At 70.3% G+C, this 55268-nt stretch carries 56 protein-coding genes and 1 pseudogene (2 of these 57 running past the window's edge); 29 read left to right on the top strand and 28 right to left on the bottom strand.

The window, feature by feature from the left end:
• The 6 genes from ACZ48X_RS16420 to ACZ48X_RS16395 all read left to right on the top strand — a co-directional run.
• Positions 1-403: the 3' portion of an endonuclease V gene (locus ACZ48X_RS16420; RefSeq protein ID WP_336348679.1), read on the top strand. Its footprint begins 356 nt before the window's first position; the window shows 403 of its 759 coding nt (coding positions 357-759); its start codon lies beyond the left edge, outside the window; its stop codon occupies positions 401-403.
• Between the two features lie 233 nt (positions 404-636).
• Positions 637-1518 (top strand): SDR family oxidoreductase, encoded by an 882-nt coding sequence (locus ACZ48X_RS16415; protein WP_336348680.1) that lies wholly within the window; start codon positions 637-639, stop codon positions 1516-1518.
• 3 nt (positions 1519-1521) lie between these two features.
• Entirely contained in the window at positions 1522-2979 is a 1458-nt protein-coding gene (locus tag ACZ48X_RS16410) for a glycerate kinase type-2 family protein (RefSeq protein ID WP_336348681.1), read from the top strand.
• 90 nt (positions 2980-3069) lie between these two features.
• Positions 3070-3507, top strand: a complete 438-nt coding sequence (locus ACZ48X_RS16405) for a DUF5788 family protein (protein ID WP_336348682.1) — start codon at positions 3070-3072, stop codon at positions 3505-3507.
• Positions 3508-3525: 18 nt separating this feature from the next.
• A complete protein-coding gene (gene polX / locus ACZ48X_RS16400) occupies positions 3526-5289 on the top strand; it encodes a DNA polymerase/3'-5' exonuclease PolX (RefSeq protein ID WP_336348683.1) in 1764 nt (587 codons plus the stop codon).
• Positions 5290-5304: 15 nt separating this feature from the next.
• Entirely contained in the window at positions 5305-5754 is a 450-nt protein-coding gene (locus ACZ48X_RS16395) for a Mut7-C RNAse domain-containing protein (RefSeq protein ID WP_336348684.1), read from the top strand.
• Between the two features lie 319 nt (positions 5755-6073).
• Here ACZ48X_RS16395 and ACZ48X_RS16390 read toward each other — a convergent pair whose 3' ends face one another.
• On the bottom strand, positions 6074-7093 hold the full coding sequence (locus ACZ48X_RS16390; protein WP_336348685.1) for a cell division protein CdpA domain-containing protein: 1020 nt from the start codon (positions 7091-7093) through the stop codon (positions 6074-6076).
• Between the two features lie 172 nt (positions 7094-7265).
• On the opposite strand from ACZ48X_RS16390, the gene ACZ48X_RS16385 reads away from it, so the two are divergent.
• The 3 genes from ACZ48X_RS16385 (at position 7266) to ACZ48X_RS16375 (ending at position 8902) form a co-directional block, all read left to right on the top strand.
• A complete protein-coding gene (locus ACZ48X_RS16385) occupies positions 7266-7550 on the top strand; it encodes a DUF5789 family protein (RefSeq protein ID WP_336348686.1) in 285 nt (94 codons plus the stop codon).
• 84 nt (positions 7551-7634) lie between these two features.
• A complete protein-coding gene (locus tag ACZ48X_RS16380) occupies positions 7635-8342 on the top strand; it encodes a CPBP family glutamic-type intramembrane protease (protein WP_336348687.1) in 708 nt (235 codons plus the stop codon).
• Between the two features lie 95 nt (positions 8343-8437).
• Positions 8438-8902, top strand: a complete 465-nt coding sequence (locus tag ACZ48X_RS16375; RefSeq protein ID WP_336348688.1) for a DUF302 domain-containing protein — start codon at positions 8438-8440, stop codon at positions 8900-8902.
• 50 nt (positions 8903-8952) lie between these two features.
• Here the strand turns inward: ACZ48X_RS16375 and ACZ48X_RS16370 are convergent, their stop codons facing one another.
• A complete protein-coding gene (locus tag ACZ48X_RS16370; protein WP_336348689.1) occupies positions 8953-9165 on the bottom strand; it encodes a hypothetical protein in 213 nt (70 codons plus the stop codon).
• A gap of 72 nt (positions 9166-9237) precedes the next feature.
• Positions 9238-10518: a DNA repair protein NreA gene (gene nreA / locus ACZ48X_RS16365; RefSeq protein WP_336348690.1), complete on the bottom strand. Its 1281-nt coding sequence runs from the start codon at positions 10516-10518 to the stop codon at positions 9238-9240.
• Positions 10519-11400: 882 nt separating this feature from the next.
• Here nreA and ACZ48X_RS16360 point away from each other — a divergent pair.
• The 8 genes from ACZ48X_RS16360 (at position 11401) to ACZ48X_RS16325 (ending at position 20758) form a co-directional block, all read left to right on the top strand.
• On the top strand, positions 11401-12483 hold the full coding sequence (locus tag ACZ48X_RS16360) for a glycosyltransferase family 4 protein (RefSeq protein ID WP_336348691.1): 1083 nt from the start codon (positions 11401-11403) through the stop codon (positions 12481-12483).
• A gap of 247 nt (positions 12484-12730) precedes the next feature.
• On the top strand, positions 12731-13114 hold the full coding sequence (locus ACZ48X_RS16355; protein ID WP_336349683.1) for a DUF7518 family protein: 384 nt from the start codon (positions 12731-12733) through the stop codon (positions 13112-13114).
• A gap of 33 nt (positions 13115-13147) precedes the next feature.
• Complete coding sequence (smc, locus tag ACZ48X_RS16350; RefSeq protein ID WP_336348692.1) at positions 13148-16723, top strand: chromosome segregation protein SMC; 3576 nt, start codon at positions 13148-13150, stop codon at positions 16721-16723.
• On the top strand, positions 16716-17900 hold the full coding sequence (locus tag ACZ48X_RS16345; RefSeq protein WP_336348693.1) for a ScpA family protein: 1185 nt from the start codon (positions 16716-16718) through the stop codon (positions 17898-17900). The genes smc and ACZ48X_RS16345 overlap by 8 nt, the downstream gene beginning before the upstream one ends.
• Positions 17901-18041: 141 nt before the next feature.
• The gene (locus tag ACZ48X_RS16340; protein WP_336348694.1) at positions 18042-18245 is read left to right on the top strand and encodes an HVO_0649 family zinc finger protein; all 204 of its coding nucleotides are present in this window, start codon (positions 18042-18044) and stop codon (positions 18243-18245) included.
• A 193-nt stretch (positions 18246-18438) separates the two neighbouring features.
• Complete coding sequence (locus ACZ48X_RS16335; RefSeq protein ID WP_379761987.1) at positions 18439-19455, top strand: thiamine pyrophosphate-dependent dehydrogenase E1 component subunit alpha; 1017 nt, start codon at positions 18439-18441, stop codon at positions 19453-19455.
• Positions 19455-20477 (top strand): alpha-ketoacid dehydrogenase subunit beta, encoded by a 1023-nt coding sequence (locus tag ACZ48X_RS16330; RefSeq protein ID WP_336348696.1) that lies wholly within the window; start codon positions 19455-19457, stop codon positions 20475-20477. The genes ACZ48X_RS16335 and ACZ48X_RS16330 overlap by 1 nt, the downstream gene beginning before the upstream one ends.
• Positions 20474-20758 (top strand): lipoyl domain-containing protein, encoded by a 285-nt coding sequence (locus ACZ48X_RS16325; RefSeq protein ID WP_336348697.1) that lies wholly within the window; start codon positions 20474-20476, stop codon positions 20756-20758. The genes ACZ48X_RS16330 and ACZ48X_RS16325 overlap by 4 nt, the downstream gene beginning before the upstream one ends.
• A 14-nt stretch (positions 20759-20772) precedes the next feature.
• On the opposite strand, the gene ACZ48X_RS16320 is transcribed toward ACZ48X_RS16325, so the two are convergent.
• The 3 genes from ACZ48X_RS16320 to ACZ48X_RS16310 are packed head-to-tail and all read right to left on the bottom strand — an operon-like array spanning position 20773 to position 22576.
• Complete coding sequence (locus ACZ48X_RS16320; protein ID WP_336348698.1) at positions 20773-21243, bottom strand: hypothetical protein; 471 nt, start codon at positions 21241-21243, stop codon at positions 20773-20775.
• A gap of 11 nt (positions 21244-21254) precedes the next feature.
• Positions 21255-22109: an S-methyl-5'-thioadenosine phosphorylase gene (gene mtnP, locus ACZ48X_RS16315; RefSeq protein ID WP_336348699.1), complete on the bottom strand. Its 855-nt coding sequence runs from the start codon at positions 22107-22109 to the stop codon at positions 21255-21257.
• Between the two features lie 56 nt (positions 22110-22165).
• Entirely contained in the window at positions 22166-22576 is a 411-nt protein-coding gene (locus tag ACZ48X_RS16310; RefSeq protein ID WP_336348700.1) for a hypothetical protein, read from the bottom strand.
• A gap of 123 nt (positions 22577-22699) precedes the next feature.
• On the opposite strand from ACZ48X_RS16310, the gene ACZ48X_RS16305 reads away from it, so the two are divergent.
• Positions 22700-24178, top strand: coding sequence for an MATE family efflux transporter (locus ACZ48X_RS16305; protein ID WP_336348701.1), 1479 nt, complete (start codon positions 22700-22702; stop codon positions 24176-24178).
• A gap of 44 nt (positions 24179-24222) precedes the next feature.
• Here the strand turns inward: ACZ48X_RS16305 and ACZ48X_RS16300 are convergent, their stop codons facing one another.
• Both ACZ48X_RS16300 and ACZ48X_RS16295 read right to left on the bottom strand, forming a co-directional pair.
• Entirely contained in the window at positions 24223-24936 is a 714-nt protein-coding gene (locus tag ACZ48X_RS16300) for a phosphoribosyltransferase (protein WP_336348702.1), read from the bottom strand.
• Positions 24937-25060: 124 nt separating this feature from the next.
• On the bottom strand, positions 25061-25600 hold the full coding sequence (locus ACZ48X_RS16295; RefSeq protein ID WP_336348703.1) for a DUF7109 family protein: 540 nt from the start codon (positions 25598-25600) through the stop codon (positions 25061-25063).
• A gap of 125 nt (positions 25601-25725) precedes the next feature.
• Between ACZ48X_RS16295 and ACZ48X_RS16290 the strand changes: the two genes are divergently transcribed.
• Positions 25726-26361, top strand: coding sequence for a hypothetical protein (locus tag ACZ48X_RS16290; protein ID WP_336348704.1), 636 nt, complete (start codon positions 25726-25728; stop codon positions 26359-26361).
• Between the two features lie 9 nt (positions 26362-26370).
• Here the strand turns inward: ACZ48X_RS16290 and ACZ48X_RS16285 are convergent, their stop codons facing one another.
• Complete coding sequence (locus ACZ48X_RS16285) at positions 26371-27468, bottom strand: glycosyltransferase family protein (RefSeq protein ID WP_336348705.1); 1098 nt, start codon at positions 27466-27468, stop codon at positions 26371-26373.
• Between the two features lie 146 nt (positions 27469-27614).
• Between ACZ48X_RS16285 and ACZ48X_RS16280 the strand changes: the two genes are divergently transcribed.
• Entirely contained in the window at positions 27615-27833 is a 219-nt protein-coding gene (locus ACZ48X_RS16280; protein WP_336348706.1) for a hypothetical protein, read from the top strand.
• 46 nt (positions 27834-27879) lie between these two features.
• Here ACZ48X_RS16280 and ACZ48X_RS16275 read toward each other — a convergent pair whose 3' ends face one another.
• The gene (locus ACZ48X_RS16275) at positions 27880-29049 is read right to left on the bottom strand and encodes an MFS transporter (RefSeq protein WP_379761990.1); all 1170 of its coding nucleotides are present in this window, start codon (positions 29047-29049) and stop codon (positions 27880-27882) included.
• A gap of 176 nt (positions 29050-29225) precedes the next feature.
• On the opposite strand from ACZ48X_RS16275, the gene ACZ48X_RS16270 reads away from it, so the two are divergent.
• Positions 29226-29393 carry an HVO_0758 family zinc finger protein gene (locus tag ACZ48X_RS16270; protein ID WP_227131882.1) on the top strand — a complete coding sequence of 56 codons (168 nt, stop codon included), beginning with the start codon at positions 29226-29228 and terminating at the stop codon, positions 29391-29393.
• A 57-nt stretch (positions 29394-29450) separates the two neighbouring features.
• Here ACZ48X_RS16270 and ACZ48X_RS16265 read toward each other — a convergent pair whose 3' ends face one another.
• Positions 29451-30545, bottom strand: a complete 1095-nt coding sequence (locus ACZ48X_RS16265; protein ID WP_336348708.1) for an aldo/keto reductase — start codon at positions 30543-30545, stop codon at positions 29451-29453.
• Between the two features lie 155 nt (positions 30546-30700).
• Between ACZ48X_RS16265 and ACZ48X_RS16260 the strand changes: the two genes are divergently transcribed.
• Positions 30701-31960, top strand: a complete 1260-nt coding sequence (locus ACZ48X_RS16260; RefSeq protein WP_379761992.1) for an MFS transporter — start codon at positions 30701-30703, stop codon at positions 31958-31960.
• Positions 31961-31981: 21 nt separating this feature from the next.
• Here the strand turns inward: ACZ48X_RS16260 and ACZ48X_RS16255 are convergent, their stop codons facing one another.
• The 11 genes and pseudogenes from ACZ48X_RS16255 to ACZ48X_RS16205 all read right to left on the bottom strand — a co-directional run bounded on the left by ACZ48X_RS16255 (position 31982) and on the right by ACZ48X_RS16205 (position 44526).
• Complete coding sequence (locus ACZ48X_RS16255; protein ID WP_379761781.1) at positions 31982-33127, bottom strand: DHH family phosphoesterase; 1146 nt, start codon at positions 33125-33127, stop codon at positions 31982-31984.
• 57 nt (positions 33128-33184) lie between these two features.
• Positions 33185-34084, bottom strand: coding sequence for an NAD-dependent epimerase/dehydratase family protein (locus ACZ48X_RS16250; protein WP_336348711.1), 900 nt, complete (start codon positions 34082-34084; stop codon positions 33185-33187).
• A gap of 123 nt (positions 34085-34207) precedes the next feature.
• A complete protein-coding gene (locus tag ACZ48X_RS16245; protein ID WP_379761994.1) occupies positions 34208-34639 on the bottom strand; it encodes a DUF5791 family protein in 432 nt (143 codons plus the stop codon).
• Positions 34640-34798: 159 nt separating this feature from the next.
• Positions 34799-37855: pseudogene (locus tag ACZ48X_RS16240) on the bottom strand (DUF7286 family protein); the annotation flags it as partial.
• Positions 37852-38739: a DUF7284 family protein gene (locus ACZ48X_RS16235; RefSeq protein WP_336348713.1), complete on the bottom strand. Its 888-nt coding sequence runs from the start codon at positions 38737-38739 to the stop codon at positions 37852-37854. The pseudogene ACZ48X_RS16240 and the gene ACZ48X_RS16235, both read right to left, overlap by 4 nt.
• On the bottom strand, positions 38736-39140 hold the full coding sequence (locus ACZ48X_RS16230; RefSeq protein ID WP_336348714.1) for a DUF7285 family protein: 405 nt from the start codon (positions 39138-39140) through the stop codon (positions 38736-38738). Before ACZ48X_RS16230 ends, ACZ48X_RS16235 begins: the two co-directional genes overlap by 4 nt.
• Position 39141: 1 nt before the next feature.
• Positions 39142-39618 (bottom strand): DUF7283 family protein, encoded by a 477-nt coding sequence (locus ACZ48X_RS16225; RefSeq protein ID WP_336348715.1) that lies wholly within the window; start codon positions 39616-39618, stop codon positions 39142-39144.
• Positions 39619-39696: 78 nt separating this feature from the next.
• Positions 39697-41499, bottom strand: coding sequence for a type II secretion system protein (locus ACZ48X_RS16220; RefSeq protein WP_336348716.1), 1803 nt, complete (start codon positions 41497-41499; stop codon positions 39697-39699).
• Positions 41472-43340, bottom strand: coding sequence for an ATPase, T2SS/T4P/T4SS family (locus ACZ48X_RS16215; protein ID WP_336348717.1), 1869 nt, complete (start codon positions 43338-43340; stop codon positions 41472-41474). The genes ACZ48X_RS16220 and ACZ48X_RS16215 overlap by 28 nt, the downstream gene beginning before the upstream one ends.
• Entirely contained in the window at positions 43244-43861 is a 618-nt protein-coding gene (locus ACZ48X_RS16210; protein WP_336348718.1) for a DUF7311 family protein, read from the bottom strand. The genes ACZ48X_RS16215 and ACZ48X_RS16210 overlap by 97 nt, the downstream gene beginning before the upstream one ends.
• Positions 43858-44526, bottom strand: a complete 669-nt coding sequence (locus ACZ48X_RS16205) for a DUF7310 family coiled-coil domain-containing protein (RefSeq protein ID WP_336348719.1) — start codon at positions 44524-44526, stop codon at positions 43858-43860. Before ACZ48X_RS16205 ends, ACZ48X_RS16210 begins: the two co-directional genes overlap by 4 nt.
• A 132-nt stretch (positions 44527-44658) precedes the next feature.
• Between ACZ48X_RS16205 and ACZ48X_RS16200 the strand changes: the two genes are divergently transcribed.
• Complete coding sequence (locus ACZ48X_RS16200; RefSeq protein ID WP_336348720.1) at positions 44659-45738, top strand: tubulin/FtsZ family protein; 1080 nt, start codon at positions 44659-44661, stop codon at positions 45736-45738.
• A 258-nt stretch (positions 45739-45996) separates the two neighbouring features.
• Here the strand turns inward: ACZ48X_RS16200 and ACZ48X_RS16195 are convergent, their stop codons facing one another.
• The 4 genes from ACZ48X_RS16195 to ACZ48X_RS16180 all read right to left on the bottom strand — a co-directional run bounded on the left by ACZ48X_RS16195 (position 45997) and on the right by ACZ48X_RS16180 (position 48844).
• Positions 45997-46443 (bottom strand): SHOCT domain-containing protein, encoded by a 447-nt coding sequence (locus ACZ48X_RS16195; RefSeq protein WP_336348721.1) that lies wholly within the window; start codon positions 46441-46443, stop codon positions 45997-45999.
• Positions 46444-46507: 64 nt separating this feature from the next.
• Entirely contained in the window at positions 46508-47851 is a 1344-nt protein-coding gene (locus ACZ48X_RS16190; protein ID WP_336348722.1) for an alkaline phosphatase family protein, read from the bottom strand.
• A 115-nt stretch (positions 47852-47966) separates the two neighbouring features.
• Complete coding sequence (locus ACZ48X_RS16185) at positions 47967-48134, bottom strand: hypothetical protein (RefSeq protein WP_336348723.1); 168 nt, start codon at positions 48132-48134, stop codon at positions 47967-47969.
• A gap of 179 nt (positions 48135-48313) precedes the next feature.
• Positions 48314-48844, bottom strand: coding sequence for an inorganic diphosphatase (locus ACZ48X_RS16180; protein WP_227131913.1), 531 nt, complete (start codon positions 48842-48844; stop codon positions 48314-48316).
• A gap of 322 nt (positions 48845-49166) precedes the next feature.
• Between ACZ48X_RS16180 and ACZ48X_RS16175 the strand changes: the two genes are divergently transcribed.
• The gene (locus tag ACZ48X_RS16175; RefSeq protein WP_227131914.1) at positions 49167-49526 is read left to right on the top strand and encodes a PadR family transcriptional regulator; all 360 of its coding nucleotides are present in this window, start codon (positions 49167-49169) and stop codon (positions 49524-49526) included.
• A gap of 42 nt (positions 49527-49568) precedes the next feature.
• Here the strand turns inward: ACZ48X_RS16175 and ACZ48X_RS16170 are convergent, their stop codons facing one another.
• Positions 49569-50246: a DUF7108 domain-containing protein gene (locus ACZ48X_RS16170; protein WP_336348724.1), complete on the bottom strand. Its 678-nt coding sequence runs from the start codon at positions 50244-50246 to the stop codon at positions 49569-49571.
• Positions 50239-50835, bottom strand: a complete 597-nt coding sequence (rnhA, locus tag ACZ48X_RS16165) for a ribonuclease HI (protein WP_336348725.1) — start codon at positions 50833-50835, stop codon at positions 50239-50241. The genes ACZ48X_RS16170 and rnhA overlap by 8 nt, the downstream gene beginning before the upstream one ends.
• A 177-nt stretch (positions 50836-51012) precedes the next feature.
• Here rnhA and ACZ48X_RS16160 point away from each other — a divergent pair, with 177 nt between their 5' ends.
• The 5 genes from ACZ48X_RS16160 to ACZ48X_RS16140 all read left to right on the top strand — a co-directional run.
• Positions 51013-51975: a transcription initiation factor IIB gene (locus ACZ48X_RS16160; protein WP_166040059.1), complete on the top strand. Its 963-nt coding sequence runs from the start codon at positions 51013-51015 to the stop codon at positions 51973-51975.
• A gap of 85 nt (positions 51976-52060) precedes the next feature.
• A complete protein-coding gene (locus tag ACZ48X_RS16155; protein WP_336348726.1) occupies positions 52061-52321 on the top strand; it encodes a hypothetical protein in 261 nt (86 codons plus the stop codon).
• 49 nt (positions 52322-52370) lie between these two features.
• The gene (locus ACZ48X_RS16150; RefSeq protein ID WP_336348727.1) at positions 52371-54194 is read left to right on the top strand and encodes a S9 family peptidase; all 1824 of its coding nucleotides are present in this window, start codon (positions 52371-52373) and stop codon (positions 54192-54194) included.
• 106 nt (positions 54195-54300) lie between these two features.
• Complete coding sequence (locus ACZ48X_RS16145) at positions 54301-54561, top strand: hypothetical protein (RefSeq protein ID WP_336348728.1); 261 nt, start codon at positions 54301-54303, stop codon at positions 54559-54561.
• Between the two features lie 91 nt (positions 54562-54652).
• A protein-coding gene (locus tag ACZ48X_RS16140) for an ABC transporter ATP-binding protein (protein ID WP_336348729.1) crosses the window boundary here: on the top strand, positions 54653-55268 show its 5' portion. Its footprint extends 341 nt past the window's final position; 616 of the gene's 957 nt are visible here — the first part of the coding sequence; the start codon lies at positions 54653-54655; the stop codon falls past the right edge of the window.

The following is a 55268-nucleotide window of genomic DNA, read 5'->3' as shown; positions in this document are numbered from 1 at the left end:
CGGGAGTGGCCGCATCCACTATCGGGAGGCGGGGCTGGCGACGCACATGGGCGTCGCGTTCGACGTCCCGGCGGTGGGCGTGGCGAAGAACCTGCTCTGTGGGACGCCAGAGCGGGACGTCGACGATCTCGCCGAGGGCGAGCGCGTCCCCGTGCTCGCGGACGGTGACGTGACCGCGGCCGATGGCGAGGTGATCGGGTACGCGGTCCAGTCTCGCCAGTACGACTCCGGCCGGCAGTCCATCAACCCGCTCTGGGTGAGTCCCGGGCATCGCGTTTCGGCGACGACGGCGGCGGACGTGGTGCTCGCGACGACCGCGGGCTACAAGCTCCCGGAGCCGACGCGGCTCGCGGACGCGTACGCCGACGAGGCCAAGCGCGAGGTCGAGTCCCGCGAGGAGTGACTGTGGAGCGCGACCGGTGCTGTGGCTGCTGACTGTTCTGGGGCTGGCAGGCGACCCGTGGCCGTGCTCGCGCGCCGGCGGGTCGCACTCCCGCCTGGACCGACGCGCGTCGTGTTAGTCGTGACGGGGACCGTGGCCGCGTCCTCGTTGTTCAATGTCGGGGGTGGAAACGGAGCGAGGAGCGAGTGCCGGGACCGGTGACACTTACGTACCCGCCGGGCGAAGCCCGGGATATGACTGACGCGGACGAGTCGGCGGTCGCGGTCGACGACGAGGATGGGGAGACACGACACAAGGACGTCTGCCTCGTAACGGGAGCGTCCTCTGGGATCGGGCAGGCGACGGCGCTCGCGTTCCTCGCGGAGGACTGGGTGGTGTACGCGACGGCGCGGGATACCGACGACGTGACAGAGCTTGTGGAGGCTGGCTGTCGCACCGCCGAGTTGGACGTGACGGACGGCGAGCAGGTCGACGCGGTGGTCGGGCGCGTCGTCGACGAACAGGGTCGCATCGATTGCGTGGTGAACAACGCGGGGTTCGCGCAGTTCGGGCCGCTCGAGGACGTGTCGACCGCGGCGCTCGAACGACAGTTCGACGTGAACGCGTTCGGGCCGCATCGGCTCGTTCGCGCGGCGCTCCCGCACATGCGCGAGGCCGGGGATGGGACGGTCGTGAACGTGTCGAGTGTCGTCGGCGAGCTGTCGCTCCCGGGGTCGGGGGCGTACGCGGCGTCGAAGGCGGCGGTGGAGTCGATGAGTGACGCGCTCCGCGCGGAGGTCGAGGAGTTCGGCGTGGACGTGGTGGTGGTGGCGCCGGGGCCGGTCGACTCGTCGTTCTACGACCGCGCGGACGAGGAGCTCGACGGGACCGAGCGGTCGGGCGCGTACGACGACATCTACGAGCTGTACGACGACGCGGCGTCGATGGGCGGGTTCGGGCCGGCCTCCATCTCGCCGGCGATGGTCGGGGATGCCATCGTGAACGCGGCGAGCGCGACGGACCCGGCGCCGCGGTATCCCGTCGGGCCGATAGCGAAGTACTCGGGGCTCGCGCAGTTCGTCCCGAAGCGCTTGCGCGACCGGGTGTTCGCGCTGGCGCGGCGGTTGTTCGCGTGAATCGTGTTCGACGTCCTCGAGGGTGACGGCGGCGCCGGGTCCGGTGGCGATGACAGCGATGCGTCGAGTGTGATTGAGACCGCAGTGGCGTGTCTCGCTGCGGGCGTGGAGCGCGCGGACCCGTTCCGGGCGACGCGGGAGGCGGTGTCGGTCGACGGCGACGCGCTCGTCGTCCAGGGTGAGCGGTACTCTCTCGCGGACGTGGACCGCGTCGTCGTCGTCGGTGCGGGGAAGGGCTGTGACCGGGTCGCGTCGGCGCTCGTGGACGCGCTCGGCGGTCGGGTCGACGACGGGCTGGTGGTCGTGGACGAGCCGGCTGCGGGACTCGCGTTGGGGCCGGTGTCGGTGCGCGTGGGCGACCATCCGGTGCCGAGCGAGCGCGGCGTGGCGGCGACGCGTGACGTCCGCGAGCTGGTCGCGGACGCGGACGAGGGGACGCTCGTGCTCGTGGCGCTGACGGGTGGGGCGTCGGCGTTGCTCGCCGCGCCCGTCGAGTCGGTCGGGTTGGACGCGCTCCGGGCGGTGACGAGCGCGCTGCTCGGCGCGGGCGCGGCCATCGGCGAGGTGAACGCGGTCCGGAAGCACGTCTCGACGGTGAAGGGCGGCCGGTTGGCGGTCGCGGCGACGCCAGCGCGCGTGCTGACGGTCGCGGTGTCGGACGTCGTCGGTGACGACCCGGCGATCGTCGGGAGCGGGCCGACGGCGCCGGACGCGTCGACGTTCGCGGACGCGCTCGCTGTCCTGGACCGCTACGATATCGACGCGCCCGCGGTTCGCTCGCACCTCGAAGCGGGTGCCGCGGGCGGAGGCTGGGGTGGCGTTGCGGAGACGCCTGGAGCGGACCACGATGCGTTCGAGGACGTGCCCTATCACGTGGTCGCGTCGGCGCGAACCGCCGTCGACGGTGCGAAGGAGGCGGCCGCGTCCCGAGGGTTCGAGGCGACGGTGCTTTCGACGACGATGCAGGGCGAGGCGAACGAGTGCGGGCGCTTCCACGCCGCGGTCGGTCGGGAGGTCGCGTCCGCCGGGGACCCTGTCGAGCCGCCAGCGGTCCTCGTGTCCGCGGGCGAGACGACCGTGACGGTATCCGGGGACGGGGACGGCGGCCCGAACCAGGAGTTCGTGCTCGGCGCGGCACTCGACCTCGCGGACGGGCCTCGTCCTCCCGACGGCGTGGACGTCGCTGTCGCCGCGGTCGACACGGACGGTCGGGACGGGAGCACCGACGAGGCCGGCGCGGTGCTCGCGGGCGACGCGCTCGCTGACGCGGAACTGCGCGACGGGGCGCGCGATGCGCTCGCGCGGAACGACGCGACCGGGTTCTTCGAGCGGTTCGAGCGCGCCGCAGCGCCCGCAGCGCCCGCGGACGCGGACGACCGTCGGTTCGGCGGGCGGTTGCGGTCGGGGGCGACGGGGACGAACGTGAACGACCTCCGGGTCGTCGTCGTCGACGACCGATAACGCAGTACCCTTGCGGGAGGCCGTCGTTCCGGCGGACGCTCGCGGTAGGGGACCCGCAGCGTTTTGGCGATGGCGGCCGGAGCGTCGACCGTGAAGTCGTACGAGCGCAAGCAGCTCCTGGAGCGCATCGAGCGCGAGAGCGCGACGGTCGGCGCGGACATCCCCGAGACCATCACTGTTCAGGGGGAGGCGTTCGAGCTCCAGTCGTTCGTGTTCGAGATGAAGCGCGTCGACGGCGTCGCGCCCGAGGACCGCGAGCGCGTGCAGGAGGCGAAGCGGAACCTGCGGCGCGAGCGCCTCCAGCGCAAGCAACGCCTCGAGAACGAGGACATCTCCTTCGAGGAGGGTGAGGCGCTCGTCGGCGCGATAATCGGCCTGGACCGCGCGTTGAACGCCTTGGAGAACCTCGGGCCGACGGACCTGGAGCGGGAGGCAGAGGCGCAGGCGGCGGCCGACCGGAAGCGCTGGATGAACTTCCTCCAGCAGGCGCTCGGTCACGACGAGGACGGCCCGCGAACCGGGCTCTGATCGACGGAGACACCTACGATGGCACTCAAGCACGACGTTGCCGACGAACTGGAAGCGTACGCGAACCTCCTGGAGATGGACGGCGTGGAGTACAAGCCGAACGTGTACCGGCGCGCGGTCGAGTCCATCCGCGAGTACCCGGGGTCGCTCGAGGCGCTCGCCGAGGACGGCGAGGACGCGCTGCAGGCGCTGGACGACGTGGGTGACGCGATCTCCTCGAAGATCGTGGAGTTCCACGAGACGGGCGCCATCGAGGAGCTCGAGGCGATGCGCGAGCGGTACCCCGTGGACCTCGACGCCCTGCTGCGCGTGGAGGGCGTCGGCCCGAAGACGGTCGGGACGCTCTACGAGGAACTCGGGGTGACGGACCTCGACGAGCTGGAGGCGGCGGCCGAGGACGAGCGCATCCAGGACGTGAAGGGGTTCGGTGCGAAGACGGAGCAGAACATCCTCGAGGCCATCCCGTTCGCGCGCCAGGCCGGTGAGCGAGAGCTCCTCGGGGCGGCGCGCCCGGTCGCGGAGCGCGTTCGCGCGTTCGTGAGCGAGCACGACGCGGTCGAGAACGCGGAGGTCGCGGGGTCGACGCGCCGCTGGCGGGCGACCATCGGCGACGTGGACGTGCTCGCGGCGAGCGACGACGGCCAGGCGGTCGTGGACGCGTTCGCCGCGTGGGAGCCCGCGGACGCGGTCATCGAGGCGGGCGAGCAGAAGGCGTCGGTGCGGTTCGACGGGATGCGTATCGACCTCCGGGTGGTCGTGCCGAGCGAGTTCGGGAGCGCGCTCCAGTACTTCACGGGGAGCAAGGACCACAACGTCACCCTCCGGAACTACGCCATCGACCAGGGCGTGAAGCTCAACGAGTACGGCGCGTTCGACGTTTCGGACGTCGACGACGTGGACGCTGACGCCGACGACGGCCAGCGGGTCGGTGAACGCATCGGCGGCGACACGGAGGCGTCGATGTACGCGGCCCTCGACCTCCCGCTCGTCCCGCCGGAGCTCCGCGAGGGCCGCGGCGAGGTCCGGGCCGCCATCGACGACGCGCTCCCGGACCTCCTCGTCGAGGCGGACGTTCGCGGAGACCTCCACACTCACACGGACGCGAGCGACGGCGCGAACTCGGTCCGCGAGATGGTCGCGGGCGCGAAGGCGTTCGGTCACGAGTACGTCGCCATCACAGACCACGCGACCGGCCCGGGCGTCGTCGGCGGGATGGGCGTCCCGGACGACGCCCTCCTGGACCTCGCCGACGAGGTCGCGGCGGTGAACGACGACGTCGACGGCATCACGGCGTTCTCGGGCGTGGAGGCGAACGTCGACGCCGACGGCGAGATATCCGTCGCGGACGACGTCCTCGCCGAACTCGACGTCGTGGTCGCGTCCCCCCACAGCAGTCTCGACATGCCGGGTGACGAGGCGACCGACCGCCTCTGTACGGCGATGGAGCACCCCAGCGTGGACGTCCTCGGGCACCCGACGGGGCGGCTCCTGAACCAGCGCGAGGGCCTCGACCTCGACGCGAACCGCCTCGCCGCGGTCGCCGCCCGCGAGGGCGTCGCCTTGGAGGTGAACGCGAACCCGAGCCGCCTCGACCTCTCCGGGAGCGCGGTCAAGGCCGCGGTCGACGCCGGCGCGACGGTCTCCATCAACACGGACTCGCATCGCCCCGAGACGTACGAGAACGTGACCTACGGCGTCCACACCGCGCGCCGCGGGTGGGCGGAGCCCGACGACGTCCTGAACACGTACGACGAGGACGCGCTCCGCGAGTTCCTGCACTGACTCGGGGACGGAATCGTGACGCGAATCCTCCTGGACGCGATGTGCGGCGGGCTCCGCGCGTACCTCCGACTCTGCGGGCACGACGCCGCGTACGCGCCCGACCGCGGCGTCGAGGCCGACGACGCCATCGCCGCACTCGCTCGCGACGAAGACCGCGTCGTCGTCACGCGCGACCGCGCCCTCGCCGCCGCGACCGACGGGATTCTCCTGCGCGAACGCGACCCCGTCGACCAGCTCCGGGAGCTCGCCGCCACCGGCATCCCGCTCGAACCGACCGACGACCCCGAGCGTTGCGGGCACTGCAACGGTCGCCTCGACCGCGTCCCCACCGACGACGCGACGCCAGAGTACGCACCCGACCCCGGCAACGAGGCCGTCTGGCGGTGTCGCGACTGCGAGCAGTGCTTCTGGAAAGGGAGTCACCACGACCGGATGGTCGAGACGCTCGCTGCCGTGCGGACGTAGCCTCGAACCCTCCCGTCAGTTGCAGTGCGGTGTGACGTGGTGCGATGCGGTGCGGTGCAGTGCGATGCGGTGCGGTGCAGTGCGATGCGGTGCAGTGCGATGCGGTGCGGTGCAGTGCGATGCGGTGCGGTGCAGTGCGATGCGGTGCGGTGCAGTGCGATGCGGTGCGGTGCAGTGCGGTTCAGTCGTCCGCCGAGCGGAGCGAGGCGGTTCACCGACGGCGAGGCCATTGGCCGAGCCGTCGGCCTTTTTCACCCATGTTTTTGCCGCGAGCGGTTCGCGCGGAGCGCGAACCCGAGCGGGAAAAAGATGGTCGGTCTTAGTTGTTCGGTTGCCAGGCGTCGCAGGCTTCCATGTCGTCCATCTGTTCGTCGTGGTAGCCGCAGTATGGCTGGATGCCCTGGTTCGTCTGGACGTAGTCGAAGTGCTCGCAGTTCCCGCAGTAGCGGTCGGCGTGGTTCGTCGACGCGGGCTCGGCCGGTTCGTCCTCGAGGACTTCGGCGTCGTAGCCGTCGCCCGCGTGGTCGTCGAGCGGCGAGGAGATGTCCTGCGTGGTCGCGCCACCGTCGCTCGCTGCCGGGTGCGCGCCCGCGGTTCCCCCGCCCTCGGCGCCGGCGCGCTTCGAGCGGCGCGCCTGCTGCTTGCTCTGTCGGCTCGCGTTCCCGCTGGTGCCCGAGTTCGTCGACGCGGACTGCGACGCGGTGGGGTCGGCGGTCTGGGTCTCGACGTTCCCGTCGGGCTGCCGGCCGAGCATCCCGACGCCACTCCCGAGGTCCGCCGCGGACGTCTCGCCCTCGCGCACCGCTTGGGCGGTCTCCTCGTCGACCTCGACGACGCGCGTCTCGCCTTCCTGCGTGATGCGGAGTTCGATGGTGCCGCCGGGGTCGTTCCGCGTCTTGAAGTTCACGACTGCCGTGAACAGCGTCCAGATGCTCGTGAACGCACCGAACACGTACACTGCGGCGACGACGAGCGTCAGGTCCGTGCTCGCGGTCGAGGTCACCCAGTACGTCGGGTACGCGTACCAGAACAGCGCGACGCCGAGCACGCAGATGCTCGCGCCGATGGCCGCGGCACCGCGGACGCGGTTGCTCGCCGGCAGCACCGTGAACACGCCGAGGAGGACGGCAGGGAAGCCGACGCCGCCGAGGACGCCCGCTATCTTGCGCGCGCCGAGGACGTCGATGCCGACCGCCGCGAGGACGTTCGTTCCGCCGGCGACCACGCCCGCGAGCGTCAGGACGACGCCGACGACGAACAGGCCGGTGCCGGCGTACAGTCGGCGGACGCTCCCCACCTCTCCGACGTTGTCCTCGTAGACGTCCGCGAGACTCGTCATGCGTCCGCGTTGGAGCGCATCAAACAAAAGGGTGCGTCAGACAATCGGCGGTCGACGCTCCCGAGTACGCGTCTCGCTCGGTCGGCTGCACGCTCGAACTCGTCGGCTGCACGCGCGAACGACGCTCGGGTGAAGCGAAAGGTTGAATCGCGGCGCTCGCAAAGCGCCGACCATGGCAGACGACGAGGAAGCGGAAGACGAGCCCGCCGTCGAACTCGGTTCGGGTGCGTCCGTCGAGGGCGCCCCGGTCGCACGCGTCGCGTCGCGACTCAAGTACCCCCAGCAGAAGAGTCGGGTCCTCGAACTCGAGGGCGACAGCGAGATCCGGACCCCGGAGGGCCCGCGGACGCTCGCGGACGTCCTCGAGGAGGACGACACGACGTACTTCGACACGCGCCAGTCGTTCGTCGACGCCGTCCAGGGCGTCGTCGGCGACGGCCCGGTCGCGACCGAGTGACTGCGGGACCGTGGTCCGGGCGACGACGCCGGTAGCCGCGACCGCAACCGCGACCGCGGACACCATCTGGTGTGACTCGCGCCGATGAGCGCGCGCACCGCCGACGTCCTGGGTCGCGTCCGCGACGGCTGGCGGGACCTCTCCTGGACGGCGAAGTCCCTCCTCTGGGGGTTCGTGCTCACCGTCCTCTGGATGCGGTACTCGCCCATCGGCCTCGAGCGCCGCATCGTCGTGGACGGCCTCATCTTCTTCGTCGGGCCGATGGCGCTCGCGGCGACTCACGGCCGCGACATCGGGTATCGCGTCGACCGTCGAGCGATACGGAACGCCGTCCTGCTCGCGTTGTTCGTCCTCCCGTTCTACCTCGTCGGGTCCTCGCTTCCCTCCATCCGCGAGTTCTACCCGATGTGGGGGACCGCCGCCGAACTCCGGGACCCGGGCGCGTTCGCGGTGCACGCGGTCAAGCAGTTCGCGCTCGTCGTCGCCGTGGAGACGTACTATCGCGGGTTGCTCTGCGTGGGCGTCGGCGAACGCTTCGGTATCAAGGCCGCGTTCATCAGTCCGGTCGTGTACGCCATCCATCACGCGAGCAAGCCACCCATCGAGATACTGCTCTCCGGGCCGACGGACGTCCTCTTCGGCGCGGTCGACTACAAGTCGAACTCGCTGCTGCCGAGCGTCGTCGCGCACGGCGCCGGCCTCGTCCTCCTGGACTGGCTCGTCATCCACGACCCCATCATTCCGACCGAGACCGTCCTCGAGTGGCTGCGGTGGCTCCCCATCCCCATCTGAGCGGTCGCGGGGACGCGAACGAGGGCTGACGGTTGCGCGCGAGTCGCGCCAATCGCGGCGTACGTTTTTCCGCCGCGAGCGCCGAGTGGAGCGTGATGACACTCCCAATCGACCCCGAGCAGATCAGCGAGTCGGACATCGGCACGAAGCGCGCGGTCCTCGAGATGGAGCACGACGCGGCCGTCGAGCACGTCCGCGAGGCGTTCGTCGACGCCGGGTTCGGCGTCGCGACCGAGTTCTCGCCGAGCGAGTTACTGAACGAGAAGGTGGACGCGGGCCGGGACCCGTACTACGTCCTCGGCGCGTGCAACCCTGGGGTGGCGAACAAGGCGCTCGACGTGACGGAGGACATGGGCGGCCTGTTCCCGTGTAACGTCGTCGTCTGGCAGGAGGAGCCGGGCGTCCAGCACGTCTACCACGTCTCCATCATGAAGATAGCGCGGCTCGTCGGCATCGCGCCCGACAGCGACGAGTGGCAGGCGATCGTCGACGAGACCGGCGAGTACGTCGAGGCGGCGATGGCGAACCTCGACGGCGAGATTCTGGCGGTCGACGACTGAGGCATCCGGGCCGACGCCCGGCCGGCGTCGCGGTCCGGCGTCCGCTCGGCTCAGCGCTCGTCCTCGCGTTCCTCGACGCGTTCGCGGAGGTCCTCGACCTCGCGTTCGAGTGCCGCGACGCGACTCGGGTCGGGGAGGTCGAGCAGTCGACGGACGAGCACGTACCCGATGACGGCGAGGACGACGAGCGGCAGGAGGATGAGCCCGATGACGATGACCTCCGGTGCGCCGGGCAGCTGTAGCGGGAGCGAGAGCGCGGCCATGGCTGGTTGGTTCGACCGGGTGCGTGAAGAATCGTCGGGTCGCCCGCGGTTGCTACCGGGGAGTCGAGCGCGCTACGTCCAGTCCGCGAGCGACGACTGGAGGCCCGAGACCATGCTCGACTTCCGACGGAGACGGTTCGTCGACACGGGAAGGTGCGGTTCGATGGCGCGTATCGCGGTCGCGAAGTCCTCGGCTTCGCCGGGTTCGTCGTCGAACGCGTTCCGAACCGACTCGCGGACTTGCCAGACGCCGACGGGCGCCCAGTAGTCGTCGCTGACCTCGCGGAGCACGAGGCACTTCGCTTGCCGGTCGCGCTCCGCGAGGTGTTCGAGGACGCCGAGTCGGCTCGCGTAGTACGCGCCCGCGGTCTCGTCGACGTACCCGCTCCGGCCCTCGAACCCCTCGCTCGCCGCGCCCATCCAGACCTCGCCCTGCCCTTGATTCCAGATGCTCCCCGGCGCTTTCATCTCCACGAGCTCGTACTCCCACTTCCCGGGTGCGAGCACGACCCAGTAGCGGTTCCCCATGAACTCGTTCTCGTGGACCTCGACCTGGTCGATGCTCTGCGTGCCACGGAGCTGCCCGCGGAGGAACTGGCCGACGGTGTCGTCGACCGCGGTGATGGACCACCGGGTGGGGACGAGCCGTCGGTTCTCGCCGCGACCGAGCGCGCCCGCCGACAGGATGTTGTTTATCTCGTAGACGTCGAACCCGCGACGGTAGAGGTACGTCATCGCACCCTGTGCTTGCCAGTCGTCGTCCTCGAGCGTCTTCTTCACGGGCCGGGGCACGTAGGGGTTCTCCGCGAGTTCCGCGCGGTTCGCTCGCGCTCGCGGCCCCCGCGGCGCACTTATCTCGCCGCCGGAGAGGTCGAGCTCCGGCGTTCCGTCCAGCCCGATCTCGACGTCGACGGGGTCGCCCGCGATGGCGACCTCGCGCTGGGTGCCGAGGAACCCGTTCCACGCGTCGTGCACGCTGTCGGAGTCCGACAGCGAGCCGGCGTCGCGGACGTCCGCGCGCCGGTTCGAGTTCAACAGCGAACTCCGGCGCTGGACGACGTCGTCGATGCCGACCGCGCCGTACCACGACGCGTCCGTCACCAGACTCTCCGGGTCGACGTCCCCGGCCACGGGCGACAGCAAGCCCGTCGACACGTCCGGGTACCCCGACCGACCGACGAACACCGACGGCGACGTCGACCCGAACAGGTCCCCGCCCTGCACCGACTCCTCGAACGCCCGCTCGAAGTCCTCCAGGTACTCCGTCACCTCGTAGGACTTCTCCTTCGCCAGCCGCCGACGCCGCGCGTCCTCGTCGGGCTCCAACCCATCGATGTAATCGTCGAGCCGCATCTACCACTCGTACACGACCACGACGCTTCAACCTTGTTTCTGCGGGGATGCACCCGACGACACCGCGACCGCCCCGCACCGCGACCGCCCCACGACCGCACCGCGACCGCCCCACGACCGCACCGCGACCACATCCGCACCGCGACCACACCACGACCGCACCGCGCCTGCCCTCCCCCTGCTCGCAGCGCGCGCAGTTCCGCGCGCGCTGCTCGCGGCCCGGATTCCCCGTCGAATCGAGCGTTCGACCGCCGGCTGGCGCGCGCTGTCGAGTCGGTGCGAGCGAACGCGAGCGCCGGCGAGTCGACACCGTGCGAGGGACGAGCGCGGCGGCGACCGACGGGAGCCGCCGCGGGAGTCGGCTGGGGAGGCCGAGGCGTCGTTCGGTCGGTGAGCACGGAGACGTAGCCCACGGAGGTTTACGTGAGACGTAAACCCCGTGCGTCGGGCCGACGCGTTCGCCAGCACGCACGGACCCGAAACACGTCGACGTCTCGTGGGACGGTACCCCGGGATGCGGTGCGACCGGCGTGCCCGCAGTCCTCGAACGGCCGTGGTGGCGGTACTGTCGCGGTCGCGGGGCGGTCGCGGTGCCGTCCGGTCGCGGGGCGGTACGGTGCCGTCCGGTCGCGGGGCGGTAGCGGTGCCGTGCGGTCGCGGTGCGGTCGCGGTGTGGTCCAACGGACCGACACCGAGCGCGAGCGAGCGCTACGCGGGGCGAGCGAAGCGAGTCCCGCGAGAAGCGAACGGCGTAGCCGTGAGCAGCGAGCGACGCCCTCGGGAGGTTTTTCGCCCACGTTTTTCCAAGGAGTGGTGCGCCGCAGGCGCACCCGACGCCGGAAAAAGGTGGTGTTTAAGTTCCGTCCTGTGTCGCTTGTGGGTATGCGCGTCGTGTTCGTCGCGTTGGAGACCGCTTTTCATCGTGGGTCCGAGGCGAACTATCGGGTGCGGGGGCTCGCCGAGCGACTCGCTGCGCGCGGGCACGACGTCGTCGTTCTCTGCGGGAAGTGGTGGACGAGCGCGGACGAGACGTGGACGGAGAACGACGTGACGTACGAGGCGGTGGTGGAGGACGTGGACGCGGAGCGGTCGTTCCGGTGGGCGCTCACGACGCGCATCCCGCGTCGGAGTCCGGACGTCGTGCACGCCGCGGGGACACCTGCGAGTCAGGTGCCGGCGGCGAAGAAGGGCGCGCGGATGGCGCGCGCACCGCTCGTGACGGAGTGGTACGGGGACGTCGACGGGTACGGACGGACGGAACGGAAGGCGCTCTCGAAGCCCGACCGCGTCCTCGTCCCCTCGGAGCTCGTCGAGACAGAGGTCCGCGAGCACGTCGACCTCGCCGCGGACGCGGTCGAGGTCGTCCCGAACAGCGTCGACGTCGACCGCATCCGCGCGACGGACCCGGTTCGCGCCGGCGACGTGGTGTACGCGCGCCGGCTCGACGAGGGCGCGAACCTCGAGTCGCTCCTGCTCGCGCTCGCGGAACTCCGGCAGACCGACTGGACTGCGACCGTCGTCGGCGACGGCCCCGAACGCGAGGCGTACGAACGACAGGCGCGGGACCTCCGCATCGACGACCGCATCACGTGGCTCGGGGAGTGCACGCGCGACGAACGAATCTCGGTCTATCGTGGGGCGCACGTGTTCGCGCAGACGGCGAACGAGTGCCTGTTCCCGACCGAGTTCCTGTGGGCGCTCGCCAGCGGGTGCGTCGGTATCGTCGAGTACCACGCGAACTCGAGCGCGCACGAGCTCGTCGAGCACTACCTGAAGCCGGGCGGGGACCGCGACCGGGCGTTCCGGACGACGAGCGAGCAGGAGCTCGCGGACGCCATCCGCGACGCCGCGAGCCTGGACCGGCTCGATTACGACCCGGCGTTCGACGAGTACGACCACGACGCCGTGCTCGAAACCTACCTCCAGTGTTACCGCGAAGAGGTCGAGGCAGCGGGCCTGTTCTAGCCGGGGCGGCGCAGCCACGAGCGCTCCGGGCGCGCCGACGTCGACACCGATACCGGTTCAGATTCAGAATCCGACGCCGGCACCGAACGCGTCCTTATAAATCAGCGTTCGAGTGGTGTGGTATCGTCCCGCAGTACTGGCCGCGAACTCGCGGCTCGCGCCACCAGCAGACCACCCACCAGCTCGTTACAGAAAAAATACATTTGTCTTGCGTACCATTAAGAGACTTCGCCCGCGCGTATCCTGTATGCCAACGAACCGGGTTGAGGAACTCGAGGCCACCGTGGCGGAACTCGAGTCCACCGTCCGCGGCCTCACCGAGGAACTCGTAGAGACCAAAGAGCGCGTGCGCATCCTCGAAGCCGAACTCGACGCCGACCCCCAGACCGTCGTCGAGGACGCCGACCCGAACGTCGACCTCGGCGCCGACGAGAGTCCCGCGCAGACCACCGCCCGCGGGGACATCCCCGAGAGCGAAGCGACCGACACCGAGATCGTCACGCCCGAAGCCGGCCAGGAGGACGTCGCCGAAGCGACGAAGGAAGCAGTCGAAGGAGACAAGCCCACCGAGAGCGAAGCGGGCGACGATTCGGAGGATTCCGACGTCGGCGACGACATCATCGTCGCCTGACGTCGGCGTCCCCGCGGTGGATTCGGACCAACAATGCACATCAAGGAACTCGTCCTCGAGAACTTCAAGAGCTTCGGGCGGAAGACCCGAATACCCTTCTACGAGGATTTCACGGTCGTCACCGGCCCGAACGGGAGCGGGAAGTCGAACATCATCGACGCCGTCCTGTTCGCGCTCGGCCTCGCTCGGACGCGAGGGATTCGCGCGGAGAAACTCACTGACCTCATCTACAACCCCGGGCACGCCGACGGCGACGAAGCCGGCGGCCCGAAGGAAGCCATCGTCGAGGTCGTCCTCGCGAACGACGAGGGCCGGCTCTCGCGGTCGCAGGTCGAGAACGCCGCCGGGACCGACGACGTCGGCGACGTCAGCGAGATATCGGTGAAGCGACGCGTCAAGCAGACCGAGGACAACTACTACTCGTACTACTACCTGAACGGCCGCTCGGTGAACCTCTCTGACATCCAGGACCTCCTCGCGCAAGCCGGTGTCGCGCCCGAGGGCTACAACGTCGTCATGCAGGGCGACGTCACCGAGATCATCAACATGACGCCGTACGCGCGCCGCGAGATCATCGACGAGATCGCGGGCGTCGCGGAGTTCGACGCGAAGAAGGAGGACGCCCTCGAGGAGCTGGAGACGGTCAAGGAACGCATCGAGGAGGCCGAGATCCGCATCGACGACAAGCACGCTCGCCTCGACCAGCTCGCGGACGAACGCCGCGAGGCGCTCCGCTACCGGCGGCTCCGCAGGGAGAAGGAGGAGTACGAGGGCTACCTGAAGGCCGCGGAGTTAGAGGACAAGCGCGAGGCGCTCGACGACGTCGTCGACCGCATCGACCGGAAGCAAGACGAACTCGAAGAGCTGGAGCGCGAACTCGACGAACGCCAGGGGAAGGTGATGCGTCTCGAGGACGACCTCGAGGAGTTGAACCGCGAGATCGAGCGGAAGGGCGAGGACGAGCAACTCCAGATCAAGAGCGACATCAATGGAATCCAGAACGACATCGAGCTCCTGGAGGAGAAGGTCGCGTCGAGCGAGGACGCGATCGAGTCCGCGGAAGCGGACCGCCGGCAGGCGTTCGTGCAGGTGGACAAGAAACAGGAGGAGATCGAGGACCTCGAGGGCGACATCAAGGAGTGCAAGGTAGAGAAGTCCTCGTTGATGGCGGACGTCCAGGACAAGCGCGCGGAGCTCGCGGACCTGCAAGCCGAGATCGATGCGATAGACACGGAGTACGACGAGCTCAAGGGCGAGCTCCAGGAGCGAAAGCAGGCGCTGGAGGAAGCGCGGGACGAGAAGAACGAGCTCCAGCGCGAGCAGGACCGGCTGCTCGACGAGGCGCGGCGGCGGTCGAACGAGATAAGCGAGGTCGAGGACGACGTCGAGGCCGCCGAGGCGGAGATTCCGGAGCTGGAGGCCGAGCGCGAGGACCTCCAGGACGAGCTGGAGAAGGCGCGCAAGAACGCGCTCTCCATCGAGGGCGTCGTCGACGACCTCAAGCGGGAGAAGCAGGAGGCCCAGAGCGACCTGGACGACGTGGAGGACGAGCTCCAGCGCAAGCAACAGGAGTACGCGGAGCTGGAGGCGAACGCCGAAGCGTCGGGTGATTCGTCGTACGGGCGGTCGGTGACGACCATCCTGAACTCGGGTATCGACGGCGTGCACGGGACGGTCGCGCAGCTCGGGAGCGTCGGCGGGCAGTACGCGCAGGCGTGCGAGACCGCGGCGGGTGGCCGGATGGCGAACGTGGTCGTGGACGACGACGTCGTCGGCCAGCAGTGCATCGAGCACCTCAAATCGCGGAACGCGGGCCGTGCGACCTTCCTCCCGATGACGAAGATGCACAACCGGTCGCTGTCGAGTCCGCCGGACGTGCCTGGCGTCGTCGACTTCGCGTACAACCTGCTCGACTTCGATTCGACGTACGCGGACGTGTTCAGTTACGTGGTCGGCGACACGCTCGTCGTCGAGGACCTCGAGACGGCGCGGGACCTCCAGGGCGACTATCGGCTCGTGACGCTCGACGGCGACCTCGTCGAGAAGTCCGGGGCGATGACGGGCGGGTCGAGTTCGGGGTCGCGGTACTCGTTCGCGAAGTCCGGGCGCGGGGAACTGGAGCGCGTCGCCGAGCAGATCACGGAGCTCCAGGAGCAACGCGAGGCCCTCCGGGAGGACCTCCGGGACATCGACGAGCGGTTGGACGACGCGCGCGACCGGAAGGCGGACGCGACGGACGCAGTCCGCGACGTCCAGAGCGACGTCGACGCGGTCGAGGCGGAGATCGAGTCGACCCGGGAGCGCGTCGAGCGCCTCGAGGACCGGAAGACCGAGCTCGAGGGCGAGCGCGAGGACGTGGACGCGGAGATGCAGGAGATCGAGGCGGAGGTGAGCGAGAAGCAGGCCGAGATTGCGGACATCGAGGGCGACATCGCGGAGCTCGAGGACGAGCTCGCGGACTCGCGCGTTCCGGAGTTGACCGCGGAGATGGAGGACGTGGAGGCGGAGATCGACGACATCGAGGGTCGCGTGAGCGACATCGACGGGACGCTGAACGACCTGACGCTCCAGAAGGAGTACGCGGAGGACGCGATCGAGGACCTCCACGACGATATCGAGGATGCCCAGGAGCGCAAGGCCGAGCACGAGGACCGTATCGCGGAGCTCGAGAGCGACATCGAGGCGAAGGAGGCGACGCTCGAGGAGAAGCGCCGGAAGGTCCTGGAGCTCGAGGACGAGCTCGAGGACTTGAAGGCCGAACGCGAGGAGGTCCGCGAGGAGGCGAAGGCGGCGCGGCAGGCAAGGGACGAGCAGCAACAGCAGGTGGATGCGGTCGAGTCGAAGGTGGCGAACCTGGAGGCCGAGCGCGACGACCTCGAGTGGGAGGTCGAGAGCCTGGAGGCGGAGGTCGGCGAGTACGACCCCGAGGACGTCCCGGAGCACGACGCCGTCGTGGAGATGGTGGAGTGCTTCGAGGCGGACATGGCGGCGATGGAGCCCGTGAACCAGCTCGCGATCGACGAGTACGACGAGGTCAAGGAAGCATTGGAGGAGTTGCTGTCGGGGAAGGAGACGCTCGTCGAGGAACGCGACGGCATCCGCGAACGCATCGAGTCCTACGAGGCCCAGAAGAAGCAGACGTTCATGGACTCCTACGAGGCGATCAACGAGCAGTTCACGGACATCTTCGAGCGGTTGTCCGCTGGGACGGGGACGCTGCACCTGGAGGACGAGGACGACCCGTTCGACGGCGGGTTGACGATGAAGGCGCAGCCGGGCGACAAACCCATCCAGCGCTTGGACGCGATGAGCGGCGGCGAGAAGTCCCTGACGGCGCTCGCCTTTATCTTCGCGATTCAGCGGCACAATCCGGCGCCGTTCTACGCGCTCGACGAGGTGGACGCGTTCCTGGACGCGGCGAACGCGGAGCGCGTCGGGCAGATGGTCGACGAGCTCGCGGGCGCCGCGCAGTTCGTCGTCGTCTCTCATCGGTCCGCGATGCTCGACCGCTCCGAGCGCGCGATCGGCGTGACGATGCAGGACAACAACGTGTCCGCGGTCACCGGCATCGACCTGGCGGGCGGCGAGGAGGTGCCCGCGGATGACTAACGAGGACCGCGAGCGAAGCGAGGGGTCCTCGGAGACGCGAGCGGGGAGCGAAGCGACCCGCGAGCGCGCGGACGAGGCGACTGACGCCGACGAGCGCGTCAGCGACGAGACGGCCGAGGAGACGCCTAGGGCTGACGGCGGGAACGACCCGGCGTCGATGCTCGACATCGCGGGCCACGAGGACCGTGAGCGTCCCGGCGACGCGGACGACCCGTTCGGGGACGGTGACGACGCCGAGGGGAACGCGGACGCGGCCGACGCCGAGAGCGACGACCCGTACGCTGACGCTGCCGATGCGGCGGACGCGGCCGCGGAGACGATGGACGAGGTGTTGCCGGACGAGGACGCGATGGCTGACGGCGACGAGGACGAGGTCGAGCCCGTCGAGGTGCTCGTGAACCTCGCGGAGAGCGGCGAGATCGACCCGTGGGACATCGACGTGGTCACGGTGACGGACAAGTTCCTGGACGCGCTCGACGACGCGGACCTGCGGACGTCGGGGCGGGCGTTGTTCTACGCGAGCGTCCTGGTGCGGATGAAGGGCGACGAGCTCTTGCACGGGAGCGACGAGGAGGACGAGGAGGAGCTCGCGCCGTGGGAGCAGCCGTTCGCGGACGACCCTGCTGCGGCAGGCGGTGAGGGTGGCGAGGCGCCGAGCGACTTCGACCCGGTCGCGGCACTCGAGGACGAGATGGAGCGCCGGCTGGACCGCAAGCACGCGCGCGGGACGCCCGAGACGCTCGACGAGCTGGTGCGCGAGCTCCGGGAGGCCGAGCGCGGGTCGTGGTGGAAGCGCCGGCGCGAGTACGACACGAGCGACTCGCCGTCGGGGTACGGGCGCGGCGAGCAGACGCTCGACTATCGGTCGGCGGACGACTTCCGCGTGGACGACGAGCCGACGGAGGCGGACGTGACTGGGACGACCCACGAGGAGGACATCGAGTCCGTCATCGAGGACGTGGAGGCGACGCTCCGCGAGCACTACGACGCGGGCCGCGACGAGGTCCTGTTCCGCGAGGTCGCGGCCGCGTACGGGTCGCGCGTGCAGACGTTCCTCGCGGTCCTGTTCATGAGTCACCGGGGGACCGTGCGGCTCCAGCAGGACGAGTTGTTCGGCGACCTGTGGGTGCAGGACCCGAACGCGGCGACGGTGAGTGAGAGCGCGACCGCGGACTGACGTAGACCGGGTTCTGTGGCTGCCGGTTCGGTGGTCGTGTGGCGCTGTTACTGGATCTCGGTGGCGGCGGCACGCACCCCGCTACAGTGCCATGTCAAGACATGGCATGACTTATTGCGGTGGGGGTCGTAGTTCGTTCGCATGTCCCGAAGCGCAGGCGGGTCGTCGCTCATCGACCGACTCAACGACCGCTACGAGGGGACCGATCTCACCTGCCCCGAGTGCGGGTACCACGACGAGGACGGCAGTTGGCGTGCGTCGACCAACGGCCGCCGGATCGACTACCGCCACCTCTGTCCGAGCTGCGGGAACAACCGCATCCGGACCGTCACCCTTCGCGACTGACGCTCTCGGCGGTGGACCGTCGCGTTCACGGATGGTAACCACCTGACGCCACCCGGCGGGTTCCGGTTCGAATCCCGTCGCGAGCTGGCGTGGAGCTGGGTGCGTCTCCGCCAGTAACCGTGTAGTGGCGATTTTTGCGCCAGCCCGACGTCTGGTATGGTGTATCATGCCAAGCGAATCAGTCCTGCGGTCGATGTACGAGGACATGGTGACGGCGCGCTACTACGAGGAGCGCCTCCAGGAGGAGTACATGGAGGGCAAACAGCCCGCGTTCGACATCTCCGCCGGTCCGATACCGGGTGAACTCCACCTCGCCGCCGGTCACGAGGCCTCGGGCGCCGGCGTCTGCGCGCACCTCCGCGACGACGACACCGTCACCGCGCCGCACCGACCGCACCACATCGCCATCGCGAAGGGCGTCGACCTGAAGCGGATGACCGCCGAGATATTCGGGCGCGAGACAGGGCTCTCGAAGGGGAAGGGCGGCCACATGCACCTGTTCGACCCGGACGTGAACTTCGCGTGCAGTGGCATCATCGCACAGGGCTGTCCGCCCGCGGTCGGCGCGGCACTGGCGGCGAAGAAGCGCAACACGGACGCAGTCGCGGTCGCGTTCCTCGGCGAGGGCGCCATCGACCAGGGCGGGTTCCTCGAGTCGCTGAACTTCGCGAGCGTCCAGAACCTCCCCGTCGTGTTCGTCGTCGAGGACAACGACTGGGCGATCAGCATGCCCAAGGAACGCGTCACGGACGTCCGCGACGGCTCGAAGCGCGCCGACGGCTTCGAGATGCACGGCGAGCGCGTCGACCACGACGACGCCATCGACGTCTACGAGGCCGCCGAGCGAGCGGTCGGGCGCGCTCGCGACGGGAACGGCCCGACGCTACTGGAGGTACAGGTGCATCGCCGCATGGGTCACTTCATGGGCGACGCCGAGGGGTACCGGCCCGAGGCCGACGTCGAACGCCACAAGGCGCGGGACTCCATCGAACGACTCGCCGAGGACCTCCGGAAGTACGGCGTGACCGGCGACGAGGTCGACGAGATACGCGAGGGGGCGGAGAATCGCGTCGACCACGCCATCGACTGGGCGAAGGAGCAGCCAGAGCCCGACCCGAGCGCAGCGCACGAGGACGTGTTCGCGAACCCACCGGCGGGCGCGGCCGGCGAGACGTCTACGACCGCGGCGACCGACGGAGGTGAGGAGTGATGGCCCAAACGCAGGAGGCCGCCGAGCGCGAACTCACGATGAGTCGCGCGATGGTCGAAGCGGTCGCGAGCGAGATGCGCGAGAACGACGAGGTGTTCCTCATGGGCGAGGACGTCGCGGACTACGGCGGCATCTTCAGTTCCGCAACCGACCTCGCCGACGAGTTCGGGCACGACCGCGTGATGGACGTCCCCATCTCGGAGACGAGTTACATCGGCGCGGGCGTCGGCGCCGCACAGGCCGGGATGCGCCCCATCGTGGAACTGATGTTCGTCGACTTCTTCGGCGTCGCGATGGACCAGATCTACAACAACATGGCGAAGAACACCTACATGTCCGGGGGGTCGGTGAACGTCCCGATGGTGCTCACCGCCGCCGTCGGCGGGACGTACAACGACGCCGCACAGCACTCCCAGACGCTGTACGGGACGTTCGCGCACCTCCCCGGCATGAAGGTGGTCGTCCCGAGCACGGCGTACGACGCGAAGGGCCTGATGCATTCCGCCATCAGGGACGACGACCCGGTCGTGTACATGTTCCACAAGCGCCTGATGGGCCTGGGCTGGATGCCGTCGCCGACCGGCCCGAAGACCGACGTCCCCGAGGATCCGTACGAGATTCCGTTCGGCGAGGCCGACGTGAAGCGCGAGGGCTCGGACGTGACCGTCGTGACGCTCGGCCTTCACGTCCACCGCGCGCTGGAGGCCGCGGACGCGCTCGCCGACGACGACATCGACGCCGAGGTGCTCGACTTGCGGACGCTCGTGCCGCTCGACACCGACGCCGTCCTCGACTCCGTCCGGAAGACGGGCCACCTGGTCGTCGTCGACGAGGACTACCGGTCGTTCGGCGTGACGAGCGAGATAGCGGCGCTCGCCGCCGAGCACGCGCTCGACGACCTCGAGTCCGTCCGGCGCGTCGCCGTCCCGGACGTCCCCATCCCGTACGCCCGACCGCTCGAGGACGAGGTCATCCCGGGCGTCGACGACATCGAAGCCGCGGTCCGCGACACCCAGGAATGAGCGGGACGAGCGACACCGAGTCGGCGGGCGAACGCGTCGCGGTCACGCTCGCGTCCGTGTGGCCCGAGGACGCCGACGACATCGACGAGGGCGTCGTCGCGAACTGGTTCGTCCGCGAGGGCGCGACCGTCGACGCGGGCGACACGCTCTGCGAGATACAGATAGAGAAGGTCAGCATCGACGTCCCCGCACCCGTCGCGGGCGTCGTCGACGAGGTCGTGCTCGGCGAGAACGACGAGTTCACGCGCGACGACACCCTCGCGTACGTCCGACCGGCCTGAGGACCGCGTCGCCGTCACTCACCAGCGACCGCGTCGGCGTCCCCACTCGCTTCGCACGCGGCGCAGTCCCGGCGGTACTGCCAGTAGAGCAGCCCCGCGAACAGCGCGACGCTCGCGACGCCGAGGTACGGCCGGAGCGGGTCGAAGTGCGTCATGAGCGCGGACGAACTGAACAGCGCCAGCAGGACGGCGTTACAGATCGGGCACCCGAACGCGAGGACGCCGGCGGCGACGCTCCCCGCGGCGTACCCGTCACCGAGCGGGTCGGCGACGCGCGAGCGCTGGTAGACGAACGCGCCCGCGAACGCGGCGGTCGCGACGAGGAACGCGTAGTCCGCGAGCGTTCGCTCGACCATGCGGACGTAGACGGGGTTCGGAATGAGGCCCGTCACGGTCCCGAAGACGAGGAACGCGCCGACGCCGACGGCCACGGCTCTCGCGACGCCGGAGCGAACGACCGCGGAGGGACGCGGCAGCGACGACATCGGCCGTCGCCTCAGAGGTAGTCGCCGGCGAGCAGTTCCACGCGCTCTCTGGTCTCCTCCGGAATCGCCTCGGTCGGCGTGTTGACCGTGCCCTCCAACGCGGACCAGGCGTCGCTCTCGAAGTCCTCTGGCATCGTCCGCACGGCCTCCTCGACGACGGCGTTGATGGACTCCTGGTTCGCGGCGGCGTTGTCCAGCACTTCCTGGAGCGTCACCTCGTTGTCCGCCTTCCAGACGTCGTAGTCCGTGACGCCCGTGACGGTCGCGTACGCGAGTTCGGCCTCCCGTGCGAGCTTCGCCTCCGGAATAGCGGTCATGCCGACGACGTCCCAGCCCTGCTCGCGGTAGAACTCGCTCTCGGCGCGCGTCGAGTACTGCGGGCCCTCGATGCAGACGTACGTCCCGTCCTCCTCGACGGTGGCGTCGTGGTCCGCGGACTCGGCGGCGTCCGCGAGGTGCGACTTGAGCGCGGGGTCGTAGGGGTCCGCGAACCCCATGTGGACGACCATGCCGTCGCCGAAGAACGTGTGCTCGCGCTGGCTCGTCCGGTCGAAGATCTGGTCGGGAACGAGGAGCGCGCGCGGCGGGAGGTCCTCGCGGAGGCTCCCGACGGCGTTCGTGGAGATGACGCGGTCGACGCCCGCGTCCTTGAGGGCATAGACGTTCGCTTTGTACGGCGCGTTCGTCGGTGTGTGCTGGTGGTCGGGGCCGTGCCGCGGCAGGAACACGACGTCCTTCCCGTGGAGCGTACCGACGGTGAGGTCGTCGCTCGGTTCGCCGAACGGCGTGGTCACGCTTCGCTTCTCGACGTCTTCCAGGGGGAGCGCCTCGTAGATGCCGCTCCCACCGATGATGCCGATGGACATACCACGGCGTTCCCTCGCCGCGGATTTAAGTGCGACGAGTCGGTGGCGTCGTGGGGTCAGTCCCTCGACCGGCCGCGCTCGACGGGGTCGACGAGCGCCCGGACGCGGGCTGGGACGTCGATGGACACGACGACGCCGGCGGCGAGGTACGCGAGGACGGCGGCACCGACGGTCCACGCCGTCGACGGCTCGCCGAGGGCGCCACCGGCCGCGGCCTGGGCCGCGAAGAACGACGAGACCGCCGCGAGCGAGAGCGCAGCGGTGGTGCGAACGGCGACGTCGCGGTCGACCGCCACGGCGGCCAGCCCGAGCGTCGTGCCGCCGACGAGCCACACGGGGCCGACGTCGAGTGCGTCGACGACGAACGCGAACGGGACGAGGCCGACCGACAGCGCGAGCCAGTGCGCGACGAACCGCGCCGCGGCGGCGAGTACCGACCGGCCACGGGGCGAACTTTCGGGGGACACGACCGGTCCGTCGAACGCCTCGGCGAAAAATCCCGTCGATGGACGAGAGAGCACGTCCTCGACGTTGCGACGCGCTAACAAGGGCTACGAGCCTTCTTACGGGCCGGAAGCGTTTCGGTTCGTATGACCGAGAATCGCGAGTTGACCAAGGGAGACCTCCTCGGACCGATGGTGGCGCTGGCGTGGCCGATGATCGTCATCCAGCTGCTGCAGGTGGCGTACAACGTCGCGGACACGTTCTGGCTCGGCGCGCTGTCGGCGGACGCGGTCGGCGCGCTCAGTCTCGCGTTCCCCATCATCTTCCTCCTCATCTCGGTCGGCGGCGGGTTCACCGCCGCGGGCGCCATCCTCGTCGCCCAGCACACGGGCGCGGGCGGCGACGACGCCGCCGGGAAGGTCGCCGGCCAGACGCTCACGTTCGTCCTCGGCGTCTCGGTCGTCCTCGCCGTCCTTGGCTTCCTCGTCACGGACGCGATGCTCGGCCTGTTCCCCGCGGACCCCGAGACGAAAGCCCGGGTCATCCCGCTCGCCGCGGACTACATGCGGCTGTTCTTCCTCGGCAGCCCCGCGCTCTTCGGGTTCTTCGTCTTCGTCAGCCTGCTACGCGGGTACGGGAACACCCGGACGCCGATGCGGATCATGTTCGTCTCGGTCGTCGTGAACGTCGTCATCGACCCGCTGCTCATCTTCGGGTTCCCGGCGCTCGGGATTCCCGCGATGGGCATCGAGGGCGCCGCGGTCGCGACCGTCCTCAGTCGCGCCATCGCCGCCGTGCTCGGGTTCTACGTCCTCTTCGGGACGACCGTCGGCCCGACAATCGAACGCGCGCACCTCGTCCCCGACCTCGACTCCATCGCGGAGATCGTGCGCGTCGGCGTCCCCTCGGCGCTCGAACAGTCGATGGCGTCGCTCGCGATGGTCACCCTCACCGCGATGATCGCGACGTTCCCGCCCGCCGTCGTCGCCGCGTACGGCCTCGGGAACCGCCTCATCTCGCTCGTGTTCCTCCCCGCGATGGGACTCGGGCAGGCGACGAACACGGTCGTCGGCCAGAACCTCGGCGCGGACAAACCCGAGCGCGCCGCACGAGCGACGTGGCTCGCCGCGAAACTCGTCGCCGTCGTCATGCTCGTCGTCGCCGTCGTCGCGCTCGCGTTCGCCGAACCCATCGTCTCCGTCTTCCTCCGCACCGAGTCCGCGACCGCGACCGAGACCATCCGTCTCGGCGCCGAGTACCTGCGCGTGATGGCGGTCGCGTTCTCGTTCGTCGGCGCGTTCCAGGTGTTCCTCGGCGCGTTCCGCGGCGCCGGCGACACGAAGACCGCGCTCGCGTTCAGCGCCGTCGCACTCTGGGCCGTCCGCGTCCCCGTGACGTTCGCGCTCGCCATCGCCGGCGACTTCGGCGCGACCGGCATCTGGATCGCGGTCGCCGTCGGCGACGTCGTCGGCTGCCTCGCCGCGATGGCGTGGTTCACGCGCGGCACGTGGAAGGACAGCGTCGTCGACCGCGACAGCGATACCGACGACTCGAGAACGAGCGAATCGACGACGACCGACGACGCGACCGGCTCCCCGAGCGACCCCGTCGCGACCGACGACTGACGAACCCCCGCACCTGTCACCCTCCCGCAATCGTCCGCGGACCCTCAGTCGTCCGCGGCCTCGTCGTCCACGAGACGCCACTCGCCGGGGCCGGCGTCCGCGACGACACCACGCCGCTCCATCTCAGTGAGTACCTCCGTCATCCGGTTCGGTTGCGCGATCTCCATCTCGATGCGCTCGACGTCGTGGTACTCCGAGAGATAGTGGCGGATGTCCGCCTTCGAGAACGCGTCCTCGTCGGCGCGCTCCATGACGCCCGAGATGACGTCGATCATGTCCTCGATGAAGTTCCACGGGTACACCATCCACGCCCACTCCTCCAAGTTCTCGCCGACGTAATCCGGCTCGAACTCGCTCGTATCCAGCAACTGGAGCGTTGCGGTCCGGACCTCGCCCGCGTCGCGCTCCATCACGTACTCCTCGGCGCGCCGGATGCTCCCCCCGGTGTCCGCGATGTCGTCGATGATGAGGACGTCCTTCCCGTCCACACTCCCCTCGGGCATCGGGTACCGGACCTGGGGCTCGTCTGCCTTCTGCGCGGTCCCGACGTAGTGCTCCATCTTCAGGCTCGTCAGGTCGTCCAGCCCGAGGAAGTCACAGATGCACCGGCCCGCGAACCAGCCGCCGCGAGCGAGCGCCACGACCACGTCCGGCTCGAACGCGTCCCGCTTCACGTCGTTCGAGACGTCCCGGCACAGCGAGTAGATGTACTCCCAGTTCGTGATGGTGCACTTGAAGTCCTCCGGCAGGTCGCTCATGTCCGCGAATCGGCCGCGTCGCCACTTAACCGTTTACTCACAGCGATGATTCACCGCGACGTCGGCGCGACGAGAACCCACGCCGGAACGTGGCACGCCGACGGGCGCTTCCGCTCGCGAGGAACTACTCTATGTTCGCGAGTGCACCGTCGGCGAGCCCGCGGGTGTCGGCGAGGTCGACGTCGGCCCACGCTTCGACGTCGTACGTGACGTCGACGACGTCGTGGAGGCGTTCGGCGTCGCCGCGAGCGGCGGCCCGTTCGACGGCAGCGCGGAGTTGCCTGCGGACGCGGACCGCCAACGCCTCCCGGTCGACGTCGCGGGCGTCGACGTCGAGGATGTGCGGGAGGTCCTCGCCGTGCTCGGGTTCCTCGGGCCACGCCCGCGGGCCGGGCACGTACGCGGCCTCGTCGCCGTCGAGTGCGGGGACGACGAGCGGCACGGCGTCGGGTTCGACGCGGACGACGTGGAACGACTCCGCGGCCGCGTTCACCCGGTCCGCGAGCGCGTCGTCGTCCACCTCGCGACCGGCGCGGAACGCCGCCTCGTTCACCGCCCGCACGAACTCCGACTCGCTGAGCGCCCCGAACAGCTCGAGGACGCCCGCGAGCTCGTCCGCCGACAGCACCTCCTCGCCCCCGTCCGCGGCGTCGGATTCGGTCACGTCAAGACCGGTTCGCGCGCGACACCAAAACCGTTCGGGCGACGGCGTCGCGGGTTGCCGACGGTTCGAGCGACGTCGGCGAGAACGGCACAAGACACTTTTCGGGGCTGGTCGTGGTCCCGACGATGCCTGCCCGTCGTCGCGTTCTCGCCGCGCTCGCCGCCAGCACCGCGACCGTCGTCGGCGGTTGTCAGTCGTTCGCGTCACGCGACTCGACCCGGGGGACGACCGTGGGGGACGCGACTGCGGCGGAAGCGACCACGTTCGCCGAGGGCGTCGCCGACCCGGCGACGTCCTGCGGCGAGCGCACCGAGCCCCGCGACCCGTACTGGACCGCGGCCGGCCCCGGTCCACGTGACGGGTTCCGGCTCACCGCGAGCGCCGACCGGGTCGCGCTCGGCGACGACGTCACGTTCGCGTTGACGAACGTCAGCGACGACGCGCAGACGACGGGCGTCAGCAAGAAGCTCGACGTCCAGCGCGCCACCGGCGACGGCTGGCGCAGCATCTTCGGAATCGCACCCGACAATTGGGGTATCATCGACAACGCGGTGCGGCACGAACCCGGGAGCGGCTTCGAATGGACGGTCACCGTCTCGAAGCGAGGACTCACGGACGCCTTCGAGTACACGCCGACGTACCGCGTCTGTGGCCCCCTTGAGCCGGGGTCGTACCGGTTCGTCTACTGGGGCACCGGGCGGAACGCGGCGCACGCGGTCGGGTTCGAGGTCGTCGGCGACGCCGCCGGTGTCGGCGACTGAACTCGCGAGTCAGTCCCGGACGCGCTCGATGGCGCGGTGGCTGGCGTCGAGGACGGTCTCGGGGTGGAGGGGAACGTCGTGCCACGCGGGGAGGCGGTCGTCGCGGTCGGGCGCTTTGACGGCGGGCGCGTAGGCTTCTATCTGGTCGCGTTCGTCGTGGGCGTCGTACGCGAAGTCGTTGAACGCGGCGTCGGCGGCGTACTGGTCGACGAGCGCGCTCGCGGTGTCCCGATAGGTGTCGCGGAGCGCGTCGTAGTCCACGGGGACGTCGTGGTCGGCGAGCGCGTTGAACAGCGCGCGCCCGACCTGCTGGCTCATGTCCGAGAGCCCTGTCGGCCCGGAGACGGCGCGGTGGTCGTGCTCGTGGCGGCCGAGATCCACCTGCGCGGAGCGCTCGAAGCCTGCGTGCGCGTACGCGTCGGCGAGCGTCCCGATCTCCAGGCCGAACTCGCGTTGTGCGCGGACCTCGCGGGCGAGGTCGCTCGTCATGGCGAACTCGCCGGCGAGCGCGTACCGGAACGCGTCGAGGTAGTCCACGAACGCGTGGTCGGTCGCGTCGTCGAGCGCCCTGACGAGCGGGCGGACGAACAGGCGGAAGAGCCGGCCGTAGAGCTGGTCGTTCTCGACCCTGGCGTAGTAGCCCTTCGAGAACGCGTACTCGCCGGCGAGCGGCGAGAGGAGCTTCGGGACGTGCCGGTCGGTGTACGTCTTCGCGTCCGCGTCGTGGCAGGCGACGAACTCGGCGACGTCGGCGGCGTGCCCGAGCGCGAGCCAGACGTCGCGGCCCTTGCCCGCGGCACCGCCGAGGTCGTGGTCGGCGAGGACGGCGTCGACCTCGTCGCTGTTGCACCAGAGGAGGTCCGCGTCGAGGTCGAAGGACGCGAGCCAGTCCGCGAAGTCGCCGACGTGCTCGGGCGACGCCGACAGCGGGACGACGACCTTCCCGGGGTCGACGGCTTCGAGCGCCGAGAGCGTGCGCTCGGGCGCCAGCCCGGCGTACTCGCGTTCGGTCATCGGCACCACGACCGCCGCGCGCTCCGTCGGCGCCACCGGGTCAGCGTCCCCGTAATCGTGGAGGGTCGTCACGCGCTCCTGGACGTACTCCATCACGTGAGAGTGAGGCCCGGAGTTGTATAATCGGCGCGATGACGGAACGTCGCACCCACCGAGCGCACCAATGGGCGAGTCCACCACCGAGCGCACCCGTCGGCGAATCGAACTGTTTTTCGTATGAGTGGAGCGTGTTCGAACGCATGGACCTGCTGGACGGCGTCCTCTGGGTGCTGCGCGGGCTCTACCACGGCGTCGCGTGGCTGTTCCGAGTCCTCTGGGTGTTCGACTTCGTCCTCGCGCCGGTCAACTACGTGCGACGGCCGTACACGTGCACCGAGTGCGGCGAGCACTACGGCGGGCCGCCCGCGCAGTGCCGGGAGTGCGGGAACACGCGGTTCGCGGAGCGCTCGTTCTGGTGACCGAGACCGGCGAGGGCGCGCCACGCTGCGCTCGACCGGGGCGCCGTCAGTTGACGGCGCGCGCTTTCGTCGGGAGGCGGCCGGCGACGTGGAGCGCGACGAGGACGACGACGAGGCCGGCGACGAGCGCGGCGTACCCCTGGAACGCCGCCGTGAACGTCACGTCGAGGTCGCGCATCGTACCGAGTGCGACGCTGCCCGTGGACTGCACGAGCATCATCGTCCCCGAGTAGAGCGCGTACGCGCTCCCTCGGTGTTCGTCGGGGAGCGCGTCCAGGAGGTAGATGTCCATCGCGGGGAACAGCGAGTGGATGACGTACCCGATGGCGAGCGAGACGGCGACGACCGCGTACAGACCGGAGACGACCGTGAGCGCCATCAGGAGCGTCGCGAACCCGCCGAGGATGGCGAGGATGACGGGGACGTGCGGGACGCGGTCCATGAGTCTCCCGGTCAGCCAGAACGCGGGGACGCCCGCGGCGAAGATCCCCGTGAGGAGGACGCGGCCGGTCGGGCGCGCGACGTCCTTCGCGACGTCGAGGTACTGGACGTAGAAGTTGAAGACGCCGTTCCAGACGAACCCCGTGAACCCGAGGAAGACGACGCCGGCGACGACGAGCGGCCACTGTGCGCGCGCCCCGGCGATGAGGTCTCGGTCGTCCGCGCCGGCGTCCGGGAGTTCGGCGCGACGCGCGACGAGGTAGAACGCGGTCGTGGTGACCGCGGCGAACACGGCGATGCTGGCGAACACGAGCCGCCAGCGCTCGAACGGAACCGATATCCACGCCGCGGCGAGCGCGACGCCGACGAACAGCGGCGCGGCGACCGCCGCGACCTGACTGGCGGTCCCGTGGATACCGAGCGCTCGCCCGACGCTCTCGGGGAACAGCTCGGAGACGAGCGGGTTCGCGGCGATGAAGTACGCGCCGCTGGCGACGCCCATGAGGAGCGAGCCGACGTACACGCTCGGGAGCGACCACGCGAACGTCGTGAACGTCGCCGCGCCCGTCAGGACGAGGCCGGTGCCGAGGACGACGTGATGCCGGGGGACGCGCGTGAGCAGCCAGCCGGTCGGGATGCGTGGGAGCGCGCTCCCGAGCCAGACGAGCGTCGCGATGAGACCGATCTTGCCCTGGGACGTGACGTCGAAGGATGCGGCGAGCGCGTCGAGCATCGGCGCGAACGCGACGCGCGGGAAGTTCACGAGGAACACCATCGCGCACATCGCACCGAACAGTTTCGTCCGTCCCTGTGTCACGCATCGGCCTTCGACGGTCGTCCGCTTACGTATTTCGAACCGAAACTGGCGTGCCGGTTCAGATTCGAACGTCTCGCGTCAACACCTGGAGGGGTCACCGCAGGGTTTTATTACGTGAGTTCGTAGGCCGGAGCATGAAATCTGTCAGGAAGGCGCTCCGCGACGGCTCGCTGTTCAAGGATACGTACGAGCGACTGAACTGCGCCGAGTGCGAGAAGAAGCTCGGGACGAAGAACGACCCGGACGAGATCGGGACGGTGCGCGTCTGCGAGGAGTGCGGCGGCGAGTGGAAGGAACTGTAGAGCCACAGCGCGCGCTCGACCGTCGCGTCGAACGCGCTGACTACTCGAACGCGCTGACTACTCGAACGTCGCGTCGAACGCGTCGGCGCCGAGGGGGTCGAACGCGCCGGCGGCGACGTTGTCAGCGACGTGCGCGGTCGAGGACGCGCCGACGAGCGCGCTGGTGACGCCGGGCGCGGACCGCGCGAAGTTGATCGCTCGCTGGGCGGGCGTGTCGCCGTCGAGTTTCGCGTCGACGGCGTCCGGGATGGCGTCGGCGGTGGCGAGGTCGCCCTGGTGGAGGGACGCGGACGTGAACACGTCGAGACCGGCGGTGTTCGCGAGTTCGAGGACGCTGACGTCGCCGTCGGCGCTCGACTGGCTCTTCTCGGTGAACGCGCCCGCCATGTGGACGTTGAACGGCAGTTGGACCGCGCGGAAGGACGTGGCGGCGTTCCCGACGCGGTCGGCCGCGGCACGGGCGCGCGAGACGACTTCGGCGAGCGAGAGGTACTTCGGGTGGTCGCGGGGGACGCGGAAGCACTCCCAGGTCGCGACGCCGTAGTGCCGGAGGTCGCCGGTCGCGACGCGTTCCTCCATCGCGACGAACGCGTCCTCGATGGCGTCGTACACCGTCTCCCGGTCGTGCTCGGCGAGCTGGACCTCGGGGTTGTGCAGGTAGTACAGGTCGATGACGTCGAGGTCGAGCGCGTCGAGCGACCGGTCGAGCTGGTCGTGGACGAACGCGGGCGTCATCGCGTGCTGGCCGGCGACGAGGTCCTCGCGCTCGAGGGGGCCGTCGTCGACGAACCGCTCGCGGACGTACCGCCCGGGGTCGTCGGGGCGGTCGCCGTCGAACGGCACGAACCCGCACTTGGAGGCGACGAGGAGCGCCTCCCGGTCGACGTCGACGTCCGCGATGGCGCGGCCGACGACGCGCTCGCTGCGTTGCGCACGATAGTTCCGCGCGGTATCGACCACGCTGATACCGCTCTCGACCGCCTCGACTATCGCGTCGTGGTACGCGTCGTCGACCGCGTCCGTCGCGTCGCCGAGGTACGTGCCGAGGCCGATACTGGAGACGACGCCGTCCCCGAACCGCCGGAAGTACGTCCGCCCGAAGTCGTCGGTGTGACGGTCTCGGTAGTCCCACGTCGCCGTCTGCGTGACCATACCGGTCGCTAGCGGTGGTGGCGACAAAAGACCCGCGTTCGACCCGGTTCGGACTTCACAACCGTCATGAGGTCGACCGTCGTAAGCCGGCCAGTGACGAGACTACAGCCCGGAGGACACCTGTGAGCGCGCCGCGTCGACTCGTCGACGGACTCGTGCGCCGGTTCGGCGCTCGCGTCGGCGGATCCGGCGACGGCGTCGTCGTCGCCGCGGTCATCGCGAGCACGTTCTTCATCGGGTTCGGCGGTGGCGTCATCTACCCGATCCTCCCGAACCTCGGGGAGGTCCTCGGGTTCTCGTCGTTCCTCGTCGGCCTCATCCTGAGCGCGAACCGGTTCTCGCGGCTGTTCGCGAACGCGCCGGCGGGCGCGCTCGTCGACCGCATCGGCACCCGGAAACCGTTCGTCGTCGGGATGGTCGTCCAGGGCGTCGCGACGCTGGGATACGTCGTCGCGATGCTCGCGCCGTTCCCCGAGGGCTGGTTCATGCTCGCTCGCATCCTCTGGGGCGTCGGGAGCGCGCTCGTGTTCGCGACCGCGTACACGATCGCCTCGGACGTCAGCGACGCCGGGTCCCGCGGCGCGAACATGGGCCTCATCCGCGGTGGCGTCCTGTTCGGGTTCCCGACGGGCGTCGTCGTCGGCGGCGTCGTCAGCGAACTCGCGAGCACCGTCACCGCGTTCGCCGTCGCGAGCGCGTTCGCGTTCCTCGCCAGCGTCGTCGCGTACGCGACCGTCCCCGAGACGCACGTCGACCCCGGCGAGTCGACGACCGCGAAGCCGTGGGACGTCGACACGAGCGTGCCCGCGCTCACCGTCGGCATCGTGAACTTCGCCGTCCTCTTCGTCTACATCGGTGCGCTGTTCGCGACGCTCGTCCTCTTCCTCGCCGAGAACACCATCACCGTCTTCGGGTTCGACGCGCAGGGGTCGTCGGGCATCTTCATGGGCGTCACGGTCGTCGCCGCCGGCCTGTCGATGTACGCCGGCGGGTACGTGAGCGACCGGCGCGCGTCACGCGTCCCCGTCCTCCTCGGGTTCCTCGCCGCGACGTCGCTCGGGTTCCTCGGGCTCGCCGCGGCCGACTCCGTCGGGACGCTCGCGCTCGCCTGCCTCTGCGTCGGCGTCGGCCAGGGCGGCACGAGCGGCCCGCTCATGGCGCTGCTCGCGGACCTCGTCCCCGAGGACCGCATGGGGCGCGCGGTCGGGACGAACAACGTCTTCGGTGACATCGGCGGCGGATTCGGGCCCATCGTCACGCTCCCGCTCGTCGACCGCCTCGGGTTCGCGCCCATCTACGTCGCCTGCGCGATACTCCCCGCCGCCGCCGCGGTCGTCCTCCTCGCCGGCGTCCACCGGGAGACCGGGCAGTTCGTCCCGATGGTCGGTTCTCACTCCGACGAATCCGTCGACTGATCGAACGGTCACCCAGCGAGGTCAGTAGTCGCCGGCCATCGCGGTGAACAATCGCTGCGAGAACTCCTCGCGGCTGACGCCGTCGCTCGGCCCGATACCGTTCATGTGGTCAAGCGAGAGCTGGCCGCCGCCCATGCGTGCGTGCCCGCCGGCCTCCGCCATCGGGATGCCCTCGACGGCGGCCTGGAGCGCCTCGCCCATGTGAACGCGGTCGTCGCGCGAGCGCCCGGAGACGTGCACGGTCCCGTCGTGGTTCCCGAACACGACGACGGCGGTGACGCCCTCGCGGTGCGTGAGCTCGTCCGCCGCCTGCGGGATGGCGTCCACGTTCGGGACGTCGTCGAGGTCGCAGACCGCGTACGACCCCTCGACCTCGTGATTCATGATGGCTTTCGCCTTCGTCTGCAGGACCTCCACGGGGACCTGCGGGTTCGCGATCCGGTCGAGCAAGTCCTCGTTGATCGCGGGGTAGAGGTACGCGCTCGCCTCGAACTCGTGCTCGCTACAGCCCTTCGTCAGGTGGTTCGTGTCCGACTGGATGCCGTACACGAGCCCGGTCGCGAGATGCGGGGAAATGGAGAGGCCGTCGTCCGCGCCGACGGTCGCGTCGAGCTCCTCGAAGTAATCGACGAACAGCGACGCGCACGCGCCGACGTCCGGCCGGACGTCCGTCACGCGGCCGGTGCCGTCGCCGGGGTGATGGTCGACGACCGCGAGCGGGTCGACGCCTTCGGCGCCCTGGAACCCGCGCGGTTCGTTGTGGTCGACGAGGACGACGTCGTCGTGGAGGTCGCCGCGGGTCTCGATACAGTCGAGCTCCAGGTCGAGGACGGTCCGGAACGCGCGGTTCTCCTGGTGTCGTATCGACCCCGGGTACTGGAGGACGGGGGTCGCGTCGGCGTTGCGAGCGATGGTCGCGGCAGCCATCGCCGACGCCATCGCGTCCGGGTCCGGGTTCGGGTGCATGAGGATGGAGACGTCGTCGACGCTCCCGAACGCACGCTTCAGTCGGCGTGCCGGATGCTGTCGTCGCTTCCACCACCAGGCGAGCGCGCCGAGCGCGCCGAGTGCGACGACGGCGACGGCGGCGAGCGCGGGCATCGAGAGCTCGTCACCGACGAACTGGAGAGGGACGTGCGCCGGCGACGCGTCGAACCGCAGTGCCATGACCGACCACATAGGGCCGGAGGCAAAGAAGGTTCCCCCATCGGGCGAATCGCCGCGTTATCGGTCGGTCGTGTCGGTGTACGCGTCGATAGCGGCGGTATAGCCCTCGCGGTACGTGGGGTACCGGAACTCGTAGCCGAGGTCGCGGAGCCGCGAGTTGTCGACGCGTTTCTCGGCGCGGATGCGGCGTTCGGCGGCGGCGGAGAGGTCGCCGTCGGCGAGGCGTTCGGTCGTCGTCTGCTTCTCGGGCGCGGGTTCGCCGCAGGCGTCGGCGAGGTGGTCGGCGAACGTCCACTTCGAGACGGGTTCGTCGTCGACGACGTGGACGACGTCGCCGCGAGCGCGGTCGGTCTCGAGGAGGAACCGGACGGCGCCGGCGGCGTCGTCGCGATGGATCATGTTCAGGTAGCCTTCGGTGACGGGGCCGTCGACGTACCGCTCCAGCCGGTACCGGTCGGGGCCGTAGAGCCCGGCGAAGCGCGCGACGGTGCCGTCGATGCCGTAGAGACGGTCGGCGGCGAGCGCGACGGCTTCGGCGCTCGCGAGCACCCGCGTCTTCGCGGTCGTCGGATCGATGGGCGTGGACTCGTCCACCCAGTCGCCGCCGTGGTCGCCGAACACGCCAGTGCTGGACGTGTAGACGAGGCGTCGCGGCGGGTCGTCCCGGGTCGCGTACTCGCCGAGCGCGGTCTGGAGGCCGTCGACGTACACCTCGCGGGCGACGTCGGCCCCACGCCCGCCCGAGGAGGCGGCGAACACTAGCGCGTCGGCGTCCGGGAGCGCCGCGACCGATTCGGCGTCCGTGACGTCCGCCTGCACGCCGTCGAAGCCCGCGCCCTCGATGGCGTCGAGCCCCGATTCGCTCCGGCGGACGCCGACGACGTCGTGCCCGCGGTCGACGAGCTGGCGGCCGAGTTCGATACCGACGTACCCACAGCCGAGGACGACCACTCGCATACGCGACGGTCGGGCGAGCACGAACTTGAACCCTCCCGTCTCGCGGCGGCGATGGCGACCGGCGGCCGGCGACCTCGCCGTGCGCGGTCAGCGCTGGCGGCTCGCGACCCCTGACCGCATCGGTCAGCGCTGGCGGCTGGCGATGACGTGCTGGATGTGGACGTACTCGTCGAACGACATGGGTGCGCGGCGCTCGATCTTCTGCTGGACCTCCTTCGCGTCCAGTTCGATGGCGAGGTCGCTCTCGACGGCGTCGACGTCCATGACGCCGGTGGTCATCCCGAGCAGGAGGTGATCGCACGCGATCTCGACGACGGTGTCGGGGTCGGCGACGCCGTCCTTCAGGGAGAGCACGGCCGCGGCGTCCGCGAGCGAGAGGCCCTCGGGGAGGTCGGCGTCGGCGAGCCGTTCGACGGCGTCGCGGTCGAGGCCGGTGGCGTCGACGACGGCGTCGACGCCGTGGCTCTCGACGACGGCGGCGAGGTCCTGGGCGTACTCGGCGCGGAGGTCGTCGACGGAGAGCCCGTCGACGTCGTGGCGCTGGTCGTGGAACATGGACGGTCGTTGCCGCCGCGGGTACAAATCTCCATCACACTCGCCGCGACGACAGCGAGTGGCGGTCGACGCGTTCGCGGTCTCGTTCCTCGCCGTTTCGTCGACGGCGTCGCTCGCGCCCGGTCTGGTGTCGGGGACTGGGTTCGGCCACCCGGGTGAGTCCTCGAACGCGACGAGGTTCCGGTCGCCGAGGCCGCCGCGACCGGGTGGGACGACGACGGCGACGGGGACGGTGGCGCGCGCGGTGACGCGGTCGGCGTACCCGAGGCGGTCGTCGACGCCGTCGCCGTCGACGTCCACGGCGACCGCCGCGCCGTCGCGGACGTACGTCGTCCCGCCGGCGCCACTGGCTGTGCCGTCGCGCGCTCGGACGGCGAACGTCGGGTACGTGGCGTTCGCGTCCACGACCCAGACGTTCGCGGTCGCGTACCAGTGTCCGGGGACGGGCGCGAGCGGGAGGCCGAGGAACGACGCGTTCGTCGAGTTCGTGGCGCCGCCGACGAACTCGCGCGTGGCGTTCTCGGCGACGCCGCCGGCGCGCGCGTCGAGGTACGACCGGAGTTCCGCGACGAGGTCGTCCGCGGGTCGGACGGTGCTGCTGGCGCGCGCTCGCCGGAGCGCCGCGGCGACGTGCGTTCGCGTCGCGTCCCGGAACTGCGCGTCGACGGTACTGACTCCTGCGGTGTCCGCGGCGCGCTCTGCGGTCGCGGCGACGATACGGGCGGTGGCGCTCTCGTTCACGATGGCGCGACCGCGAGCGGCGGTCGTCGAGTAGGTCGCGAACGCGTCCGCGACGGCGGCGCTCGCGACGTCTCGTTCGAGCGCGGTGCGTGCGGCGAGCGTCGACGCAACCCGCCCGCGGGTGGCGGCGACGGACGCGGCGACCGCGTCCCGCACGCGATTCTCGCGTCCGGTGAGCGCGTCCGTCCGGTCGGCTTCGGGGACGTCCCCGGCGCGCTCGAGCTGGCGGACGGCCGCGCGGAGCGTCGTCCCGCCGGCGCCGGGTGCGACCGCGTCGACGACGCGCGACGCGACGTCTCCCGAGGGCACGGTGAAGACGTTCACGTTCCGCGCGGCGAGCGGATGCACGCTGCTGGCGCGCGCGACCGACGGGACGCGCTCGGCGTCGACGCCGTCGACGACGAGGTACGACGGCGACCCCATGACGGCGACGTCGACGTCGCCGACGAGGTGGTTCGACGCCGCTGGCGGCGGGTCGTCGTCGGTATCCTGGATGGCGCGCTGGACGGCGGCGACGCCGCCGACGGCGCGGTCGGTCACGTCCGCGACCGTCCGGTCGACCGCACGGCGAGCACGGGAGAGGACGCGTTCGTCGGCGCGCACCCTCGCTTCGAGGCGCGCTTCGACGCGAGCGAGGTACGCGCGTTCGGCGGCGACGGTGGCGAGCGCCGCGACGGAGTCGTACTCGGCGCGCGCCGGTGCGAGCGCCGCTCGGCGGTCGCGGACGGCGTCGAGGAGGGCCGCTGTCGCCGGGTCGCCGGTGAGCGCGCTCTCGCGCTCGACGGCGACGGAGAGGTTCCGGACGTCCTCGCGGAGGGTGGCGACGGCATCATAGACGACCGCTCGGGTCCGGTTCGTCGTCCGGCCGCGTGCCGGAATCGTCCGCAGGCCGGGGTCGCCGACGGCAGCACGGCCGGCGATGCTGTCGACGCCGCCCTGGACGGCGAGCGCGCGGTCCGCGTCGCGCGCCACGTCCACGAGGTTCGGGTCGACGTCGGAGCGCTCGCGGAACGCCGACGGGACGGCGCCGGTGACCGCGTCGAGGTCGACGCGGTCGCTCGCGTTCGGCCGGTGACTGGCGTGCACGGCGACGCCCACGCGCACGCGACCCTGCGTGGTGTCGGTCGTCTCGGTTCTCTCGGTCCGCTCGGTCGTCTCGTTCCGTCGCGTCCACGTGGTCCGCGCCGTCCGCGTGACGGTCACCGACCGCGTCGCGGCGTGGACGCGCGTCTCGTCGGCTCGCGGCGCAGGGATGGGACCGGACCCGTCGGCGACGGCGACGTCCCGGCTCGTGGTCGTCGAGCCGGCGGTCCAGTTCGGGCCGGGCGACCGCGGGTCCGGCGTCGGCGCGCGCTCGACGGTTCGCGTGCGGACCGCCGGCCGGAGCGCGGCGTCGTAGCTCGCACCGACGACGGCGTCGAGTCCCGGCCCGTCCTCGCCGGCGAGGAACGCGGCGAACGCGTCGTCGGCGGTCGCACCCACCGACACCGAGAGCGCGCTCTCGGGGCCGGCGTCGGGTTCCGGTATCGCGGGGACGTCGGGCGAGGTGTACGCGAACGTCCCGCCGGGATGCGACCCGAGGACGGCGTCGAGGTAGCGTTCGGCGTTCGCGCCCGGGCGCTTCCACTGCTGGGTGAACTCGCGGACGCCGACGCGAGCGATGGCGCGCCGGTACGCGCGGACGCCGGCCGCGTCCGCCCTGCCGAACGTGCCGCGCTGGGTCGCGAGCGCCGCGCCGTTCGCGGCGAGCGCGACGTGCCGGGTCGCGAGGACGTTCCCGACCGGCCCGCCGGCGTACTGCGCGCCTCCGCGGAGCCACGCCAGCGCGTAGAGGCGCGCCGCGAACTGTCGACCGAACCCGTGGCCGGCGACCGCGCCACGCGAGAGGCGTTCGTCGTACGCCGCGACCTGGTCGTGGAGCGCGAGCGCGGGCGATGCGACCGTCACGGCGAACGACCGTTTTTCGCGGCGGACGACGCGGTCGTCGACGCGCACGGTCAGGGAGACGTTCCGGACGGCGACCGCGACGGTCGCGTTCCCCCGCCCGGACAGCGAGACGCGTCGCTTCGCGGCTCGGAGGTCGTCGGGGTCGTCGACGTCGGGGAGCGAGAGCGTGGCGGTCGCGTCGCCGACGCGGACGGTCGTCGCGGCGAGCGCACGCTCGACGCGAACGTATCCGCGGACGCTCAGCGCGTCACGGTACGGGCGACTGTCGTTCAGGACGCGCCCGTAAGGGGTGTCCGCCGGCGAGACGACGGGGTTCGCGGCGCCACGTGCGAGCGCCGTCGAGACCGCCGTCCTGAGCGCGGTGCGCGCGCCGGCGGTCGCTCGCTCCACCGCGACCGCGGCGTCGGGCCGCGCGGGCTCGGGCGTCGGCCGGGAGACGGTGGCGGCGACGCCCGCGGCGGCGACGAGCAGGAGCGCGCCGACGAGCGCGAACGGGACGCGACCGCGGTCGTCGTCGGCGAGCCTCACGGCGACCACGTCCTGACGGTGAGAACGACGACGCGCGGCCTGGCAGCGGCCGCGGCCTCCTCGGGGGTCTCGTACTCCGAGCGCACTGCGGCGACGTACCGGTCGGCGAGCGATCGCGAGAGGAGCGCGTTCGCGCGCTGGACGCGACCGCCGGCGAGCGCGCCCGTCGGCTCCACGTCCAGCGCTCCTCCGAGCGTCCGGTACCGCGAGACGACCGCGGACCGCGTCGCGGGGTCGCGGAGCGCCCAGCGCGTCCGCGACGGCGCCAGCACCGTGGGGACCGTCGCGTCCGCCACGGTGCGCGCAACCCCCTGAACGCCGTCCTCGGCCGCCGCACCTCGAACCTCGCCCGGGTTCGGACCGCTTCCGACGGGCACCCGGATGCGAGCGACCGAGACGTCCACGTCCCGCGGCACCGCCGGCCCAACCGTCGCCTCCCCCGACGCTTCGCTCCCAGGGAGTGGCGCGTACGACGCCGTGACGTTCACCACCGCGTCGAGACCCGCGAACGTGGTCCGCGTTCGGTTCGCGACACCTGCCCGGAACCGGTTCCCGGCGTCCGGCGAGCCGCTGGTGTCGACCGAGCCGCTCCCGGGAACACCGAAGTCCGCGACCGCTGCACGAGCGAGTAGCGCCGCGAGCGTCCCGTGGGTGCGTCGGTCGCCGGGAGCGTCGACCGTGGTGGTCGTCGTGGACAGCAGCGTCGTCGCGCGGTCAGCGGTCCGCGCGTCGTGAGCCTCTGGCGGCGGGGAGGCGGCCGCGAGAACGCCGACGGCGGCGGAGACGAGGAGGAGACAGCAGACGACGTCGAGCGTCGTGCTCGACGCACGGTCGCTCCGAGCGCGAGGGCGGTCGCCGCTGGATTCGCTGTCAGTCGAACTCATCGCCACACCACGACGCGGAGGCGGCCGGTGACGACGACGCCGGGGGCGACGCGAACGGCGACGGGTCGCGTTGCACTCGCAGCGTCGGGCGGGCTCGCCGGGCCGACGCGCCAGCGGTCGTCGTCGGTCGCGAGCACGAACGCGGCGTCGTAGCCGTCGGGCGCGGTCGAACGGGCGTCCGCGAGGTCGCCGGGGCGGACGACGCCGTCGGTCGCGAGCGCGTCCACGGCCCGCTGGAGCGTCGGCTCCGCGACGCGCGGGTCCGCGGGCTCGGGGAACGCACCGTAGAGCGAGCTCGCGTACAGCGCGAGCGCCGCGCCGACGACCATCGTCGCCGCGAGCGCCGGCAGCGGGCCGGTTTGCCCGCGTCCGTCCCGAGATGAACGAGTGCGGTCGGCCACCTCAGGCGAGGACGAGCGTGACACGAACCTCACCCCAGTTGACGCGGCGGACGCGGACCGAATCGCTCGCGGTCCGCCAGTCGGCGTCGCGTGCGTCACGCCGGGCGGTCTCGGCCGCGGCAGCGAGCGCTCGCGGCGACTCGAACCTCTCGCCGGGTGGGGCGCCGCGGGCGACCGCCGCGAGCGCGGACCCGGGCGGCGCGGGCGTCACCGGCGCGAACGCGAACGTGGCGTGGGACGAACCCGCCGACGACCGCAGCGAGAGCGAGCGAGCCGTCACCCGGACCGCGTTCGCCGAGACCGGGTGCGTGGCCGTTCCCTCGTACTCGCTCGCGGCGAGAGCATCCACGGTGTTCGCGGCCGCGGACGCGTCCGGCGGCGGTCGCGTCGGGAGGTCGGCTGCGACGCCGACGACGACGAGGCTCGCGGCCGCGAGCCCGAGGAACCAGTACGTCGCTCCGGGAGCTACGTCGAGCATGCCGACCGTCGCCGCCCAATCCGTCTTCAACCCTCGGCGGCCTCGAGCACCAGCACCTCGAAAGCGCCGGTCGCGCGCTCAGACGAGCGCGCCGGTGGCGACGACGCCGACGGTGAACGCGCTCGCGGCGGTCGGGAGTGCGGTCGCGAGTTCGCGGCCGACGGCGACGCGGTCCGGGCCCGCTTCGAGGACGACGGCGAGCGCGGCGAGGATGCCGGCGAGCGCGAGGACGTACGCGCCGACGGCGACCCCGAGTGCGCCCGGGTCGACGCCGGTGCCCGGTGCGTCGCCGAGGACGGCGTCGGGCGACGCCAGGCCGTCGGCGAGCGCGACGGTCGCCCCGCCGACGAGCGGCCCGAACAGGCGGCCCGTGGAGCGGAGCGTGCTCGTGACCGCCGCGAGGTCGTCGCGGCACGCACGCTCGACGTCCGCGAGGTCCTCCAGGTGGTCCGCGACCGCGACGACGGCCTGGCCGGCGGGCGCGCCCTGCGCGGCGGCGAGCGAGAGCAGGTCGACGACGGCGCGAGCGCGCTGACTCGGCACGTCGGCGAGCGCGCCGTGCTCGCCGAGGAACGCCTCGCGCGGGCCGACGCCGAGGCGCTCCCGGACGCCGATAGCGGTCTCGAACACCGCGCCGGTCTCGTCGCCGACGTCCGCGCCGGCGGCGAGCGCGTCCTCGACCGCGTCGCCGTTCGCGACCCGGCGGCCGACCGCGTACGCCGCGTCAACGAGCCCGTCCTCCACGGCGAGGGCACGCTCGCGGACGGACGCCGCGGCCGCCGTGAGCCGCCCGGCAGCGACCCCGCAGCCGACGCCGGCACCGAGGACGCCGGCGAGCCACGGCGGGACGAGCGCGGCGACCCCCGCAAGTGCGGGGACGCCGAATCCGCTCGTCGACGCGAGCGCGAACGCGCCACCGCCGACTGCGGTGCCGGCGAGGGCGCCGACGGCGAGCGCGGGCCAGCGTCGCGCCGGGACGGCGGGATGGTCGCGGTCGACGCGCGGCGGCGGGAACGCGACCGGGCGGTTCGCGAGCACCCACGCCGTCGCCGCGAGGAGCACGAGCGGCAGGAGCACGTCGTACACCACGACGACCACGGGGAGCGACGCCGGAAGGCCTGCGGCACCGGCGGCGGGGAGGACGGCGACGAGCGCGAGCGGGAGGAGGACGCCGAACGCGTACAGCGCGTTCACGGGCCCGGAGAGCGCGGTCGTGTAGGCTCGAAGGCGGTCGCGCGTCCCGTCGAGGACCGCCTGGAACGCGCGGTCGACGCGTCGCCCGCGGTCGCCCGCCGGGGCGTCCGGCGCGCTCGCGAGCAGATGGCAGGCCCTGCGGAGACCAGGTGCGTCGTCGGCGTGCGCATCAGCGAACGCGAGCAGCGCGTCGTCGAGCCGGTCGGTGCGCCGGCAGCGCGCGGCGAGCGCCGCGGCGAGCGCATCGTCGCTTGCGTCGACGGCGAACGCGACCGCGGGTTCGAGCGCCGGCTCGACGTGCAGTCGGAGCGCGAGTCGCGCGACCAGGTCCGGTGCGCGACCGAGCGCGCGCCGCCGATGGAGCGCCGCGAGCACGACGGGGAGTTCGTGGACGCCGTGTGCGACCGCGACCGCCGCCGCGAGCGCCACCGGCACGACCACGAACGGTGGAAGCCGAACGAACGACCCCGCGAGGACGACCCCCACGCCGACGACCGCCGCCGCACCGTAGCCCGCGCGCACAACCGTCTCGCCAGCGGTCGGCACGTCGAGCGTCGCGAGCGCGCCGCGGAGGTCGGCGCTCGCCTCGACGGCAAGCGGCGCGAGCGCTGCGAGCGCGTCGAGTGCTCGCGGAAGCAGTCCCGAACCGGGGTTGGCGGTCACGGCGACCGCCTCGTCGTCGTCCACGCGCTCGGACCGTGCGCGCCGCTCCGGGCGCGTCGCGCGAGCACGGCCTCGCGGTCCGCGAGTGCCTCCCTGACGTCCTCGTAGGACTCCGTCGCAGCGGCGAGCGACGCCACGAGCTCGCTCTCCCCGGCCTCGATGCGTCCCGTCGGTGCGAGGTCGCCATCGTCGTCGAGCGCGAACAGCGGTTCGAACGACGCCGACGCGCCGTCGCCGACGACCTCCTCGATGCGAGCGACGCGACGCTCGGCGCGACCATCCACCGCGACGCGCCGGCACGTCACCACGCAGTCCGTCACTGCGAACGACGACGCGGACACGCCGAGGTCCTCGACGACGCGCTCGCGTATCTCGCGCGCCCCGTCCCCGTGGATGGTTCCGAGCACCGCGTCGCTGCTCGCGCCGACGCGCATCGCCTCGTAGAGCACGCGCGCCTCCTCGCCGCGGACCTCGCCGACGACGAGCGCGCCCTCCCCGAGTCTGAGCGCGGTCCGGAGCGCCGCCGCCGCGTCCAGGCCGTCGCCGCGCTCGCTCGTCCGCAACGACTGCACGTCCCTGTCGTCCGCACGGAGCGCGTCGACGGGGAGTTCGGGCGTGTCCTCGACGAACACCGACCGGGTCGTCGGCGCGAACTCGAAGCAGAGCGCCCCCAGGAGCGTCGTCTTCCCGGCACCGCGAGCGCCCGCGACGAGCGACGCAGCAGCGCGACGGGCGGCGAGCGAGAGCAGCGCCGCCGCGTCACTCGGGACGGTTCCGTTCGCGACGAGCTCCGGGAGCGTGAACGCGTCGGCGTCCCCACGCCGGAACGCGAACCCGACGCCCTCCGCGACCGGTTCGCGGACGCCAGCCACGCGGACCGGCGTCCCGCCGATACTGGTCGCCGCGTCCACCGTCGGCGACGCCCGCGAGAACGCCCGGCCGCTCTCCGCGCGGACGCCCGACGCGAACGCGCTCGCGCCGTCGACGGTCACCCGCGCGTTCGTCGGCACCGAGTCCGCGTCCCGGAGGCCGACGTGCAGGGCCGGCCCCTCGTCCGCGCTCGGTGCGTACACGTCCGTCACCGCCGGGTCCGCGAACGCGTCCTCGAGGACGCCGTGCCCGGTCGTCTGCCGGCGGAGCGCGTCCACGACGACGTCGTCGGGGTCGCCGTCGACGACCGCCGCCGCCGCCCGTCGCGGTGCGCGCTCGCTCGCGCCGACGTCACCAGCGGCGAGGCGCTCGTACGCTCGACGGAACGTCTCCCGGCCCGACCGGTCGAGCGTCGCCCACGGCGGCCGGACGTGGTAGTGCGGGCGACCGCGGTCGTCGCGGTACCGGGTCGCGGTCGCGCCCGTCGAGAGCGACCGCTGCTCGACGACCGACCACGCCTCGGGCGCGTCGAGTCTGACGCGAGCCGGTGCGACCGTCGGGCCCTCGCGGACCACCATCGCGTCGTACGCCCCGAGGCCGTCCGTGGCACCGAGGCCCTCCGCGGCGACGAGGAGGCCGGACTCCGCCGCCCACGCCGAGACGGGCGGGGAGCGAGCGCGCGCCTGCCGTGCTGCCGCGAGCGGGTCGCGGCGCGCGGTCGACGCGAGCGGGTCGTCACGACCGGCGACGCGCGCGGCGAACGCACCCGCCGCGGCGAACAGCGCGCACGCACCGTCGCCGTACCGCCGCTCGAACCCGCGCGCTCGGACGGCTATCGACTCGACCGCCCGGTCGCGGCACGCGTCGACGACCGTCGCACGACACCCCGGCGCGGTCGTCAGGTCACCGTCGGCGTCGCACTCGCTCGCGTCGACGCGCAACGCATCGCCCTCGACGGTCGTCGTACACCCGCAGTCGCCACCACGTTCGAACATGCCGACGCTGGCCGCGTCCCGTCGTTTAGACCCTCGCCTTCGGCCCGCCGACCATCGTCGACCGCTCCGTCGGCCGGCGCACCGAGCGCGGCGACGCGGACGCCACAGGCCGTGGCCGTCACGACGACACGGTACGACCCCGGCGAGTCGAACACGAGCACGTCGCCCGCGCCGTCGTCGCGGTCACTGGCACCGCGGTCAGCGCCGACCGCTCTGACCGCGACAGGGAGTCGTCGGCCACCGCGACGCCCCGACGCGAGCCGATAGCGGACCGCGTGCGTCGTCACGCGAACGGCGGCGACCCGCGCCGTCCCGACGGTCGCCGCGGGAACCGAAACCGCGACCACGCGACGCGACCCCCGCGGCGCGGCCGCCATCGCAGCGACCGCCCCCCGAACGCGGTCCGCGTCCGCTTCCACCGCCGAGACGGCAGCGTGCTCGCGAGCGACCCCCATCCCTGGCGCGGCCACCGCGAGGAGTGCGACCGCGAGCGCGACCGCGACGACCACGCGAACCGTCACAGCGCGTCCCGGAGCCGCGCCACCAACCCGGGCTGCTCGCGGTCGTCGTCCGCGTCCGGCTCGCCGTACGGCGCCCGCGGCGACGACGGCGGCCACGGCACGTCCCCACCCGACCCACCACCAGCATCCCCTGCATTCCCGTCCCGGACCCGGGACTCATCGCCATCGCCAGTCCGCTCGTCGCGTCGTCCGATGGACGCACCACGCTCACCGTCCCGCACAGGACGCCGATCACCCGACGCACCCGCACGCTGATCACCCGACGCACCCGTACGCCGATCCCCCGACGCACCCGTACGCCGATCCCCCGACGCACCCGCACGCGAACCCCGGCCGCCACGGCCCGCCCCACCAGTCGACCCGTCGACCGCGCGTTCCAGCGCCGCGACGCGCTCCCGGCAGTCCTCCGCCGTCGCCACCGCCGCATCGGCGCGCTCCTCCACGCGGTCGTTCACCGCCCGCACGCTCCCCGCGTACCCCCTGAGCGCCTGCACCGCCGCCTCCAGCTCAGCCACCCGGTCCGCGAGCGCCGCCACCTCCGCGTCCGACGGCGCCCCGTCACGGCCCCCACCGGACCCCGAACCGTTCGCTCCAGCGTCCTCACTCGACTCGTCAACGAGCGCATCGTCGACCGCCGCAAGCCGATCCGCGAAATCACCTGCCATACCCCCTCATCGCCGCGGCCTGCCGTATCAAGCCTCGGCCACCCAACCACGCGCTCACGCACCCCCTCGAACCCGCGTCTTGCTGTCGACTATGGGGAAGGTCTATGTGCCCACCACGGCAACGACCGAAGCATGAAAGTGGTCCTCATCGGCGTCGGGCAAGCGGGTGGAAAGCTCACCCAGCGCCTGGCCGAGTTCGACCAAGAGATGGGCTTCGGCGCCGTCAAAGGCGCACTCGCCGTCAACACCGCCGAAGCCGACCTCCGGAACCTCGACATCGAGACGCAACTCGTCGGCCAAGACCGCGTGAACGGTCACGGCGTCGGCGGCGACAACGAACTCGGCGCCGAAGTCATGCAAGCGGACGCCATCGAAGTGATGGACGCCCTCGACGGCAAGATAACCGCCGAAGCCGAAGCCATCTTCGTCGTCGCCGGCCTCGGCGGCGGCACCGGCAGCGGCGGCGCACCCGTGCTCGCCAAAGAACTCCAGCGCGTCTACAGCGTCCCCGTCTACGGCCTCGGCATCCTCCCCGGCCGCGGCGAAGGCGCCATGTACCAAGCGAACGCCGGCCGCTCACTGAAGACCCTGGTGCGAGAAGCCGACTCCACGCTCCTCGTCGACAACGACGCCTGGCACGACTCCGGCGAAAGCGTCGAAGAAGCGTTCGCCAGCATCAACCAGAACATCGCCCAACGCGTCGGCCTCCTCTTCGCGAGCGGCGAGAACATCGACGGCGTCGCCGAAAGCGTCGTCGACTCCTCGGAGATCATCAACACCCTCCGCGAAGGCGGCATCGCGTGCCTCGGGTACGCCAGCGCTCTCGGCGGCGACACCGCCGAAGACAACATCAACGCCGTCACCACCATCACCCGGAACGCCCTCCTCACCGGCACCAGCCTCCCCGACGCCACCACCGCCGACAGCGCCCTCCTCATCGTCGCCGGCAAACCCGACCTCATCCCACGCAAAGGCGTCGAGAAAGCGCGAAAATGGGTCGAGGACGAAACCGGCAGCCTCCAGGTCCGCGGCGGCGACTTCCCCCTCGAAAGCGACCGGCTCGCCGCCCTCGTCCTCCTCGGCGGCGTCGAACGCTCCCGCCGCGTCGACGAGTTCATGGAACGCGCCAAAGAAGCACGCGAACGCCAACAACAAGACGAAGTCGACCACGTCGAACAATTCCAGAACGACGAACTCGACGACCTCTTCTAAACCAACCACCTTTTTGCTGCGTCGGGTCGCCTTCGGCGACCACTCCTTGCAAAAACGTGGGCGAAAAACTTCCCGAGCGACTCGCTCGCTGCTCACGGCTACGCCGTTCGCTTCTCGCGGGACTCGCTTCGCTCGCCCCGCGTAGCGCTCGCTCGCGCTCGGTGGGTGCGCTGGCGACGACCGGAACCGCAACCCACCGCGACCGCACCGCCACCGCGACCGCACCGCCACCGCGACCGCGACCGCAATCACACCGAGTTACTCGTGTTCGCGTTCGACCTCGCGGTACGCGTCGGTCGTCGACGCGTCGTCGCGGTCGTCACGGCGCGTCCGTTCGACGGTCTCGCGTGCGTCCTCGAGCGTCTCGGTCTCGAGGAGCCGTTCGAGTTTCCGCTCGAATTGTTCCTCGGAGAGTTCGCCCCGCGCGTAGCGTTCGCGGAGCGTCTCCATCGCGTCGCGCTTCGACGTGCGACCGTCAGTGGCGTCCGTGTTCGTGGTCGACGTGGCCGACTCAGTCGCCGCTTCTTCGTGCTCTGCATGGTTCTCTTCGGTGAGCATCCCGACGAGCGGGACGACGACGCCGTACCCGATGATGAACGTCACCCACCAGTTCTCGACGCCGAGGAACAGCCCGGCGAACGCGACGCCGAGCACGAGGAGCGAGACCACGCCCGTGTACGAGGTCGACGGGGAGTCCGCAGGCATACTGACACGTTCGTGGAACCATCGAAAAAGCGTTTTCTCTCGCTTGGCCGACCGAGCGCGTCCCTCAGACGAGGCTCGCGCCGTCGAACTCGGTGCGGTCGTAGTCGATCTCCATGAGGTCGAGGATGGTCGGGGAGATGTCGTAGAGGTCCGTGTCCGTGATGTTCGCGTCCGGGTCGTCGACGAACAAGCTCGCGTTCTCGAAGCTATGCATGCCGTTCCGCGGGCCGGTGCCGAACACGTCCTCGTGGCCTTTGAATCCAGCCTTGAGGTCGAATCCGTGGTTCGGGATGACGACGAGGTCGGGCGCGATGTCCTCGTGGTCGCCGCGGAACGCCTCCTCCTTCTTCACGACGCGCTGCGCGACCTTCTTCCCGTCCGGCCCCTCGAGCGCCTCCAGGTCCGCCTTCAACTCGTCCCGAACCGACTCGTACTCGTCCTGCGGGACGCTTCCGCGCGGCTCCCGACCCTCGAGGTTCACGTAGAACCGACCCGGGATGAGCGAGTACGCGCGCGTGTCGTCCGCGATGTCACCGAGCTCCTCGTGGTCGTCGTCCTCGTAGGACAACCAGCCCTCCTCCTCGAGCCACGCGTTCAGGTGAACCTCGTAATCCTGGCTCGTGAACCCGTGGTCCGACGCGACGAGCATCGTCACGTCCTCCGGAAGCTGGTCGCGGAGCTTCCCGAGGTACTCGTCGACCTTACTGTAGAACTCGAGGAACAACTCCTTGTTCTCGGTGTCCTGCTCGTAGTCCTTGAACAGGAAGTGATTCACGCGGTCGGTCGTCATGAACACGCCGAACAGGAGGTCCCAGTCGTCCTGCTCGACGTAATGACTGAACGCCTCGTAGCGCGCATCCACCGTCGCGTGGGCGTTCTCCATGAACTCGGACTTGTCCTCTTTGTGCCCGAGTTTCGCGTTCGCGTCGATCTTGTAGTCGATGGATTCGAGGTACTCGCGGAGTTCGTCGGGGTACGCAGCCTTGTCGATACTCGGCGACAGGAACCCGCTGACCATCCGCTGGACGTCGCGCTGCGGCGGGAACGTCACCGGGACGTTCATCACGGTCGCGTCCCGGCCGTCGTCACTCACGCGGTCCCAGACGCGGTCCACCTGGACGTCGCGCCCCATCGGGACGTACGTGTCGTACGACCCGACCTCGCGGTCCTGGAACCCGTAAACGCCCGTCTCGCCGGGGTTCCGGCCGGTCGTGAGTGCCGGCCAGCACGCCGAGGATTCCGGCGGGACGATGGAGTCGATGGCGCCGGCGCTTCCCTCGGTCGCGAGCTCGTTCAGGTTCGGGAAGACGTCGGGGTTGTCACGGATGAGACTGTACGGTACCCCGTCGATTCCGAAGAAGGCGACGCGGGGTGCGTCGTCGCCGCGAAGCCGGTCGAAGAGACCCATACCCGCCAGTTACAGGGAGGGATACAAGAACTTTCTTTTAGCACGGGACATCGCCGCTGTCGGGGACGTGCATCGCGAACGTCCATCGCGTGTACGTCGCGCGTTCCTGTGGCGGTCAGTCGTCGCGACCGAAGTTCGTCGGGACGACGGTGGTGTGCGCGATACCGACACCGGGGCGCTCCGGGGTGGTCTCGCGGGCGTCGTCCAGGTTGGCGTCGTCCGAGTCGGCGTCCTCCTGGTCGGCGTCGTCCGGGTCGATGGTGGGGTGACGTGCGGTGGCCATGACGGTTCGAACTACGGCCCGACACCACATATTATTACCCATGCTCATAACGCATGGGTTCGGGCGGGACGCATAACCAGGACGAATCACGCGCGACGACGACGCACAGCACGCCGCGAAAGCACGTACCGCATCACGCCGCGAGAGAAAGGACCGCGAACCGCCCGACCGGACTGTCCTCAGAAGTTCTCTTCGTAGAGGTCCATCGCGTGCTCGATCGCGTCCTTCGCCGCCGCCTTGTCCTCCCAACCGAGCGTCTCGACTTCCTTGCCCTCCTCGAGGTTCTTGTACGTCGCGAAGAACTCGTCGATCTCGTCGAGTTGCTGCTGGGGGATGTCCTCGAGGTCCTCGATGTGGTCGTAGCGCGGGTCCTCGGTCGGGACCGCGATGACCTTGTCGTCCTGCTCGCCGTCGTCGTCCATCTTCATGAGCGCGACGGGGCGAGCCTCGATGATGCACCCGGGGAACGTCTGGTCCTCGACGAGCACGAGCACGTCGAAGGGGTCCTCGTCGTCGTAGTACGACTGCGGGATGAACCCGTAGTCGCTCGGGTAGTGCACGTTCGAGTGGAGCACGCGGTCGAGGACGACGCCGGGGACGTCCTTGTCGTACTCGTACTTGTTCCGTTCGCCCTTGAGGCACTCCACGACTGCGTAGATCTCCTCGGGCGGGTTCGGGCCCGTCTCGAGGTCTTCCCAGAGGTTCGTCATTGCAGGCCGTGACTGCGAGAGAGAACGAAATAGGCCCTTCGGTTCGCTGGCACGACGGCGCGTGGATTCCCGCTCGAGGCCGAACTCCCCGGAGTCAGACAGGTCAGCACGCGTGGACGAGCGTGCGTCGGTAACTGAGAAGGAGTCGAGAGGGCATGAATATGAAGGCCCAATCTGTCGGTCAGCAACCCGATGGCCATCGGCAATTACTGGGACTAACGCGCCGAGGAGGAGCCGTTTTCGCCCGACAGAGCGCCGAAGCGGCCGTCCGAACTTCGAACAGTTGAGAACTGTTAAATAGCTTGATGACATTTACCTAGGCATGTCAGAGGCGCAATCCGTGACCGGCAAACAGGGCATCGCACGCGAACTTACCGCATTCCAGCACAACATCCTCGTCATCCTCGGGAAGGAACCGATGTACGGGCTCGCCATCAAGCGAGAACTCGAGGACTACTACGGGACCGAGGTCAACCACGGCCGCCTGTACCCGAACCTCGACGAACTCGTCGGCATGGGCCTCGTCGAGAAGTCCGAGCTCGACAAGCGCACGAACCAGTACGAGCTCACCGACGACGGCTACGCCGCCGTCATGGACCAGATCGAGTGGTCGCTCTCGAAGCTCGTCACCGACGACGAGCGCGCCGAGGAGCTCCGCGACCTCGTCGACGAACAACAGTAAGCGTTCGCAGACGACCGACAGGCACCTCGACCGCGCGAGCGGTCACCAATCGGGCACTCGTTCTTTCGCAGCGTCGAACGCGTAGCGCACGCTCTCGCGCAGGACCGCGGTCCCCTCGTCGTCCAGCCACGCGTTCCGCGGGACGTACTCGGTCTCGAACTCGCGGAGTTCCGTCGCGGTCAGGTCCTCGATGGGTTTCGCGTAGTGGTTCCCGGCGAAGTCAGCGAGCACGCTCGCGTTCGCCGCGTGCACGTCGCCGTGATTCTCGCGGACTGCTTCGACGAGCGCGCGGTTGTGGTCGTCGACGTCCTGCCAGTCGTCGGGGTCGCCCGCGCCCGACAGCGACACCTCGACCGCGCGGTTCGTGTCGTCGATGCGGTCGGGGCGGATGGTGCCGTCGTCGAGCCATTCGTCGGGATGGAGAACGAGCGTCTCGCCGGTGTCGTCCTCGCGGACGCGCGCCGTGAATCCGTGTTCGGCGAGCGTCTCCTCGCGGTCCGTGCGGTACGCCGCGGCCTCGCCCTCGTCGACCGCCTCGCGCGCGAGCCGCGTCAGGCGTTCCGCGTGGTCGACGACTGACCCGGGAAGCTCCTCGTCTTCGACGTGCTCGGGTTCGGCCGTGGCGTCCTCGGCGATTGCGGGCTCGGCCGTGGCGTCCTCGGCGCTCGCGGCCTCCTCGGTCTCGCGTCGGTCTCGCGTCGGAGTTTGGTCCTCAGGCATTGTCGAGTGCGTCGTTCGCTAGTTCGTCGGCGCGGTCGTTTATCTCCCGCGGAACGTGCGATATCGTCCAGTCGTCGAACGCGCGGAGGAGTTCGTGAACGCGGACGCGGTACTCGCGGAGGTCCGGGTCGTTGACGCCGTACTCCCCGGTCACCTGCTTCACGATGAGTTCGGAGTCGCCGCGGATCTGGACCTCGTCGTACCCGTAGTCGCGCGCGGCTTCGAGGACGGCGACGAGCGCCTCGTACTCGGCCTGGTTGTTCGTCGCGCGCCCGATGGTGTCGCTGCCTTCGGCGACGATACCGGCGTCGGTGACGATGACCCACCCGACGCTCGCTGGACCGGGGTTGCCGCGGCACGCGCCGTCGAAGTACAGGTGCGCGCGACCGCCCTCGTCGTCGCGGACGACGGCTTCGATGTCTCGTGGGTTCGAGCCTTGCACGACGAGTTTGTCGTCGTACGCGACGGCGGTGGCGTCGCCGTGGTGCGCCCGATAGTGCTCGTGCTCGGTGTTACCTTCCTCGATGGTCGCTCCGGCGTCGGCGAGCGCCTCGCGGGCGGCGTCGACGTCGCACTCGATGACCGGCATTGACCCTTGGTCACCCGTTCTCAGTGATAACGGTTCTGATTCCGTTCCAATGTCAGTCGAATTAAAACCGGCGCCGTCTTCCGATTCGGCTGCTCCCCTGTCAAATTCTGTCGTTCAGGAGCGGTCAGATACCGGCCGAAGCTTTAAGTTAGCTGGAACTACTACTATAAAAGTGCGATGACACGGTCCACCCGCCAGCGGGAGCGAGACCTCGAGGCCGACGAGTCGGAGGAGCAGGAAGGGGTTCGGGAGTGCCCCGAGTGCGAATCCGACAACCTGGTCAAGAGTTCGGACAGGGGAGAACTCGTCTGCGACGACTGCGGGCTCGTCGTCGAGGAGGAGCAGATCGACCCCGGTCCGGAGTGGCGCGCGTTCAACCATCAAGAGCGACAGGAGAAGTCCAGGGTCGGCGCCCCGACCACGCAGACGATGCACGACAAGGGGCTCACGACCACCATCGACTGGAAGGACAAGGACGCCTACGGGCGCTCGATCTCCTCGAAGAAACGCAGCCAGATGCATCGGCTGCGCAAGTGGCAGGAGCGCATCCGGACGAAGGACGCGGGCGAACGCAACCTCCAGTTCGCGCTCAGCGAGATCGACCGGATGGCGAGCGCGCTCGGCGTCCCACGGTCGGTCCGGGAAGTCGCGTCCGTCATCTATCGACGCGCACTCAAGGAGGACCTCATCCGCGGGCGCTCCATCGAGGGCGTCGCCACCTCGGCGCTCTACGCCGCCTGCCGGAAGGAGGGGATTCCGCGCAGTCTCGAGGAGATCAGCGAGGTATCGCGCGTCGAACGCAAGGAGATCGGGCGGACGTACCGCTACATCAGCCAGGAGCTCGGCCTGGAGATGAAGCCCGTCGACCCGAAGAAGTACGTCCCGCGGTTCTGCTCGGAACTCGAACTATCCGAGGAGGTACAGACGAAGGCGAACGAGATCATCGAGACGACCGCGGAGAAGGGGTTGCTTTCGGGGAAGTCGCCGACCGGCTACGCCGCCGCAGCGATCTACGCCGCGAGCCTGCTCTGTAACGAGAAGAAGACCCAGCGCGAGGTTGCCGACGTCGCGCAGGTCACCGAGGTCACGATCCGGAACCGCTACCAGGAGCAGATCGAAGCGATGGGCATCCACAGCTAGCCCGTCACCTGCAGTCCCGAGCCCACTTCTTTCGCAGTCTCGCCCCGCGAGCGACTGTGGAGTACCCACGTCGCGAGCGTACCGGATGCGAACGCACTTCCATCCGCGCGAAGATGTACGGAACGAACGCATGAACGACGACGAGACCGATCCGGAACCGTGGCTGCCGCTCCCGGTCATCGCGGTGTTGGTGCTCGCGAGCATCGTCGCGGGCGCCGTCGGATTCGTCGCGCTCGTCGACTCGCCCGCGGCGGCGATGGCGGCACTGCGCGACCCGGTGTTCTACGTGTTCCTCGCCGTCGGCGGTGGCACCGCAGTCGCAGCCCTGTTCGCGCAGAATCGGTGAGGGTGCTGCGACCCAACGCCTTACGGTCCCGCGCCGTGGACGTGTGGGCATGTCGTACGATATCGAGCGGTATCTGAACGTGCGGTCGGCGAGCGGGGCGTCGTTCGGCCCCGAGGGCGACCGGTTGTCGTTCCTGATGGATACGACGGGGACGTCGCAGGTGTGGACGATGGACGCGCCGAAGGAGTGGCCGGTTCAGCGGACGTTCTACGAGGAGCGCGTGACGTTCGCGTCCTGGTCGCCCGAGCGCGACGAACTGGCGTTCGGGATGGACGAGGGCGGGAACGAGCGCGCGCAACTCTACCGGCTCAGTGGCGACGGGAGCGAGGTGGTGAACCTCACGGGGCGTCCGGACGCGAAGCACCGGTGGGGCGGGTGGAGTCACGACGGCGAGCGGTTCGCGTTCACGTCGAACCGGCGCGACGAGAGCGTGTTCGACGTGTACGTGCAGGGCCGCGACGAGACGGGGAACGAGGCCGAACTCGTGCACGAGGGCGACGGCTGGTTGACGCCCGCGGGCTGGTCGCCGAGCGACGACCGGTTGCTCGTCCACGAGGCGTACTCGAACGTCGACCAGGACGTGTACGTGCTCGACCTCGAGACCGGCGACTTCGAGTGCATCACGCCCCACGAGGACGAGATACGCTTCTCCAGTCCGTCGTTCGGGCCCAACGGCGATGCGGTGTACTGCTGTACGGGCGACGGGAGCGACACGCTGTACCTCGCGCGCATCGACCTCGACACGCTGGAGCGCGAGGTCGTCGAGGACGGCGGCGACTGGAACGTCGACGGCGTCAGCGTCGACCACGAGTCCGGGCGGTTCGCGTTCTCGCGGAACGTCGACGGCTACACCGACCTCACCGTCGCCGAGTTCACTGGGCCGACGGAGTACGACGCGTTCCCGAGCCCGGATCTCCCCGGCGGCATCGCCGGCGGCGTCTCCTGGGGGCCGGACGCCGAGCAGTACGCCATCACGGCGACGGGTGCGGCCGTGAACACGAACGTGTACGTCGTCGAGACCGAGACGGGCGACACCGAGCGGTGGACGTACGCCGCGACCGCAGGCATCCCCGAGGACTCCTTCAGGGAGCCAGAGCTCGTGCACGTCGAGAGCTTCGACGGCGTGGAGGTCCCCGGATTTCTGACGCTCCCCGAGGACGCCGCGGACGGTGACGCCGCGTCCGGCGACGGCGACACGCCGGTCGTCGTGAGCATCCACGGCGGCCCGGAGAGCCAGCGGCGCCCGTCGTTCAACCCGGTGAAGCAGTACTTCCTGAATCGCGGGTACGCGTACTTCGAGCCGAACGTCCGCGGGTCCACGGGGTACGGCGAGACCTACACGCGGCTGGACGACGTCGAGAAGCGGATGGATTCGGTCGCGGACGTGAAGGCGTGCGTCGAGTGGCTCCACGACCACCCGGCGGTCGACCCGGACCGCATCGCGTGCATGGGCGGGTCCTACGGCGGGTTCATGGTGCTCGCGTGCATGACCGAGTACCCCGACCTGTGGGCGGCGGGCGTCGACGTCGTCGGCATCGCGAACTTCGTCTCGTTCCTCGAGAACACCGGCGAGTGGCGGCGGAAGCTCCGCGAGGCCGAGTACGGGAGCCTCGAGCACGACCGCGAGTTCCTGGAGTCCATCAGCCCGATCAACAACGTCGAGTCCATCGCGGCGCCGCTGTTCGTGCTCCACGGCGAGAACGACCCGCGCGTCCCCGTCGGCGAAGCCGAACAGATCGCCGAAGGGGTTCGCGAGCAGGGCGTCCCCGTCCGAAAATTGATATTCGACGACGAGGGACACGGGTTCAGCAAGCTCGAGAACCGCGTGGAGGCGTACTCGGCGGTCGCGGACTTCCTCGACGAACACGTGTAGGCCGCTGAACCCGGTGTAGGAATCCGCTCTGGCGTTCTACGTCTCCTTCCGCCCTCTTCGGCACGGAACCAACCATTATGGTTGGGAAGCTGGCACTATTTCGCGTATGTTGAACCTCCGAAGTTACCTGTTGGACGTCAGGTCTGCGTTCGACACCTACTGGTGGCTCCCGACGCTCGCCCTCCCCATCGCCTTCTTCGCCATCCCCGTCTACCTCTACGCGAGCAAGGCGTTCGGGACGACGTTCGCGCAGATGCTGCTGTCGTGGTACGCTATCGTCGGTTCGGGCATCGTCATCGCCGCCGCGCTCGGCCACCTGCTCTGGTCGCGGGTCGCCGGAAACGACGACGACCATCCCGTTCCGTGACGCCGGTCCCACCGGTTCGTCCGCCCAGTGCACGCCACGGAACCGACGTCGAGTGAGAAAATTTACAATACCTGATAGTCGTTGGCGAGACATGGCCCCCGCCATACGAACAGAGAACCTGACGAAGCGATTCGGCAGCCTCACGGCCGTCGACGCGCTCGACCTGCACGTCGAGGAAGGCGAGATATTCGGGTTCCTCGGCCCGAACGGCGCCGGGAAGTCCACGACGATCAACGTCCTCTTGGACTTCCTCCGGCCGACCGAAGGTCGTGCGGAGGTCCTCGGGTACGACACGCACAGCGACCCGATCGCCATCCGGCAGCGCACGGGCGTCCTCCCGGAGGGATTCTCCGTCTACGACCGCCTGACGGCGATGGAGCACGTCGAGTACGCCATCGAGACGAAGCGCGCCAGCGACGCCCCTCGCGACCTCCTCTCTCGCGTCCACCTCCAGGAGGAGGCGTGGGAGCGCAAGGCCGGCGAGTTCTCGAAGGGGATGACCCAGCGCCTCGCGCTCGCGATGGCGCTCGTCGACGACCCCGACCTCCTCATCCTCGACGAACCCTCCTCGGGACTGGACCCGACGGGCATCCAGGAGATGCGCGACATCATCCGCGAGGAGGCCGACCGCGGCACGACCGTGTTCTTCTCCAGTCACCAGCTCCCGCAGGTCGAAGCGGTCTGCGACCGCGTCGGCATCATGCGCG

This window comes from Halorubellus litoreus, assembly GCF_055378595.1.
The sequence above is the reverse complement of the archived record's forward strand: the minus strand, read 5'-3'. Positions and strand labels throughout refer to the sequence as shown.

Bases quoted from the DNA above. Each gene is read 5' to 3' on its own strand.
- ACZ48X_RS16415 (WP_336348680.1), top strand. From the start codon at position 637: ATGACTGACGCGGACGAGTCGGCGGTCGCGGTCGACGACGAGGATGGG.
- polX (WP_336348683.1), top strand. From the start codon at position 3,526: ATGGCACTCAAGCACGACGTTGCCGACGAACTGGAAGCGTACGCGAAC.
- ACZ48X_RS16390 (WP_336348685.1), bottom strand. From the start codon at position 7,093: ATGACGAGTCTCGCGGACGTCTACGAGGACAACGTCGGAGAGGTGGGG.
- ACZ48X_RS16385 (WP_336348686.1), top strand. From the start codon at position 7,266: ATGGCAGACGACGAGGAAGCGGAAGACGAGCCCGCCGTCGAACTCGGT.
- ACZ48X_RS16380 (WP_336348687.1), top strand. From the start codon at position 7,635: ATGAGCGCGCGCACCGCCGACGTCCTGGGTCGCGTCCGCGACGGCTGG.
- ACZ48X_RS16375 (WP_336348688.1), top strand. From the start codon at position 8,438: ATGACACTCCCAATCGACCCCGAGCAGATCAGCGAGTCGGACATCGGC.
- ACZ48X_RS16370 (WP_336348689.1), bottom strand. From the start codon at position 9,165: ATGGCCGCGCTCTCGCTCCCGCTACAGCTGCCCGGCGCACCGGAGGTC.
- nreA (WP_336348690.1), bottom strand. From the start codon at position 10,518: ATGCGGCTCGACGATTACATCGATGGGTTGGAGCCCGACGAGGACGCG.
- ACZ48X_RS16360 (WP_336348691.1), top strand. From the start codon at position 11,401: ATGCGCGTCGTGTTCGTCGCGTTGGAGACCGCTTTTCATCGTGGGTCC.
- ACZ48X_RS16355 (WP_336349683.1), top strand. From the start codon at position 12,731: ATGCCAACGAACCGGGTTGAGGAACTCGAGGCCACCGTGGCGGAACTC.
- smc (WP_336348692.1), top strand. From the start codon at position 13,148: ATGCACATCAAGGAACTCGTCCTCGAGAACTTCAAGAGCTTCGGGCGG.
- ACZ48X_RS16345 (WP_336348693.1), top strand. From the start codon at position 16,716: ATGACTAACGAGGACCGCGAGCGAAGCGAGGGGTCCTCGGAGACGCGA.
- ACZ48X_RS16340 (WP_336348694.1), top strand. From the start codon at position 18,042: ATGTCCCGAAGCGCAGGCGGGTCGTCGCTCATCGACCGACTCAACGAC.
- ACZ48X_RS16335 (WP_379761987.1), top strand. From the start codon at position 18,439: ATGTACGAGGACATGGTGACGGCGCGCTACTACGAGGAGCGCCTCCAG.
- ACZ48X_RS16330 (WP_336348696.1), top strand. From the start codon at position 19,455: ATGGCCCAAACGCAGGAGGCCGCCGAGCGCGAACTCACGATGAGTCGC.
- ACZ48X_RS16325 (WP_336348697.1), top strand. From the start codon at position 20,474: ATGAGCGGGACGAGCGACACCGAGTCGGCGGGCGAACGCGTCGCGGTC.
- ACZ48X_RS16320 (WP_336348698.1), bottom strand. From the start codon at position 21,243: ATGTCGTCGCTGCCGCGTCCCTCCGCGGTCGTTCGCTCCGGCGTCGCG.
- mtnP (WP_336348699.1), bottom strand. From the start codon at position 22,109: ATGTCCATCGGCATCATCGGTGGGAGCGGCATCTACGAGGCGCTCCCC.
- ACZ48X_RS16305 (WP_336348701.1), top strand. From the start codon at position 22,700: ATGACCGAGAATCGCGAGTTGACCAAGGGAGACCTCCTCGGACCGATG.
- ACZ48X_RS16300 (WP_336348702.1), bottom strand. From the start codon at position 24,936: ATGAGCGACCTGCCGGAGGACTTCAAGTGCACCATCACGAACTGGGAG.
- ACZ48X_RS16290 (WP_336348704.1), top strand. From the start codon at position 25,726: ATGCCTGCCCGTCGTCGCGTTCTCGCCGCGCTCGCCGCCAGCACCGCG.
- ACZ48X_RS16285 (WP_336348705.1), bottom strand. From the start codon at position 27,468: ATGGAGTACGTCCAGGAGCGCGTGACGACCCTCCACGATTACGGGGAC.
- ACZ48X_RS16280 (WP_336348706.1), top strand. From the start codon at position 27,615: ATGGACCTGCTGGACGGCGTCCTCTGGGTGCTGCGCGGGCTCTACCAC.
- ACZ48X_RS16275 (WP_379761990.1), bottom strand. From the start codon at position 29,049: ATGGTGTTCCTCGTGAACTTCCCGCGCGTCGCGTTCGCGCCGATGCTC.
- ACZ48X_RS16270 (WP_227131882.1), top strand. From the start codon at position 29,226: ATGAAATCTGTCAGGAAGGCGCTCCGCGACGGCTCGCTGTTCAAGGAT.
- ACZ48X_RS16265 (WP_336348708.1), bottom strand. From the start codon at position 30,545: ATGGTCACGCAGACGGCGACGTGGGACTACCGAGACCGTCACACCGAC.
- ACZ48X_RS16255 (WP_379761781.1), bottom strand. From the start codon at position 33,127: ATGGCACTGCGGTTCGACGCGTCGCCGGCGCACGTCCCTCTCCAGTTC.
- ACZ48X_RS16250 (WP_336348711.1), bottom strand. From the start codon at position 34,084: ATGCGAGTGGTCGTCCTCGGCTGTGGGTACGTCGGTATCGAACTCGGC.
- ACZ48X_RS16245 (WP_379761994.1), bottom strand. From the start codon at position 34,639: ATGTTCCACGACCAGCGCCACGACGTCGACGGGCTCTCCGTCGACGAC.
- ACZ48X_RS16235 (WP_336348713.1), bottom strand. From the start codon at position 38,739: ATGAGTTCGACTGACAGCGAATCCAGCGGCGACCGCCCTCGCGCTCGG.
- ACZ48X_RS16225 (WP_336348715.1), bottom strand. From the start codon at position 39,618: ATGCTCGACGTAGCTCCCGGAGCGACGTACTGGTTCCTCGGGCTCGCG.
- ACZ48X_RS16215 (WP_336348717.1), bottom strand. From the start codon at position 43,340: ATGTTCGAACGTGGTGGCGACTGCGGGTGTACGACGACCGTCGAGGGC.
- ACZ48X_RS16205 (WP_336348719.1), bottom strand. From the start codon at position 44,526: ATGGCAGGTGATTTCGCGGATCGGCTTGCGGCGGTCGACGATGCGCTC.
- ACZ48X_RS16200 (WP_336348720.1), top strand. From the start codon at position 44,659: ATGAAAGTGGTCCTCATCGGCGTCGGGCAAGCGGGTGGAAAGCTCACC.
- ACZ48X_RS16195 (WP_336348721.1), bottom strand. From the start codon at position 46,443: ATGCCTGCGGACTCCCCGTCGACCTCGTACACGGGCGTGGTCTCGCTC.
- ACZ48X_RS16190 (WP_336348722.1), bottom strand. From the start codon at position 47,851: ATGGGTCTCTTCGACCGGCTTCGCGGCGACGACGCACCCCGCGTCGCC.
- ACZ48X_RS16185 (WP_336348723.1), bottom strand. From the start codon at position 48,134: ATGGCCACCGCACGTCACCCCACCATCGACCCGGACGACGCCGACCAG.
- ACZ48X_RS16180 (WP_227131913.1), bottom strand. From the start codon at position 48,844: ATGACGAACCTCTGGGAAGACCTCGAGACGGGCCCGAACCCGCCCGAG.
- ACZ48X_RS16175 (WP_227131914.1), top strand. From the start codon at position 49,167: ATGTCAGAGGCGCAATCCGTGACCGGCAAACAGGGCATCGCACGCGAA.
- ACZ48X_RS16170 (WP_336348724.1), bottom strand. From the start codon at position 50,246: ATGCCTGAGGACCAAACTCCGACGCGAGACCGACGCGAGACCGAGGAG.
- rnhA (WP_336348725.1), bottom strand. From the start codon at position 50,835: ATGCCGGTCATCGAGTGCGACGTCGACGCCGCCCGCGAGGCGCTCGCC.
- ACZ48X_RS16160 (WP_166040059.1), top strand. From the start codon at position 51,013: ATGACACGGTCCACCCGCCAGCGGGAGCGAGACCTCGAGGCCGACGAG.
- ACZ48X_RS16155 (WP_336348726.1), top strand. From the start codon at position 52,061: ATGCGAACGCACTTCCATCCGCGCGAAGATGTACGGAACGAACGCATG.
- ACZ48X_RS16150 (WP_336348727.1), top strand. From the start codon at position 52,371: ATGTCGTACGATATCGAGCGGTATCTGAACGTGCGGTCGGCGAGCGGG.
- ACZ48X_RS16145 (WP_336348728.1), top strand. From the start codon at position 54,301: ATGTTGAACCTCCGAAGTTACCTGTTGGACGTCAGGTCTGCGTTCGAC.